At 70.8% G+C, this 48,321-nt stretch carries 39 protein-coding genes and 2 pseudogenes; 24 read left to right on the top strand and 17 right to left on the bottom strand.

Going from position 1 to position 48,321, the window contains the following annotated elements; all coding sequences use genetic code 11:
* The first annotated feature begins 652 nt into the window (after positions 1 to 652).
* Positions 653 to 991 (top strand): hypothetical protein, encoded by a 339-nt coding sequence (locus tag IF78_RS0139245; RefSeq protein WP_031487285.1) that lies wholly within the window; start codon positions 653 to 655, stop codon positions 989 to 991.
* Positions 992 to 1,355: 364 nt separating this feature from the next.
* Positions 1,356 to 2,630: a serine/threonine-protein kinase gene (locus IF78_RS0139240; protein WP_234439952.1), complete on the top strand. Its 1,275-nt coding sequence runs from the start codon at positions 1,356 to 1,358 to the stop codon at positions 2,628 to 2,630.
* A 674-nt stretch (positions 2,631 to 3,304) separates the two neighbouring features.
* Here the strand turns inward: IF78_RS0139240 and IF78_RS0139235 are convergent.
* Positions 3,305 to 6,772: a S8 family serine peptidase gene (locus IF78_RS0139235; protein WP_031487283.1), complete on the bottom strand. Its 3,468-nt coding sequence runs from the start codon at positions 6,770 to 6,772 to the stop codon at positions 3,305 to 3,307.
* A complete protein-coding gene (locus IF78_RS0139230) occupies positions 6,772 to 8,739 on the bottom strand; it encodes a M14 family zinc carboxypeptidase (RefSeq protein ID WP_244889809.1) in 1,968 nt (655 codons plus the stop codon). The genes IF78_RS0139235 and IF78_RS0139230 overlap by 1 nt, the downstream gene beginning before the upstream one ends.
* 585 nt (positions 8,740 to 9,324) lie before the next feature.
* Here IF78_RS0139230 and IF78_RS44385 point away from each other — a divergent pair.
* Positions 9,325 to 9,621: pseudogene (locus IF78_RS44385) on the top strand (hypothetical protein); the annotation flags it as partial.
* 276 nt (positions 9,622 to 9,897) lie between these two features.
* The gene (locus IF78_RS0139220; RefSeq protein ID WP_031487280.1) at positions 9,898 to 10,413 is read left to right on the top strand and encodes a hypothetical protein; all 516 of its coding nucleotides are present in this window, start codon (positions 9,898 to 9,900) and stop codon (positions 10,411 to 10,413) included.
* Positions 10,414 to 10,478: 65 nt separating this feature from the next.
* On the opposite strand, the gene IF78_RS0139215 is transcribed toward IF78_RS0139220, so the two are convergent.
* A complete protein-coding gene (locus IF78_RS0139215; protein ID WP_051828562.1) occupies positions 10,479 to 10,805 on the bottom strand; it encodes a NucA/NucB deoxyribonuclease domain-containing protein in 327 nt (108 codons plus the stop codon).
* Between the two features lie 40 nt (positions 10,806 to 10,845).
* On the opposite strand from IF78_RS0139215, the pseudogene IF78_RS0139210 reads away from it, so the two are divergent.
* From IF78_RS0139210 to IF78_RS50750, 5 genes and pseudogenes are all read left to right on the top strand, one after another.
* A pseudogene (locus IF78_RS0139210) lies at positions 10,846 to 11,531 on the top strand (replication initiator); the annotation flags it as partial.
* Between the two features lie 2 nt (positions 11,532 to 11,533).
* Positions 11,534 to 11,731, top strand: coding sequence for a helix-turn-helix transcriptional regulator (locus IF78_RS0139205; protein ID WP_051828560.1), 198 nt, complete (start codon positions 11,534 to 11,536; stop codon positions 11,729 to 11,731).
* Positions 11,731 to 12,966 carry a tyrosine-type recombinase/integrase gene (locus IF78_RS0139200; protein WP_031487276.1) on the top strand — a complete coding sequence of 412 codons (1,236 nt, stop codon included), beginning with the start codon at positions 11,731 to 11,733 and terminating at the stop codon, positions 12,964 to 12,966. The genes IF78_RS0139205 and IF78_RS0139200 overlap by 1 nt, the downstream gene beginning before the upstream one ends.
* 232 nt (positions 12,967 to 13,198) lie before the next feature.
* A complete protein-coding gene (locus tag IF78_RS0139195; protein WP_031487275.1) occupies positions 13,199 to 14,032 on the top strand; it encodes an ATP-grasp domain-containing protein in 834 nt (277 codons plus the stop codon).
* Between the two features lie 109 nt (positions 14,033 to 14,141).
* Positions 14,142 to 14,933: a cellulose binding domain-containing protein gene (locus IF78_RS50750; RefSeq protein ID WP_031487274.1), complete on the top strand. Its 792-nt coding sequence runs from the start codon at positions 14,142 to 14,144 to the stop codon at positions 14,931 to 14,933.
* Positions 14,934 to 14,938: 5 nt separating this feature from the next.
* On the opposite strand, the gene IF78_RS0139185 is transcribed toward IF78_RS50750, so the two are convergent.
* From IF78_RS0139185 to IF78_RS0139165, 5 genes are all read right to left on the bottom strand, one after another.
* Complete coding sequence (locus IF78_RS0139185; protein ID WP_031487273.1) at positions 14,939 to 15,313, bottom strand: hypothetical protein; 375 nt, start codon at positions 15,311 to 15,313, stop codon at positions 14,939 to 14,941.
* A 353-nt stretch (positions 15,314 to 15,666) separates the two neighbouring features.
* Positions 15,667 to 16,590 carry a MurR/RpiR family transcriptional regulator gene (locus IF78_RS0139180; RefSeq protein WP_031487272.1) on the bottom strand — a complete coding sequence of 308 codons (924 nt, stop codon included), beginning with the start codon at positions 16,588 to 16,590 and terminating at the stop codon, positions 15,667 to 15,669.
* A gap of 82 nt (positions 16,591 to 16,672) precedes the next feature.
* Complete coding sequence (locus IF78_RS0139175; protein ID WP_051828558.1) at positions 16,673 to 18,352, bottom strand: ArnT family glycosyltransferase; 1,680 nt, start codon at positions 18,350 to 18,352, stop codon at positions 16,673 to 16,675.
* Positions 18,353 to 18,444: 92 nt separating this feature from the next.
* Entirely contained in the window at positions 18,445 to 20,367 is a 1,923-nt protein-coding gene (locus IF78_RS0139170; RefSeq protein WP_031487270.1) for a phosphatase PAP2 family protein, read from the bottom strand.
* A gap of 198 nt (positions 20,368 to 20,565) precedes the next feature.
* A complete protein-coding gene (locus IF78_RS0139165) occupies positions 20,566 to 21,474 on the bottom strand; it encodes a BadF/BadG/BcrA/BcrD ATPase family protein (RefSeq protein WP_031487269.1) in 909 nt (302 codons plus the stop codon).
* Positions 21,475 to 21,782: 308 nt separating this feature from the next.
* On the opposite strand from IF78_RS0139165, the gene IF78_RS0139160 reads away from it, so the two are divergent.
* The 6 genes from IF78_RS0139160 (at position 21,783) to IF78_RS0139135 (ending at position 30,007) form a co-directional block, all read left to right on the top strand.
* Positions 21,783 to 22,904: an ROK family protein gene (locus tag IF78_RS0139160; RefSeq protein ID WP_031487268.1), complete on the top strand. Its 1,122-nt coding sequence runs from the start codon at positions 21,783 to 21,785 to the stop codon at positions 22,902 to 22,904.
* Between the two features lie 274 nt (positions 22,905 to 23,178).
* Entirely contained in the window at positions 23,179 to 24,501 is a 1,323-nt protein-coding gene (locus tag IF78_RS0139155; protein ID WP_031487267.1) for an extracellular solute-binding protein, read from the top strand.
* A 122-nt stretch (positions 24,502 to 24,623) separates the two neighbouring features.
* On the top strand, positions 24,624 to 25,535 hold the full coding sequence (locus IF78_RS0139150; RefSeq protein ID WP_031487266.1) for a carbohydrate ABC transporter permease: 912 nt from the start codon (positions 24,624 to 24,626) through the stop codon (positions 25,533 to 25,535).
* The gene (locus IF78_RS0139145) at positions 25,532 to 26,434 is read left to right on the top strand and encodes a carbohydrate ABC transporter permease (RefSeq protein WP_031487265.1); all 903 of its coding nucleotides are present in this window, start codon (positions 25,532 to 25,534) and stop codon (positions 26,432 to 26,434) included. The genes IF78_RS0139150 and IF78_RS0139145 overlap by 4 nt, the downstream gene beginning before the upstream one ends.
* Before the next feature lie 2 nt (positions 26,435 to 26,436).
* Positions 26,437 to 28,161, top strand: a complete 1,725-nt coding sequence (locus IF78_RS0139140) for a hypothetical protein (RefSeq protein WP_031487264.1) — start codon at positions 26,437 to 26,439, stop codon at positions 28,159 to 28,161.
* 13 nt (positions 28,162 to 28,174) lie between these two features.
* Positions 28,175 to 30,007: a hypothetical protein gene (locus IF78_RS0139135; RefSeq protein ID WP_031487263.1), complete on the top strand. Its 1,833-nt coding sequence runs from the start codon at positions 28,175 to 28,177 to the stop codon at positions 30,005 to 30,007.
* 10 nt (positions 30,008 to 30,017) lie between these two features.
* Here the strand turns inward: IF78_RS0139135 and IF78_RS0139130 are convergent, their stop codons facing one another.
* Entirely contained in the window at positions 30,018 to 30,623 is a 606-nt protein-coding gene (locus IF78_RS0139130) for a hypothetical protein (RefSeq protein ID WP_031487262.1), read from the bottom strand.
* 4 nt (positions 30,624 to 30,627) lie between these two features.
* On the bottom strand, positions 30,628 to 31,308 hold the full coding sequence (locus IF78_RS0139125) for a nucleoside/nucleotide kinase family protein (RefSeq protein ID WP_031487261.1): 681 nt from the start codon (positions 31,306 to 31,308) through the stop codon (positions 30,628 to 30,630).
* A gap of 212 nt (positions 31,309 to 31,520) precedes the next feature.
* Here IF78_RS0139125 and IF78_RS0139120 point away from each other — a divergent pair, with 212 nt between their 5' ends.
* The 4 genes from IF78_RS0139120 to nicT all read left to right on the top strand — a co-directional run bounded on the left by IF78_RS0139120 (position 31,521) and on the right by nicT (position 36,189).
* Positions 31,521 to 33,017, top strand: coding sequence for a hypothetical protein (locus IF78_RS0139120; protein WP_031487260.1), 1,497 nt, complete (start codon positions 31,521 to 31,523; stop codon positions 33,015 to 33,017).
* On the top strand, positions 33,014 to 33,958 hold the full coding sequence (locus IF78_RS0139115; protein ID WP_031487259.1) for a lysylphosphatidylglycerol synthase transmembrane domain-containing protein: 945 nt from the start codon (positions 33,014 to 33,016) through the stop codon (positions 33,956 to 33,958). Before IF78_RS0139120 ends, IF78_RS0139115 begins: the two co-directional genes overlap by 4 nt.
* 75 nt (positions 33,959 to 34,033) lie before the next feature.
* The gene (prcB, locus tag IF78_RS0139110) at positions 34,034 to 34,879 is read left to right on the top strand and encodes a proteasome subunit beta (protein ID WP_031487258.1); all 846 of its coding nucleotides are present in this window, start codon (positions 34,034 to 34,036) and stop codon (positions 34,877 to 34,879) included.
* A gap of 128 nt (positions 34,880 to 35,007) precedes the next feature.
* The gene (nicT, locus tag IF78_RS0139105; protein WP_051828556.1) at positions 35,008 to 36,189 is read left to right on the top strand and encodes a Nickel transporter NicT; all 1,182 of its coding nucleotides are present in this window, start codon (positions 35,008 to 35,010) and stop codon (positions 36,187 to 36,189) included.
* Here the strand turns inward: nicT and IF78_RS0139100 are convergent.
* Together IF78_RS0139100 and IF78_RS0139095 are read right to left on the bottom strand one after the other, a co-directional pair.
* Positions 36,155 to 37,114, bottom strand: coding sequence for a hypothetical protein (locus IF78_RS0139100; RefSeq protein ID WP_031487256.1), 960 nt, complete (start codon positions 37,112 to 37,114; stop codon positions 36,155 to 36,157). The two genes, nicT and IF78_RS0139100, sit on opposite strands and share 35 nt — an antisense overlap.
* Positions 37,115 to 37,125: 11 nt before the next feature.
* The gene (locus IF78_RS0139095) at positions 37,126 to 38,595 is read right to left on the bottom strand and encodes an APC family permease (protein WP_031487255.1); all 1,470 of its coding nucleotides are present in this window, start codon (positions 38,593 to 38,595) and stop codon (positions 37,126 to 37,128) included.
* 311 nt (positions 38,596 to 38,906) lie between these two features.
* On the opposite strand from IF78_RS0139095, the gene IF78_RS0139090 reads away from it, so the two are divergent.
* Entirely contained in the window at positions 38,907 to 39,404 is a 498-nt protein-coding gene (locus tag IF78_RS0139090; protein WP_031487254.1) for a DUF5709 domain-containing protein, read from the top strand.
* A gap of 24 nt (positions 39,405 to 39,428) precedes the next feature.
* Here IF78_RS0139090 and sthA read toward each other — a convergent pair whose 3' ends face one another.
* A complete protein-coding gene (gene sthA / locus IF78_RS0139085) occupies positions 39,429 to 40,832 on the bottom strand; it encodes a Si-specific NAD(P)(+) transhydrogenase (protein ID WP_031487253.1) in 1,404 nt (467 codons plus the stop codon).
* A 187-nt stretch (positions 40,833 to 41,019) separates the two neighbouring features.
* Between sthA and IF78_RS0139080 the strand changes: the two genes are divergently transcribed.
* Complete coding sequence (locus tag IF78_RS0139080) at positions 41,020 to 42,159, top strand: sulfite oxidase (protein ID WP_031487252.1); 1,140 nt, start codon at positions 41,020 to 41,022, stop codon at positions 42,157 to 42,159.
* A 91-nt stretch (positions 42,160 to 42,250) separates the two neighbouring features.
* Here IF78_RS0139080 and IF78_RS0139075 read toward each other — a convergent pair whose 3' ends face one another.
* Together IF78_RS0139075 and IF78_RS0139070 are read right to left on the bottom strand one after the other, a co-directional pair.
* On the bottom strand, positions 42,251 to 42,457 hold the full coding sequence (locus IF78_RS0139075; RefSeq protein WP_031487251.1) for a hypothetical protein: 207 nt from the start codon (positions 42,455 to 42,457) through the stop codon (positions 42,251 to 42,253).
* Positions 42,458 to 42,669: 212 nt separating this feature from the next.
* Positions 42,670 to 43,878: a glycoside hydrolase family 64 protein gene (locus IF78_RS0139070; protein ID WP_031487250.1), complete on the bottom strand. Its 1,209-nt coding sequence runs from the start codon at positions 43,876 to 43,878 to the stop codon at positions 42,670 to 42,672.
* 500 nt (positions 43,879 to 44,378) lie between these two features.
* On the opposite strand from IF78_RS0139070, the gene IF78_RS0139065 reads away from it, so the two are divergent.
* On the top strand, positions 44,379 to 45,284 hold the full coding sequence (locus IF78_RS0139065; RefSeq protein WP_031487249.1) for a GNAT family N-acetyltransferase: 906 nt from the start codon (positions 44,379 to 44,381) through the stop codon (positions 45,282 to 45,284).
* 149 nt (positions 45,285 to 45,433) lie between these two features.
* Positions 45,434 to 45,760 carry a hypothetical protein gene (locus IF78_RS0139060; protein ID WP_031487248.1) on the top strand — a complete coding sequence of 109 codons (327 nt, stop codon included), beginning with the start codon at positions 45,434 to 45,436 and terminating at the stop codon, positions 45,758 to 45,760.
* Positions 45,761 to 45,833: 73 nt separating this feature from the next.
* Here IF78_RS0139060 and IF78_RS0139055 read toward each other — a convergent pair whose 3' ends face one another.
* Positions 45,834 to 46,721, bottom strand: coding sequence for a Gfo/Idh/MocA family protein (locus IF78_RS0139055; protein ID WP_031487247.1), 888 nt, complete (start codon positions 46,719 to 46,721; stop codon positions 45,834 to 45,836).
* A gap of 324 nt (positions 46,722 to 47,045) precedes the next feature.
* Between IF78_RS0139055 and IF78_RS0139050 the strand changes: the two genes are divergently transcribed.
* Positions 47,046 to 47,903, top strand: a complete 858-nt coding sequence (locus IF78_RS0139050; protein ID WP_031487246.1) for an aldo/keto reductase — start codon at positions 47,046 to 47,048, stop codon at positions 47,901 to 47,903.
* Positions 47,904 to 48,096: 193 nt separating this feature from the next.
* Here IF78_RS0139050 and tnpA read toward each other — a convergent pair.
* Positions 48,097 to 48,321 (bottom strand): IS200/IS605 family transposase (gene tnpA / locus IF78_RS0139045; protein ID WP_107050103.1); only part of this gene is annotated, 225 nt, incomplete at its 5' end.

Here is a 48,321-nt window from a genome sequence, read left to right as displayed (position 1 = left end):
GGCGCGACGAACGTCCTCAACAGGGCCGGGCTGGTCCTCTGCACGGCGGCTTAGCCACCGACGCAGGAAGCCCGCGCGTTTACGCGTGGGTGGAGTCACTGAGATGTCGGCGACACGAGGAGCAGTAGTCCATTTGCGGTCTTCCTGAGTTGCCATGCCGTCGACCCGCCGGGCCGCGACCCGGTCCGTTCGTACATGGGATCGAGCGGCCAGCAACAGTAACGACGATTCCGAAAAGCCATGTGAAGGCTGTGCGGAGCTCCTGTGGGGGTTCGGGGTCTCGCGCGTGTGTGACGTACGTGTCCGGCGCCAGAGCCTTGGTCGTCTTCATCGGTCGGGTGGTGTCGGTGTTGGATCTTCTTGCGCCTCCGCTTGATCGCGCGGTCGCACGTCCCGGGGGCTGTCCGTAGAGAAATGCCGCGCTCGCGCAACCGGGCAAGATGCAGATTGTGTGCCCAGTTCTGGGATATCCCGGGGATTGCGTAACACGGTGGCTGCTGCCTGGCGCAGACCTACACAGGCCCGCCCGACGACCCGTCTGCGGGACGCGGCCGGAGCCTCTCCCGGCAGGGGCGGGCCGGGAGGCGGTTTCGTACTCCGGCTTGCACGATGACGCGTCAGATTGGAATTCCCAGTGAGCCATCTTGACCCGATGCCCGAATACCATTCCCACGACCAGCTCCAGGGTCGACCACACCGCTACGAGCGGAACCAGCACAGAGCCCGGCGGACAGCCCTGGCCATCCACACCATCGCTGACGTCGCCGCCGGCATCCTGATCCTGTGGATCCTGCTCCACCTGCTCGGAGCCAACGAAGCCAATGTCTTCGTCGAGTTCGTGCACGGAACGGCCGACTGGCTGGCCTGGTGGTCGCAGGACATTTTCACCATGGATACAGAGGGCGTTCGGGTGCTGCTCAATTACGGTCTTCCCGCCCTGCTTTATCTGCTCCTCGGTCACGGGATCTCAGCGCGGCTCAACCGCGCGTGACATGGTTCCGGTCGATTGTGACCGCAGTCGGACCGGGACAGCGGCGTGTCCTGCGTCCGAGGCGTCTTACGGCGGACGGACCGGCACCGGACGAGTTCGCACAGCTCGGTCGCGTCTGCTCTCGCCAGCCGCTTTTGGGCGGACAACTCCGCCTCGGTGTCATCGCCGAGCAGGCGCGGTCACGGCTCGAAGCCGATGCAGCTCGCGGAGGCGTCGAGATGCCCCGCGAGAAACGCCCGGACAACCAACTGCTGTGACGCAGCGCGCTCTGTGTGCGCTGAGTGCGGTGACGGGTCGGCGTGTGTTTGTGGGGCTGCCACGCAGACGGACAGCGCCGAAGCAAGCGAGTGCGGGAACGGGGTAAGTGGTGCTGGTCGCGGAGCGGTATCGGCTGCAGGAGCGCCTCGGCCGGGGCGGCATGGGCGACGTCTGGCGCGCCGTGGACGAGGCGTTGGGTCGGACGGTGGCCGTCAAACTGCTCGCCGCTGAGGCGGACGAGGCGGCGGGCCTGCGCTTTCGCCGGGAGGCTGAGATCGCCGCACGGCTGAATCACCCCCATACGGTGGCCCTGTACGACGCCGGGTCCTACCAGGGGCGGCTCTTCCTGGTGATGGAGTTCATCGACGGCCGCAGTCTGGCCGAGGAACTGGCCGCCCACGGTGTGCTGGCTCCCGAGTACGTCGCCGACCTCGCCGCCCAGGTCGCGCGGGGGCTGTCCGCGGCACACCAGCGGGGCGTCATACACCGGGACATCAAGCCCGGCAACCTGCTGCTCTCCTCCGACGGCACCGTGAAGATCGCCGACTTCGGAATCGCGCGCATCGCCGATGAGACCGCGCTATCCCTGACCACCACCGGGCAGCTCCTGGGCACCAGCACCTACCTGGCCCCCGAGCGCGCCGTGGGACGTCCGGCCGGCCCCGCCTCCGACGTGTACTCGCTGGGCTGCGTCCTCTACGAACTGCTTACGGGCCGGCCACCGTTCGCCGGGGACACCGCCGCGGCTGTCGTCCACCAACACGTCGACGCCGTCCCCACGCGGCCCGGTCAACTGCGGCCCGGGCTGCCCGGCAGCTTCGAGGACTATTTGCTGCGCCTGCTGGCCAAGGAACCCGGACAGCGGCCCACCGCCGAACGCGTCGCCGACTGGTTCGCCGCCTGGCAGGACAGCGGACCCGCCGCATCGCCCGCGCGGCCGAGGTCGGCCCCGGCGCCCACCACCCTCCTCGCTGCCTCTCCGGATGAGACGCCGCACCGGGCACGGCGGCCCGCCAGATCACGCACCGCGGTGCTCCTCGGCATCGGCGGGGTGGTCCTCTTCGCTGCCTCGGTCTTGGTAGGCACGACCCTGCACAGCGAGGCGACCGGCCCGGCAAGAACCCCTGCCCGCTCCCCTTCCGCCTCCACGCCGACGACCATGGCGGCCACCGACCCCTCGCTCTCACAGGAGACCGGTGCCGTCACCACGACGCCCCCACCACCCGGGCCTTCCGCAACCCCCACCCCGCCCCCGACAGGGCACGACTCCACGGCCGCCACCACTCCCACAGCCCGGCCGAGCAGTGCTACGCCCACCGAGCCTTCACCGACGCTGACGTCCGCCAAGAAAAAGCCCGGCAAGCACAAGCCGAAGCCGTGACTGCCCACCTGCGTGAGTGGGACGCCTGGTCCGAGCCCCACCTGCGCCGGACCGGTCGGTATGCAGCCGGACGGTCACAGGACCCCACTGGGCTCCAGGCCGCGGCGACGGGCGCGGCACCGAGGCGGTTGTCCCACCCAGGAGTGCTCGCTGTCCCGTCGACTTCCTGCGCGACAACGCGCTCGTAGGATGCCGCTGTGGAGAGCGCAGAAGATCGGGTCAAGGCGTCCGCATCGAGCGCTCACCTCGCAGCGGCCCTCGAGTGCTCCAGGGTGGAAGCGGCGGGAAGCCAGGGCGGTCATGGAGATCCTGCAGACCGCCGTGACGGGTGCCACCGATCCGTCTTGATACCGAATGCGGTTCCTCCGAGCAGTCGGCGCATGGTCCGTTCACGTGTCGGTCGACGCGCGTGTCGGTGCGGATTGCGGCGGGTCTTTCCGCCGGGCACCAGCAGGGCGTCTTCCACCGGGACATCAAGCCCGGCACTCTGCCGCTGGCGGCCGATGGCACTGTGGAATCGATGATTCGGGATCGCCCGGATCGCCGAAGACGCCATGGTCTCATCGACGGGCCACCGGGCAGCTGATCAAGAAGAAGGTCGGCGACACGAGGCGCGGGCCAGACCCCCCGCAGGAGGTCCGGCCCGCCCGGATACTTCCGAGGAGTGTGCCGCGTCAGCGGAAGCGGCCACGCACGCTGTCGCGCGCCGTCTCCGTGCCGCGTTCCACCAGACGTACGACGATGGTGCGGTGGTCGGCTCCGTAGGAGGACGTGGTCAGTCGGAACGACCAGTCGGCCAGCCCCTCGGCGGGACGCCAGGCTGCCGGGTCCACGGGAGCGTTGCGGCTGACGACCTGCCACTCCACGCGGGCGTCCGGGACGACCCGGAAGTTCGTCCGTGTGACCTGCGACGGAGTGCCGTCCCGCACCGCGCGGGCGTACAGCACATGTTCGCCCACCCCGAGGCGCCCGATCTGAACGCGCCAGGTACCCGTGGCCTCGTCGAGCTCCGCGGAGAGCGGGGAGGCGAAGTCGGCGTCGTCGACGGACACCTGCACCCGGCGGGTTTCCGGACGGCCGCCGACACCTTCGGGGTCGGTGCCGGCGTCGGGGAAGGTGAACCGGCCGCCGGCCACGACCGTCCCGCCCTCCCGCACCTCGCCACCGCCCGCGGGTGCCTCGATGGTGGTGCCGAATCCAAGGCCGGAGGGCGGCAGCGCGGCCGGGTCGATCGTGAGTCTCGTGGCGTGGTCGCCCTCGTATCCCACCGTGAGCAGGGCGGTGGTGGTGGAGAGCAGTTGGACGGTCAGCTGTTCCCCGGTGAAGGCGTGCCGGGCGGTCTCGAACTCGATGGTGAGTTTCGTCCACGATCCGGTGACCGGCTGGGTCGTGGCCTTGCCACGGCCGATCTCCCGGTCGGTGGCGAGCAGGACGACGGACGGGCCGACGAGTGCCGCCGGGGCCCGCGTCCGTACGTACAGATCGGCCTGCACCTTCGAGCCCGCGGCGAGCGGTGCGCCCAAGGTGTCGGTGGACGGGTGCGCGGCCGTCGGCAGATACGGTGCCGCCGAAGACAGGGTGTCACCGACGGCGCAGCCGTCCGCGTCCCCCGCCCGGTCGGTGCGGTCCATGGTCCGCTCGGCGCCGCAGTCGGGCCCCTGGTGCAGGTAATAGCTGAACGCCTGCTCCGAGTACGCCCCTTGAGGTTCACCGGTCTGCTGCGCGGCCAGCGTCCTGCGCAGTACACCCAGCGTGCCGTCGAGTGTCGCCACGTCGTCGAGGCCCGTCGAGACGCCGCTCGGCAGCGGCGCGGGATCCTCGGTGCCGTCCCCGTCCCGGTCGTAACCGCCCCAGATGCTGTCCCGTACGGCCCGGTCGGCGGCGAAGAAGTCGTCCTCGACGGGGCGTTCGGGCAGCAGGGCGCGGCCGAGCAGGACGTCGGTGGCGCGGCGCGCGGTCTCGGGTGTGGCGGCGCCGTAGCCCTCGAAGAGGACGTTGCCGGCCGTGTGCGGTGAGGCGAGCGGCCAGCTCGCGGACGGCAGGTTGTCCTCGCCGAGCGGGAAGGCGTTCTTCAGGACGGCCTCGCGCAGCTCACCCCGGGTCAGCCTGCCGTCCCGCAGGTACACGCTCCCGTCGAGCGCGGCGCCCTCGGCGACGACCTGGCCGCTCTTCTGCCCGGCCCGTCCGTCACCGATCGCCTCACGCACCCGCTGGAGCGTCGTACCGAAAACACCGGCCGTGTACGGCGTCGCGGCCGAGGTGCCGCTGAACTGGTCCTGGCACAGGACCCCGGTGTGGCAGGCCGAGGGCAGGCTTCCGATGCCCCAGGACGACAGGTGCACGGGGATGCCGTCGCCGACGACGGCCCGCTGGTCGTCGCGGCGCAGCGCGCCGACGGTGATGTTCCAGTCGGGTCCGGTCTGGTCGGAGTGCCAGGTGCTGACGGGCACGTCGAAGGCGTTGCCGACGCCGTTGCCCGCGGCGAACAGGACGGTCTGGCCGCGCTCCGCGGCCTCCTTGGTGACCTCCTCGCCGCTGAGCACGGGGCCGACGGGGGCGCCCCCGACGTAGCCGAAGGAGTGCGAGGTGATGTCGACCCAGGGGTACTTGGTGGCGACCGTCTCGTCGAGTCCCTCGACCATCACCAGCAGGCAGGTGGGGCAGTAGCCGTAGCGGTTGCCGGCCGAGACGGAGGCGGAGCCGGTGCCGTGGCCGTGGTCGTCGAGGACCGGATGCGCGCCGTCGACGCTCGACGAGTACGCCCCGATGATCTTCGTCCCCGGGATCCAGTGGAGCTGTCCGCCCTTCACCGTCTCACCGGTCCACAGGTCCTTGTCGTCCTCGGGCAGATAGCCCTTGCCGAGGGTGACGGGGATCGCGGGAGCGGAGGCCGGGTAGCCGGGGATGTACTCCGAGGGGTGCCGGGTGAAGTTCTTCGTGAGCGACAGCACGTCCGGGTCGGGGTAGGTGCGGGCGGAGAACTCGAGGTGATAGGGGTTGATGCCGGTGTCGGCGACGCCGATGACGGTGACCGGCGGCGCCGCGTCCAGCCGGTCGGCCGCGCCGACGAGCACGGAGGTGGTCTCGCGCCGTTCCAGGCCCCGGGCGTCGGTCGCCTTGAGGGTGACGAGGTGCCGGCCGTCGGGCAGTTCCGGGGTGACGGTGGTGCCCGTGCCGTCGTCGAAGCGGCCGTCGCCGTCCAGGTCCCAGGCCGCGTGCACGGGGTCCGTGCCGCCGGTGACAGTGCCGCCGAGCCGTTGCTCGGTGCCCGTCTCGAACTTGTACGGCCCCCCGGCCCGCACCTCGGGCCGCGGGTCGGCGGTGACCCTGCGGGCCACGACCTGCGCGGTCACATCGGCAGCGACCGTGGCCCATTTGACGGCCACGACCTTCCAGGTGCCCTCGGCCGGGTCGGCCACAGACGTCTTCTCCGGGTGCCCGGCCGACTCCGACTGCGCCACCACCTTCCCGGACGGGTCGGTGACGCGCAGGTCGTAGTCCTGCTCCGGCGTCGTCCAGGACAGGGTGACGTCCAGGGACCGCACGCCGGCGGGCACGTCGAAGGGGAACTCGACGCTCTGACCGGCGGGGAAGACGCCGGGCGTCGGGTCCGCCTTCGTCTCGTCGAGCAGTTCGCTGCTCGTCTCCTCGCCCACCACGGCCTTGACGGTGTCGATCGTGACGGCGCCCGTGGCATCGGTGACGGTGAGCCGTATGTCGTACGTGCCCGGGGCAAGGCCCGTCGTGTCGAAGGCGGGGCTCGCCGAGTCCGCGCCGGTGAGCCTGCCGTGCTCGGCGGTCCAGGACCAGGTGTAGGGAGCGGTGCCGCCGTAGGCGCTGCCGAGCAGCGGCGCCTTGTCGCCTGCGGTGACGAAGGGGCTGTCGCCCGCGTCGGCGTGCAGTGGGGTGGGTTCGGCGGGCTGCCCTGGGGCGCCGGTGCGGGCGGTGCCGACCACGTCGACCGTGCCGCTCAGCGGCTGCTTGACCGTGCCGTCCTCGGTGACCTGCTGGCCGCCGACCGAGGACACCGTGACATCCGGGCCCTCCGCCGCGGTGGCGCTCGTGAGGGGAAGCAGCGAGACGGACAGGGCCAGCGAGGTGACGGCGGCGAGGCGCCGGAGGCGTATGCGCGCGCGTCTCATCAGCTCTGGCTCCACTTCTGCGCGCAGGTCTTCAGATCGGCCTTGACGCGCTGGCCGCGGTCGACCACGACGGGCACCTGTTGCAGGACCTTGCCGTTCTTCTCGCAGGAGAGCGTCCAGTTCTCGACTAGCCCGCCGACCTCGTCGGTGGTCGCGTCGAAGAGGGACGCGGTCAGCTCCCAACTCGGCGCGGCGGACGCCCAGTTCTCCACCCGCAGCACGTAGTCGCCCTGCGCGGGGGAGTCGAGGAGCACGCGTTCCTTCTCGCCGACGGAACCGGTGGACCGTCCGACCTCGGTGAGGCTGCCGTCAGCGTTCCTGCGCAGCACGTACAGGTCGAGATCGTCCGGGGTGGGCCAGTCGAGCCGCACCTCCAGGAGGTCGGCGGCCCGGTCGACGGTGAACTCCCGCTCCGTGGGCTGCGCGGGCAGCGTCGTACCCGTGTACGTCTGCCGCTTCAGCGGCTCGGAGCCGACCACCCGGATCTGGCGGGCCTTGATGACGGGCCGGGTCGAGGGGTTGACGTGCCATGTGTAGCCGCCGCCCGCGCCGACGGTCATCGTCGTGTTCAGGGTGTCCGCGACGGCGCCGGACCAGGTGGGCGTGGCGAACGTCTTCTTCAGCCGCAGCGTGGCTCCGGCGGGCGCCTTGCCGGTGATGACGGAGTGCGCCGCCGGGTCGACGGCGTTCTCCAACGCGAGCAGGAACGCCTCCCGGTTGCCCTTCCCCGCGTACTCGCCCGCGCCGAGGTATTCGTCGACGACCTCCGGGAACGGCGGGTGGAACTCGTCGGGCCCGATCTCGAAGGTGTAGCCGTAGCCGCCGGTCGCGTTGTACGACCAGTCCTCGGTGGTACCCGTGGTGTCGTACAACTGCCAGCTGTGCTGGCTGGTGTAGCCGTTCTGCGCCGCCATCCGGTCACCGAGCTCCTTCATGGCGGCCTCGTCCGGCGGGTCGCCGAGAGGCAGTCCGTCGGGACCGGTGGTGTCGGGCGCGACGCCGTTCGGACGCAGCACCAGATTCGAGAAGGTGTGGTTGGTGATGAGCCCGGTGACCTGCCGCCCGCTGATCAGCTCGCGGATGTTCTGCGTCTCCGGTTCGGAGAACGGCCCGGCACCGCGGTAGGTGGCGTCGACGGGCTCGGCGGCCGCGCCCGGACCGCCCCAGAAACCACCGTAGTTGCGGTTGAGGTCGACGCCCGCGCCGAAGCCGCCGGGGCTGCTCGCGAGGGCGCACTCGTTCGCGAGTGGGGCCAGGCCGTCGGCCATGCGGCAGTTCTTCCTCTTGTAGGCGTTGCCGGGCGTGGCGAGGACCGATCCGGTGCCCCCCTCGTCGACAGGGCGCAGATCGACCAACTGCCCGTCGTTGAAGGACTTCTCGAACCCGTCGACGTTGACCACGGGCACGACGATCACCCGTGCTCTCTTCAACAGGGAGGTGATGCGCTCGTCGCGCCCGTAGTTGCGTGCCAGATCGACGGCGAACTCCATGGCGTGTTCGCCGGAGGGCCATTCACGGGCGTGGTGCAGCCCCATCATCAGGAACACAGGCCGGCCGTCCTCGGGGGCGTCCACGTCATGCGCGATCTCCACCGCGTACACGGACTTGCCCTCAAGACTCTTGCGGGGAAGGGTCAACCTCCTGACAAGCCCGGGATGTTCTTCGACCAGGCGGTCCATGTCGGCGTGGTAGCCGGCGCGTGAGCGGTAGGCGTCCCGTCCCGAGGGCAGGGGCGAGACGGTGGTGGCGGCGGCGTAGGCGCGGTTCGCGGCATTGACGTCGGACTCGCGCCGCACCAGGTCCGGTATGCGCACCTGCCAGTCGAAGCCGGCACCGGCCAGCGCAAGCTCGTCGGCCGCACGGTGCAGGACGACCTCGACATAGTCGTGTCCGGCGTGCTCGGTCAGATCGAGGCCGAGCGCGACGAGGCGGTCCTTGTCGGCGCGCGTCGGGGTACTCACTGTCACCAGCTGTGGGCTGAAGCCGTCCGCCGCCACTGAAGCCGGTGCCGGCGAAGCGGGCGCCAGGCCGCAACCGGCCACGACAGCGGTCACCACCAGGGCGCAGGCGATCAGTCTGCGTCTGCGAGATCGTGGGGACGAACCAGCCAGTTGTCGGGATGAACCAACCAGTCCTCGGGATGAACCAACCACATGACCTCCTGCTCGCTAGGAGGCACGCCGGCTGTCCCGGACACGCCTTGTGGGCGGCCGGTTCACCGGGCGTTGCCCGATCATGTGGGGGTGGCGGACAGAACCTACCCCTCCGGATACAGCCCGTACACAGGTTTGCAGACAGGACATCGGTGCTGGTCGGCTGCATCGGGCGCTGTCCGCCGACTCCGGCCGGGTGTACGCAGCCGTGAAGAACGGAAACCGGATCCGTCTCGGAGTCGACGGGGATGTGCACCCAGACCCCGATTTACCGGTCGGCGCGGCTCCTGGCGACCTGGAGGTGGTGGACGGCCGGATCTGGTGCGCAGGTTCGGCGCCTGGCGTTCCCCATGCGTCAGTCAGGATGTGTTCAGGCAGCCGGTGGCACGGTCGGGCCTCATGTCATACGAGACCTCTGAGACGTCCGAGATGTCCGCAGTCCCCGGCTCCGCGACCGCTGTGCACGGCCACGGTCTGCGCTGGAACAAGGTTCCCGAAGTCACGGTGTACTTCTGGGTGATCAAGGTGCTGTGCACGACGGTCGGTGAGACCGCGGCCGACATGCTGAACGAGAAGCTGGGCCTGGGCCTGACCGGTGTGTCGCTGCTGATGAGCGTGCTGCTGGCGGTGGTGCTGGTCTGGCAGTTCCGTACCGCGTCGACGTGCTGTGGGCGATGCTCCGCGACCATCGCCCTTACACACTCACCCCAGCGCCCGTCCCGGCCGACGGCTGAAGATCCCGTCTTCTGCGGCACTTGACAGGTCATTGAGATTCAACGAGCGATCACGCCAAAGAAGCGGCGTCCAACTGCGGGCACCCACGACCAGCCGGCACCTCCACCGGCTGGTCCTGCACTCCACACCGGCTGAACGGCGACGAATGGCTCCGTGGGCCTTTGGAGTCCCCAACCAGGTCGGCAGCCGCCGGGCATTATGCTGCTCGCGACTCAACGAATCACGTGTGAGGTGCCCATGAGCAGGCTGCTGGATTTCCACGAAACCACGGTTTCTCCAAGTTACCGCATCTTCGGCCTGGTCGACACGAGTATCGATACGTATGCACCCCATGCGGATCGCTCACAATGGCTCCTTTCTGCCCCTGGCATGGTGTATCTGCAGGTGCCGCCCCAGGTGATCCGGGCGTCCGTGCGATTGGAGAGTTGGTCAACCGTCCCTCCGCCGGACGATGAGGAGTGGTCCGGTACGGAAGAGGTGGAGGTGGAGCTTCCCGGCGGTGATCTCGCCTTGGAAACCATCGACGGCGGGCAGAAGGAAACCCCCCTGATCCTGCCCTCGTCCGGCTTGTACCGGATGCGATGGCAATGGATATTCAATCCTGCGGGCGGGGCTTTCACCTCTCCACTGGCGGGAATTCGCGAACCCCTGCCCATGCCCCTGAGACACGAGGAGAAACTGAACGGCGCGGATCAGTACTGCCTGGTCCAAATCTGGCGCATCACGGCCAGTAAAGACATCGTGGAAGAGTAAGGGAAAAGCGGGGCCGCTCCGATGGAGCGGCCCCGCATGACGATCATTCGAGACCGGAGGTCCGGTCAGTCGCCGATGACGACTATGAACAGGTCATGACTGAGAATCCGGTCGTTGTCGTACCAGGCGCCGAGACGCCGCCCGGCCTCTTGATTCTCGTCTGAGTCGATGTAGCGGACGGAGAAGTCGTCGCGGTACGCATCCCCCTCGTACTGATAGCGCGCGGCCCCCTGATAGCTGGAGGCGAAGGGGAACTCGTCGCAGTCGCGTTGCTCTCCCGCCGTGGGCCGACCCGGAACGGCGGCGTTGTTGCATGTGGAGGAGACCACGGAGCGGTTGGCGTCGTAGCGCGCCTGCTCGTTCAACCCGAACCCGGGCACGAGGCGGTGCATCGGATTCAGGGCAGCACTCCCGCCGGGCAGCCTCTTGTCGCTCGCCGCGCGAGCCGGACTCTCCCGCAACGAACTCCCCAACCACGTACGCCTCTCGTACGGCTATGTCGCCGAGTTCCAGAAACGCGGCGCCCTCCACTTCCATGCCGTGATCCGCCTCGACGGCCCGGAGGGACCCGACACTCCACCGCCCGCCTGGGCCACGGTCGGCCTCCTCACCGACGCAATTCGCGCCGCCGCGACGCACCCCTACACGTCGGTCTCGACCCCGGCCGCCGACGACCAACCGGCTCGCTCCGACATCACTGAGCAAAAGGTGGCCTCCTACGTCGCCAAGTACGCCACCAAAGCCGCCGAGAACACCGGCACCCTCGACCGCCGCATCGGCGAACTCTCCGAACTCGACCGCCACCAGGTCCCCGACCACACCCGCCGCCTGATCGAAGCCTGCAAGACCCTCGACCCGCTCTACCCGGACCGGCGCCTGTGGGCCTGGGCCCACATGCTCGGCTTCCGGGGCCACTTCAGCTCCAAGTCCCGCCGCTACTCCACCACTCTCGGCGCCCTCCGCCAGGCCCGCGCCGACTACCGCGCGGCCCAAGAGCGCGAAGCCCTCGGCCTGGACGACGCCGAACCGGACACCGTCCTTGTCCTCGCCGACTGGCAGTCAACCGCGAAACCGCCCGCGAAGCCCTGCAAGACCAACTCACCGAAGGGAAGTGCTGACCATGGCCTCAGAGCTGCCGAACCGGTTCCTGACCCCTGAGGACCTGGTCGAGATGTTCGAACTTCCCGGCATCGAGACCGTCTACCAGTGGCGGCGTAAGCGCATCGGTCCCCGCGGTTTCCGAGTCGGCCGGCACCTGCGCTTCGACCCGACCGACGTGCGGGCCTGGGTGGACACCCAGCTGGGGGAGGCTGCCTGATGGCTGGGCACATACAAGACCGCTGGTACAAGACCGAGCCAGGACCCAACGGCAGGGCCGTCAAGGTCAAGACCGAGCGGTACGGCGTCGGCATGCGCTACCGCGCCCGCTATGCCGGACCCGACGGGACCGAGAAGTCCAAGAGCTTCCCCGACCGTCAGAAGCGGCTCGCAGAGCAGTGGCTCGCGCAGATCGAGACGGACATGGCGCGCGGCCAGTACATCGACCCACAGGCCGGTCGCCTCACCGTGCGACAGCACGCCGAACGGTGGTTGGCATCGCTCACCATGGACCCCGGCACCTTCGTGGGCACCGAGCAGCGCATTCGCCTGCACGTCCTGCCGTACCTCGGCAGTCGCACGCTGGGCTCGCTTCGGCCGACACACATCCGTGAGTGGCTGCGAAAGCTGGAGGACGGGGGAGTGGCGCCCGCCTATCAGCGGGTGATCTTCGCGAACCCTTCCACCATGCTCACGGCGGCCGTAGATGACCGCTTGATCCCCGAGAACCCCTGCCGCTCGTCGTCCGTACGTGCGCCGAAGCTCGACGCTCGCCGGATCGTTCCGTGGTCGCGTGAGCGGGTGCTCGCGATTCGCTCGGCGCTGCCGGAGCAGTACCGGGCCATGGTGGATCTGGCTGGCGGGTGCGGCCTGCGCCAGGGCGAGGTGCTTGGGCTCGCCGTCGACGACGTGGACTTCATCGAGGGCGTCGTGCATGTAGTCCGCCAGGTCAAGCTCATCCGCAACCGTCCGGTGTTCGCCCTGCCCAAGGGAGGCAAGACACGCACAGTTCCGCTGCCCGAGAGCGTCGCTCGGTCGCTGGAAGAGCACATCCGCCAGCACCAGCCCACCGCTGTGACCCTGCCCTGGCGGGCGGTCGACGGTGCGCCGGTCACGGCCTCCGTGCTCTTCAACGGCGGCCAGGGCCGACCGGTGAACCGCAACCACTTCAACCGCGGGGCCTGGCGTCCGGCCCTTGACGCGGCGGGCGTCCCTCGCGGCCGTGAGAGCGGAATGCACGCGCTGAGGCACTTCTACGCGTCCGTGCTGCTGGATGCGGGGGAGAGCATCAAGGCACTGTCTCAGTACCTGGGGCACCACGATCCAGGCTTCACGCTGCGCACGTACACCCACCTGATGCCCAGCAGCGAGAAGCGGACCCGCGAGGCAGTGAACCGTGCCTTCGCGGACGGCCCGGACACGGATGACGGCCCTACCACGGCCCAGGAGGGGTGAGGGCGCAGGAAACACGCAGGTCAGCCCGTACATTGCCTGACTTGCCGGTGCACTGACGCCGGCCGGGAGTCCGCCGTATCCGCCACTGGCCGAACCGGCCGCGGCTCTCGGGCGCTGCGGGCATGCCGGTGCGAGCGACGCGGCGGATGCCCGGCGACCCCGGTCGACCTGGCGATGGTCAGATCTCGCCGGTCACGTACGATCGGCTGCCGCCGCAGCCGAGGAGCCCCGCATGCCGCCCGCCCGACCCCGCATCCTGTACGTCACCGACCTGGCCTACCAGGCACGCGGGCGCCGCTACTGCGACGAGGACATCTTCCTCACCTCCCGGCTGCGCGAGGACTTCGACCTCGCTCTGTGCCATCCCCGGGACGCGGCCGCGCTCATGGGCGCCTTCGACGCGGTCGTCGTCCGCAACAGCGGCCCGGTCCTGGGCCACCAGGACGCGTACGACGAGTTCCGCCGGCGCGCGAGCGCCGACGGGACGCGCGTCTACAACCCGCTCACCGGGAAGGCCGACATGGCGGGAAAGCAGTATCTGCTCGACCTGACCACCGCCGGATACCCGGTCATCCCCACCGTGGACCGTGCTGAGGATCTGAGCCTCCTGCCCGGGACGGACCGGTACGTCGTCAAGCCCAGGCTCGGGGCCGACTCCATAGGGTTGCGGATCGTCTCCGCCGACGAGGTAGGCGAGGCGGCCGACGGCGCCGTCCTCGTCCAGCCATGCGTCGACTTCGCCTACGAAGTCTCCTTCTACTTCGTCGACCACGACTTCCAGTACGCCCTGTACGCGCCGCACACCGACCGGCGCTGGCAGCTGGAACCGTACGAACCCACCGACGGCGACCTCGAGTTCGCCCGCCGCTTCATCGAGTGGAACGGCATCCGCCACGGCATCCAGCGCGTCGACGCCTGCCGCGCGCCGGGCGGCGAGCTGCTGCTGGTCGAGCTGGAGGACCTCAACCCGTATCTGTCGCTGGACGCCCTGGACGACACACGACGGGACGCCTTCGTCGCCGCGACGAGGGCGTCCCTGCACCGTTTCCTCGCCGTTCAGGCCTGACCGCGGGCCGCGCTCGCGACGCGCTCCGCTGAACCGGCGGGACGCCAACCCCGTATCACTTCCCGGGGATTGGCGAACCCCGTGCAGACGGGGACGGAAGGAGAGCGGTGTGTCCACACGGCCCGACCCCGAGGAGCCGGACGACGGCCCGGTCCTGGAACCGATCCACGTCCTGCGCCCGCGCCGTACCGACGCCCTCGCGGAGCTGTTCAAGGAGTGGGAGGAGGACAACGGCCGCTACGAGACCGTGGCCGTGCCCGCGCCGTTGCCCGGCGCCGAGGACGCGACCCAGGAAATGCCGGCCGTCGCCGAGGGGAGGAGGCGCACACGGCGGGGCGGTGCCCGGCCCGGCCCGGCCGTCCCGGGCCCCGGATTTCGGCGCACCGCCATCGCGGTGGCCGTGACGGCGGCCGCTGTCATCGGCTTCGGCGGCGCTCTCCTGCTCGCCGGCCGCGACGACGACGCCGAGGCCCGGGAACCCGCCCCCTCGGCGACCGACTCCGCACCGGCCGAGCCCACACCGCCCGCGGCGGGCGCACCCGGTGCGAGCGCACCCGGTGCGAGCGAGCCCGGTGACCGCGCCTGCACCGCGTCCGTCCGGACCGTCAGCAGCTGGCAGGGCGGCTTCCAGGGCGAGGTGACGGTCACCAACGCGCCCGCGTCCGCGGCGTCCGGCTGGACCGCGACGGTCGTACCGCCCGACGGAGCCCGCCTCACCCAGGTCTGGGACGGCACCCTCTCCACGACCGCGGACGGCAGGGCGACCGTCTCCAACGCGTCCTGGAACGGCGCCCTGGCCCCCGGCGCGAGCGTCACCTTCGGTTTCCTCGCCGCCACCTCGGACTCGGCCGACGAGCCGTCGGCGACGGTCACCTGCGCGGCGACGGCAGGGGCGGAGTGACTACTTCAGCGCCCGTGGTCGATCAGCGCCTGGGACACCGCGCGCACGCTGCGGGCGATGTGCTGAAGCTGCATGACCTCAGCGGCGTACAGCTTGATGGTGTGCTCGATGACCGATTCGGGCATGCCGAGCGCGGGGAGGTCGGCCCGTGCGGTCTGCAGTGCGGTGCGCGCGACCCGGATCTCGTTCTGGACCTGGATCTGCGCGTGCCGGGCGAGCAGGACCGGATGGCGGATCAGCGCCGGGTAGCTGGCGTAGCGGGCCGGCACCAGCTCGCGCAGCCACTTGGCCGCGGAGCGCTCCCAGTCGTAGGAACCGGGGGTCTTGACCTGGCACGGCCAGTCAGAGCTGATGCGCGTGGTCGTCAGGGGCATGGTCATCGCTTCCGGGTGTGCGGCGTCGTATGGGTGTCCGACGAGGTCGGGGCGGCCCCGGTCTAGGGGATGACCGGGGCCGCCGCCACGGGCGCTCGCGCATGCGATGCCCGACCGAACAGCCCGGGCGCCGACGCGGGTAGGAGACGGCGGCTTCGGCTGTTCGCGGAGGAGCCCGGAAGGCAGGCGGCGTGCGCACGGCGGATGGGGTGACGTGCGCATGAGCGGACCGGCTGCTTTCGGCGGGCGGATGGTGCGTGTGAAGTATTTATATATGCCGTCCGCTTTGCAAGACGTATGAAAACATTCATGCGTGATTTGAATGCAATGCTGCCGCTGTGCACCGCTTTGGCCGTGGATCAGTCCCGCAGGAAGAACTGGTGCTGGTCGGAGATGTGCTCGTAGTCCTCCAGCCGCGCCTGCGTCCGCTCGGGGTCGGCGTCGGTCATGGCCTGCAGCAGGGCGGCGGCCATCACGCCGGGCGCGGCATAGGAGTCGAAGACCAGCCGCGAGCCGGTCCCGGTGGCGAAGACGACGTCGGCCGTGTCGGCCACCGGCCCGAGCGCCAGGTCGGTGATCAGGGCGACCTTGAGCCCGGCGCTGCGTGCGACCCGCACGGCGGTGAGCGTCTCCTGGGCGTGCCGCGGCATGGAGAACGCCAGTACCCAGGTGCCGCCCGCCTCGCGCGACTGCAGCAGCGCGTCGTAGGCGACGCTGCCGCCCCGTGTCACCAGCCGCACGTCCGGGTGGATCCGGCGTGCCGCATAGGCGAAGTACTCGGCGAGGGAGCCCGAGATGCGCAGCCCGAGGATGGTCAGCGGTGTCGACTGCGACAGCTTGCGGCCGATGTCGATCACCTGGTCTGGGTCGGCGAAGTCGCGCCGCAGGTTCTCCAGGTTGTCGATCTCGGCGTCCACCGCGGCCTGCAGTTCGTTGGCGCTGTTCTCCTCGGCCGCCGCCGGGCCGCCGGCGAGGGTGCCCAGGGCGATCGACTGGAGCTTCTCGCGCAGCGCGGGGTAACCGCTGAAGCCGACCGCCGCGGCGAAGCGCGTCACCGACGGCTGGCTCACGCCGACCCGGTCCGCGAGATCGGTGATCGAAAGGAACGCGGCCTCGGTGATGTGCTCGATCAGGTACTGGGCGATGCGGCGCTGTCCGGGCGACAGCCTCGGCTGGTCGAAGAGCGCCCTGAGCTGGGAAGTCGGAGATGCCTCGGCCTCCGGGTCCGCTTTGCCCGAGGTGATGGCGGATGCCTGTGCGCGTGCCTGCTGAGGCGATGGCACCGGTGCGCCTCCTTTGTCTCCCACAGTGCTTCAACATAGCTCACACAACGTGGCGACTCTGGGGACCGGCGACGGGCGACGCTCAACGGCGGTAGATCGTGATCGAGTGGCCGACCGTGTCGATCGGACGACTGCTGTCGATCAGTTCGGCCAGCCGCCCGGTCGCCTTGGCCACCGAGGAGTCCGACACGACCAGCAGCCCGCGCACTTCGCGGACCGGTACCCTGCGCGGATCGGTGGCGCGGATGCCGTAGTGGGACGGCACCCCGCTGCCCTTGTACACGAGCCAGATCCGCTCGCCCCGGTACCGCTCGCGCAGCCGGTCGGCCAGCCGGCCGAGGTCCTGCCCCCAGTCCACGTTGGAGTCGTGCAACCGCAGATGCGTCTTCTCCGGGCCGCCGAACGCCTCGTTGGAGTACGGCAGGTAGTAGGGGTACGTCCGCACCGAGCTGACTGCGACGAACAGCACCAGCGCCCCCACCGCGACCGGCGCCCACCGCCATCGCACCGCGAGCACACCGCCCGCCGCCACCGCCAGGAACATCGGCACGAACACGGCGTACCGGGTGCCGAAGTCCCGCGACCCGAGCATGGCCGCGGCCAGCAGCACGGCGGTCGGCACCAGCAGATACGGTGCCACGGGCCGCAACCGGCGTACCGCCACCAACGCGACGGCACCCGCCGCCCACAGGGCGAGCATGCCGAGCGGTGTCTTCACCAGCAGGGCGGCCGGCAGGTAGTACCAGAGCGAGCCCGTGTAGAGCCGGCCGAACAGAAAGCCCTGCCACGGATACTCCTCGAAGCCGAACTGGACCCGCATCCCGTCCCGGTACGCCTCCGGGAACGGCAGCACCTCCACGACCAGCGCCCGCAGTCCGTCCACCACCGGCACCGGCTGCTCGGGCGCCCACCGCAGCCGCGGGTCGACGACCAGATACGCGGCCCATACGACGGCGACGGCGGCCAGCACCACGACGCCCGTGCCCGCGCCGGCGCGCAGGAGCGCCCTGCGGAGGGCCTCGTTCGGCGGTCTCGCGCACCACACGGACAGGGCGGTGAGCGCCAGAATCACCGGAACCGCCGCGAGCGTGCTCATCTTCGTCGCCAGGGCCGCCCCGAGCGCAACTCCGGCCAACGGCAGGTGGAGCCGGGGCCGGCGACGGGCCCGCCACAACAGCCACACCGATGTCAGCACGAACCCGGCCGCCGGCACGTCCAGCGTGGCGAGCGAGCCGTGCGCGATGACGTCGGGGGAGAGGGCGTACAGCCCGAGCGCCGCCAAACCCCCTACCGGACCGGCGAGTTCACGGGCGAAGGCGAAGACGATCAACCCGAACGCAAGGGTCAGAACGATCACGGGGAGGCGGGCGAACAGCATCAGGCGCCATGGGTCGTTCCCGGACTCGTACAGCAGATGGCGGCCCAACCGGCCCTGGTCAATGGTGAAGAACCGATCGACGTGCGGATCTGCCAGGGCCACTCCCACGCCGATGACCAGCTTTCCGAGCGGCGGATGCTCGGGGTTGTGCCGCAGGCGGTGCTCGTGCAGGTACTCGGCCGCCGTGCCCACGTAGACGGGTTCGTCGATCGTCGGCGTCTGCTGGACGGCGGTCGTGACCATCGCGACGGCCATCTGGCCCAGCAACACGACCACCATCAGGGGGACGACCCAGCGCCGCACGGGCCACCGCGCGGGCCGCGCGCCGGGCGGTTGGGGGAGCGTTTCCGGGACCGGGGCCGAGTGCTGTTCGAGCGCCATCATCCGCTCCGCGGCGCCGCCGGCCCGTGGCGGCGGGAGTTGAGGCAGAGCCGACCCATGGGTCTACTCTGCCTCAACTCCCGCCGGGAACGGCGTTACCGCCTGAGGAGTCGTACCGACAGACCTTCCGTCGTGTAGACGGGTACGGCCCGCAGTGTGTCGGAGTTCAGCTCCACCCGGTCGAACTGGCCGCGCAGCCGCCGCGCCTCGATGACCGCAACCGTGGTCCCGGCCACCGGCGGGCGCTCGGCGTCCAGGCGCAGCGACAGCACGCCGCCCCCACCCAGCACCACCCGGCCGGAGACCTCCAGCGCCGGACCGTGGTTCCTGCGCAGCAGCAGTTCCAGGGCCGTGTCGCCCTCCTGGACGTACGAACCGCGCACCCGCAGCCCCTTCTCCGCGCGCAGCGTGCCGCCCACCACCCGCACATCACCCTGTCCGAGAGCGTTCGCCGACCCGGCGACCAGCCCGCCGCCCTCGACGACCGTCCCGCCGTGATAGCAGTTGTGGCCCGTCAGCCTGAGCGTGCCCGTGCCGCGCTTGGTCAGACCGCCCTCGCCGCGGATGTCGTTGCGCCACGTGTCCGCCGCGCCGAAGCCCCCGGCCGCCGCGTTGAGCGTGACGGTCACGTCGGAGTCGAAGGCGCCGTAACCGTCCGCCGCCGTGAACAGGTCGAGGCGCCCCCACTGTTCGAACCCGTCCAGCAGGACGTACCCGGCGGGCAGCGCGGTCGTGCGCAGCACCTCACGGCGCTGGGCCGCGCTCAGGTACGGCTGCCGCGTCTCCAGCAGCACCTCCGCGCCCTTCGGCACGGTCAGGGGCTCGTCGCGGCCGCTCCGGGTCAGCACATACGTCAGCTTCGGCTTGACCGTGCGGGCGTTGGCCTTCCGGTCGGCGTACGGGTCGGTGTCGGTGCCGGCCGAGTGGGCGTACGCGTACAGCGTGTCGGCGGTCGTGCCGGTCCGCTCCTTGAAGTACGCGAGGGCCTGGGCGCGGGCCGCGGCCTTGAGTTCCGCGTTGGCCGGGTCGGTGAGGGCGGCGGCGGCCAGGGCCGTGGCCATGATGCGCCCGCCGAGGACGTCGACCGTGGAGTGCATGCCCGCCACGATGCGGGTGTGGGCCAGCTCGAAGGCGCGGGTCACGAGCTCCTGGAACCGCTCGGGCACGGCGTAGGCGTACGCCAGGGCCGCCAGGTGCAGCGCGTTGGTGTGCCCGCTGGGGAAGCCGCCGTCCTCGGCCGCGTTCTCGCCGCGCTGGCGCAGCAGCTGCGGGGCGACGATCACCTCCGACTCGTACACCGGGAAGCCGAACGCGTCCTTCTTTCCGGTGTCGACGACCTCGCTGTCCTCGTTCATCCGCCACGGACGCGGGTACTGGAAGGCGAACTTGGCCGGGTTGCCCGAGGCGAAGGGGCCGCGCACGGTGTCGACCAGCTTGGCCACCTTGCCGAGCTCCGAGTCGTACGACCCGGCGCCGATCGCGGAACCGGCCGGCGCGTCGGCGGGCAGGGCGTCGCTGATCTTCCCGGCGGGAGTGCCGTCCGGCGCGCTGGTGATCGAAGTGACCGCCTTGGCGCCCGACTTGTACAGTTCGGCCAGCGGACCGAGCCCGGCGATCACCGAGTAGCTCTGGTGCTGCCGGTCGACGATGAAGGATTCCTTGGCCTGGGCGTCCGTGCGCGCGGCGGTGATCCGGGCGCAGTAGCGCATGTTGGCGCGCAGCACCTCGGGCATCAGCGGAGTGCCGGTGTTCCAGGCGTCGCCGGTCTTCCACACCTTCGCGAAGCCGCCGAGGACGCGGACCACGGCATTGGTCTCGGGCGTCTGGTTCGCGACGACGTTGGTCTTGTAGTCGTCCACGAACGCGGCCGCGTTCACCGCTGCCTTGGCGTCCGCGGAGGGAAGCCAGCCGGCGAAGGCGGGGACGGCGACCAGGGCCGCGCCACTGCCGACGGAGGTCAGGAGAAAGCGCCTTCTGTTCATGGAGGAGGTGGCGTGGCGTCCGGCGGTTGACGGCATGAGTGCCTCTCTTGAGCTCTTCGGCCGTACGGCCGGGGGAGAAGATCGAAACGATCGACTCGACCGTCCGGAGCGCAGGAGTCGTCTGGCGCCCAGAAGACGCACGAGGCGTGAGAAAGCGCTTGGGGTCGAGTCGTACGAGCGAAGATCTACGGGCGACTTGTGTCGGACCCGGGATGGCCCGGCGTCCGGCAGGTGTCACACGAGTGAACGGGCGAGCGCCACGGCCCCCTCCACCGGCGGGAGTCGCAGCGGCCGGGGCCGGGCCCCGGGCGCGCACTCGGCGAGGGCGGAGGCGAACGCGTCGTACAGGACGGGCTGGGCCAGGATCGTGCTGCCCGCGACGACGACGTCGTCCACCGCGACCCCGCGCGCGGCGAGCCGGCCCACGAGCGCGGCCAGGGCGCGTGCGCCGGCGGCGATCACCGCACGGGCGAGCGCCGAACCGGCCTCGGCGGCCGCGAACACGACCGGCGCGTGCCGGCCCCATTCCGCCGACACGTCCCCGGCGGCCTCCAGGGCCGCGCCGAGTGCGGGCACTTCGGCGACACCGAAGGCGTCGACGAGCCCGCGGGCCAGTGCGTCGGGCTTCTCACCGCGGTCGTGCGCCGCCCACACGGCCCGCGCGGACTCGCGGACGAGCCCCGCGGAGCCGCCCTCGTCGCCGAGGACCGCGCCCCAGCCGCCGACCTGCACCGGCGTGCCGTCGGCCAGCCGCCCGACCGCGACGGAACCGGTGCCGGCGACCAGCCCGACCCCCTTGTCCAACCCGGCGGCGGGGACGAGCAGTTCGGCGTCGCCCACCACCGACGCGGGCGCGTCGAAGTGGAGTTGGACAGCGGTGCGGATCTGGTCGCACTGGCGGGGGGTCTCACAGGCGTGCCCGCCCACCGCGAGGGCGGACGGGCGGACGCCCTTCGGCAGGGCGTCGGCGACGAGCGCGGCGAGCCAGCCGGCGGCGGTCACGGGGTCGTGCGGCCGCCAGCCGCTGCTCGTCCGGACGTGATCGGCGACCAGGGCGTCCTGCGCGTAGGCGCGAAGATGCGTCTTGGTGCCGCCCACGTCGATGCCGACCACGAGCGTGGACGAGTGGGGGGTGTCCTGCACGGATCCTCTTTCGTCGGTGCGCTTGAGCTGCGACGGCGGGCGAACCGTGCCTGGGCGGGCGGGATGCGGGCACCTCGCGACAGGTGCCGCTGAGCGGCCGTGGGCACGTCGCGGTGGAGCGGCGTGCACCCGTGCCGGCGGTCGTCGGGAAGCCCCGGGACGGGCTTCGGATGTGTGCGGCAGGCGAGTACCGCTGGAGTTCGTTAGGAAGTTAACTAACGAAGTAGGGTGCGTCAAGGGCCGCGGAATTCCCGGTGCCCGACGATCATTTCGGCGGTCCGTCCGTCGCAGCACGACCTGGGGAGACCATGGACCTGAGCGAGAGCGCGCGAGCGGTGTTCGCGGTGCTGGCCGCGGCGGGCACCGCCACCCGCCCCCAGCTGGCGGCCGGTGCGGGCCTGTCCAAGCCGACCGTCTCCGCCGCCGTGGCCGAGCTCGAGGCCGCCGACCTCGCCGCCCACTCCGGCACATCCTCCGGCGCCACCGGCCGCTCCGCCGCGGTCTACCGGCTGGGGCCCGCCTCCGGCGCCGTACTCGCCGTCGACCTCGGCCCCGCCGAGACGCGGGTGCACGGCTGCGCCCTGGACGGCGCCCTGCTCGCGCAGGGCACGGGCTCGCGGGCCGAGGCCGCCGACACCGTACGCAAGGCACTCGCCGCGCTGCCCGCGAACGCCCCCCTGCGCGCCGTCGTGGTCGCCGTCGGCGACGTCACGGTCCAGGGCCCGGAAGGCACCGGAGAGCGGCCCGCGACCGCCAAGGCCGGCCCGGTCTTCGACGCCATGACCGTCGCGCTGCCCCCCGGTGTCCCCGTCCACCTGGAGAACAACGTCAACTGCGCCGCCCTCGCCGAACTGCACGAGGGCGCTGCCCGCGGCCGCGGGACGTTCGGGTACCTGCGGATCGGCGTCGGTATCGGCCTCGGCATCGTCGTCGGCGGCCAGGTGCTGCGCGGCGCCAACGGAGCGGCCGGTGAGGTGGCCCGGCTGCCCTTCCCCTGGGACGAGAGCCGCGAGCCGCGCCACGAGGCCCTGGAGGCGCACATAGGCGTCCGTTCCCTGCTCCGCCGGACGGCCGAGGCCTGGCAGGACACCGACGGACCGTGCCCCGACAACGCCGAGCGGCTCTTCGCCCTCGCCGGTCAGGGCCACGCCAGAGCCGGCGCCGTGGTCGGCCGGCACGCCGTCGACATCGGCCGCCTCGCCGCCGCCGTGGCCGCCGTGCTGGATCCCGGCCTGATCGTGCTCGGCGGCGCCGTCGGTTCGAACCCGCAGCTCCAGTCGGGCGTACGGGCCGAGCTGGCCCGCCTGAGCTGGCCCTGCGAGGTCGTCAGCAGCGCTCTCGGCGACCGCGGCACCGTGGTGGGGGCCACCCGGCTGGCCGTGGCGCGTGGAATCCAAACCGTGACCGGAGCGGTCGAGGTGAGGCATTGACGGACTCCACCCGCTTCTGCCAATGTCCGGACAAGCGCTTTCTAAGTCGGTCGGGACGCCGGCTTGGGCGAGCGTCCCGCCGGTACACGACGTACGGCAACCGCACCAGGGCGTGCTTGTGCGGCGACGGCCACAGCGGCCGGGGACCCTCGTCCGTCAGGATGACGCGGCCGGGCGAGGCCGCGCCCTCGGAAAGCGAACCTTCCTGCAAGATGCACCCGTGCCGCCTCGGTCGGCGCCGTGCTCCGTCCCCTACCACGAAATGGGATCGAAGATGACCACTGTGGGTGTGCGGCGCTCCCGCCGACTCGGCCGCGGCGGTATGCGCCGCCTGGTTCCCCTCGCTGCCGTGGCCACGGCAGGTGCCCTGCTGCTCTCCGCCTGCGGGTCGGGCTCCGAGTCGGGCGGGACCTCCAAGTCGCTGACGTTCTGGATCTCCACGGTGCCTGGGCAGGACGCGGGCTGGAAGAAGATGGTGGCGCAGTACAAGAAGGAAGCCGGCGTCGACGTCAAGCTCGTCAACATCCCCTACGAGGGCTACACGACGAAGCTGCACAACGCCGCGCAGGCGAACTCCCTGCCCGACGTGGCGGCCGTGCCGGCGCTGGACCCGATCTGGTCGAACAAGCTGATCGATCTCAGCTCCATCGCCAACAACAAGAGCAACAAGATCAACGCCAACTTCCTCGCCAAGGACTCGTCCGGGAAGGTGCTGGCCATTCCCTCGGACGTCACCGCGTCCGGCATGTTCATCAACAAGTCGCTTTTCGAGAAGGCCGGCGTCTCCTTCCCGACCTCTCCCGAGAAGACCTGGACCTGGAAGGAATTCATCAAGGCGGCGAACGAGGTCCGGGCGAAGACCAAGGCCAAGTACTCCCTGACGTTCGACCAGTCGCCGTCCCGGCTGCGCGCCATGGTGTACGAGATGGGCGGGAAGTACGTCCACGCGGACGACTCCGGCAAGTTCTCGGCGGACGCGGCGACCAAGAAGGCCGTGAACTACTTCGTCGGACTCAACGACGACAAGACCATGCCGAAGTCGGTGTGGACCAGCGGCGCCGACCCGTCGGCCATGTTCCAGAGCGGCGACGTGGTCGCCTACTGGTCCGGCGTGTGGCAGGTTCCCGCCTTCGCGGAGAGCATCAAGAAGTTCGAGTGGGCGAGCGTCCCGACTCCCGCCGAGCCGGTGCAGGCCAGCGACGTCAACAGCGGCGGCCTGACGGTGGGCTTCAACAACAACGCCGACGCGGCCGCTGCCGCGGAGAAGTTCCTGTCCTGGCTGTACGAGCCTGACCACTACCGGGCGCTGTGCGAGGCCTCCGGGTTCCTGCCGGTCGAGAGCGACCTGAACCCGAAGTACCCCTTCAAGTCCGAGGCCGCGCAGGCGGCGTTCAAGCTGTACAACGAGTCGATCCCGCTCTACGACCCGATCTCCGGCTACTTCAACAGCGCGCAGACCAACTGGGTGCTGAAGGGCAAGAGCCTCACCGAGGACCCGACCAAGGCGGAGCTCGGCAAGGCGATCAACGGCGAGCAGTCGGCCGACAAGGCCCTGGAGAACATCGTGGCGGGCTACAACCAGCAGGTCGGCGGCTGAGCGTAGGCCAGAGGGCCGGGCGGCGGGGTCCAGACGCCGTCGCCCGGCCCGGGCGCCCAGCCGATGCCGGGCCCATGGCGTGAGCCCACACGAACCCAATCCACCAGCACGGAGTCAGGAAGATGACAAAACGCGCCTCGGACGTGTCCGCGAGCCCGCCCAGGAGACGCAATAAGTACACCCTTGCGCCGCTCGTGCTCATCGCGGCCAATGTCGTGCTCTTCTCGCTGTTCTTCGTCTGGCCGGCGGTGATCGGGCTCGTCTACTCCTTCACGAACTACACAGGTGTGGGGGCGTTCCAGTTCATCGGACTGGACAACTACGACAACCTGCTCGGGGACTCCACCTTCTACGGCGCGCTGACCCGGACGCTGCTGTACACCGTCCTCTTCGTCCCGCTGAACTTCGCGCTCTCGCTGCTCGCCGCCAACCTGGTGGTGAACAAGCACGCCAAGGGCTCGTCGGTCGCCCGCGTCATCTTCTTCATTCCGTGGCTGCTGTCGCCCATCGTCGTGGGCGTCCTGTGGCGGTGGCTGTTCGGTGAGAACTTCGGACTGGTCAACTACGTCATCGAGAAGCTCGGCGGAGGCGCCGTTCCGTGGCAGTCGAACGCGGACCTGTCGCTGCTGGTGGTGGTGATGGCGGCATCCTGGATGTGGACGGGTTTCACGATGCTGCTGTTCATCGCGGCGATCAAGAACGTACCGGTGTCGTACTACGAGGCGGCCTCGCTCGACGGCGCCGGTCCGTGGCGCCAGTTCATCAGCATCACGCTGCCGAGCATCGCGCCCACCTCGTTCATCGTCATCCTGCTCAACACGATCAACGCGATGAAGGAATACCCGGTGTTCGTCGCCCTCAACAACGGCGGACCCGGAACATCGAACAACCTGCTTGTCCAGTACATCTATGAGACCGGCTTCAAACGGGGCCAGATCGGCTACGCGAGCGCCGCGTCATTCGTGCTCATGCTCATCCTGATGGCCGTCGCGATCATCCAGCTGATCGTCAACCGGCGGGTGGAGAACCGATGACAACCACAGACATGCCACGCCCGGTCGACGCCGGTCCCGGACGGGCCGTCGCCAAAAAGCGGCCCCGCAGGGCGGGTAGCGGTGGGCTCCGGCGGGCGGTGTCCGCGACGACACTGCTGTGGATCCTGGCGTGCCTGTACGGATTGCCGGTGCTGTGGTTCATCCTCAGCTCCCTCAAGCCGGCCAGCGACCTGTTCTCCTATCCGCTGACGCTGGTCCCGCGCAACCCCACCCTCTCGGGTTTCAGGGCAGCGTGGGACAGCGCCAACTTCTCCCAGTACTTCATCAACACGACCATCGTGTGTGTGATCACGACGATCCTCACGGTGGGAGTCAGCTGCTGCACCGGGTATGCGCTGGCCAAGTACGACAACAGGTGGCTCAAGGCCTTCTTCCTCTGCATCCTGGCCACCACGATGCTGCCGGGCGAGGTCATGCTCGCCCCGTCGTTCCTGGTGGTCCGCGACCTCGGCCTCTACAACTCGTTCGGCGGCATCATCCTCCCGGCCGTGCTCACCGCGACCGGATGCTTCATGTTCCGCCAGTTCTTCCTGACGGTTCCCGACGAACTCGTGGAAGCCGCACGCATCGACGGCGCCCGTGAGCTGTCGATCTTCCTGCGGATCATGGTGCCGATCTCCCGGCCCATCATGCTCACCCTCGCCATCCTGTCCTTCCAGTGGCGGTGGAACGACTACATCTGGCCGCTGCTGATGCTCAACGACCCCAACAAGTTCACCGTGCAGATCGGCATCCAGAGCATCGTCGGCGCGCAGAACATCAACTGGTCGGTCCTGCTCGGTGCGTCGGTCATCTCCATGATCCCGCTGATCGCCGTCTTCCTGGTCTTCCAGCGCTACGTCATGAACGCCGACATCAACGCCGGACTGAAGGACTGACCTTGCCCACGCCGCTCGACCCCACCCCGCTCGACCACGAGTTCGTCCGCGCGGTGGCCGGTGCCGCCGACCGGTCGGCCGCCCCGCTGGCGGCCGGCCCCGACGAGGAACCCGCCGGCGTGCCGCACCGTGGTCTTGCGCGGCGTGTGAAGACCCTGGTCGCGGCATACCGTTCCCCGGACTCGGCACTGCACGGCAGCAAGCAGGCCGTCGCCGCCGCGATGACCCACCTCCGCGCCCTGCGGGCCGTGCAGACGCCCTCCGGTCTCTTCGCGGGCGGCGACAACGTCCAGTCACCGCCCGACTCCGCGTTCACCGTCAACGACGTGTGCGACGCGTACGTCCTCGCCGCCGACGCGGGACCGGAACTGGGCGAGGTGACGGCCGCGCTCGCCGAGATCGCCGGCGCCGCCACCGCCAGTCTCCTGACCGGTGGCGTGCACACGCCGAACCACCGCTGGGAGCTGAGCGCGGCGCTCGCCCGGCTGCACCGGTCGTTCCCCGACGACCGGCTGCTCGACCGCGTCGAGGAGTGGCTCGCCGAGGGCGTCGACATCGACACGGAGGGCCTGTACTCGGAACGCAGCGCCGTCTACGCGTCCATCGTGACCAACCCGGCGCTGCTGTTGCTGGCCGAGGTGCTCGGGCGTACCGACCTGCTGGACGCCGTCGAACACAACCTCGCCACGACGCTGGACTTGATCAGGCCGGACGGCACGGTGGAGACCGTCCACTCGCGCCGCCAGGACCAGAGGCTTTCGTTCGCGCTGTGGCCCTACCTGCCGCACTACCGGCTGCTCGCGATCCGCACCGGCCGGGGCGACTTCGCCCGCGCGGCCCGCCTGGCGGCCGCCGACGGCATCGACGACCCCGACCTGCTCGCCCAGACCCTCCTCACCCCGGATCTGTGCCGCGCCCTGCCGGCCCCGGACGCGGAGAAGCTCCCGCGCGACCGGTTCCTCAGCACCGCACGCCTCGCGCAACACGCCTCGGCCACCGCGCACACCGTGGTGTACGGCGGCTCCGACGTGCCCGAGCACCGGCGCATCCGCTCGGGCCTCGCCTGCAACCCCACCTTTCTGCGCCTGTTCGCCGGTGACGCCGTCCTCGACGCGGTCCGTCTCTCGCGGGTGTTCTTCGACCTGGGCCCGTTCCGCGCCGCCGACATGGAACGGCTCGCCGACAACCGGTACCGCCTCACCCAAACCCTCGCAGCCGCCTACTACCAGCCGCTCCCGAAGGACCAGAGGCGCGACGACGGCGCCTACCGCCTGGTGGACGAGGGCCGCTTCTCCGCAGCGATGGCCTTCCCGGACCGGCCGCAGGACGAGTTCTCCCACACGATCCGCGTCGAGGTGGACCTGCGGGAGGACGGCGCCGAGCTGCGGATCGACATCAGCGGACCACCGGTGCCCTGGTCCCTCGAACTCACCTTCCGGCCGGGCGGCGAGCCGCAGGGCGCCATACCGCTCGGAGACGGACGCTGGTGCCTGACGACCGAGCCGATGACCTACCGCGTCGGCGACGACGAGATCCGGGTCGAGGCCGCCGTCGAGACGGGCGAACCCCTCGCCGGACCGGACCGGTCCGATGTACTGCGCTACGACCCTGGGCAGGACTACACCGTGGCCGGCGGCACCGACGCGACGACCGGAAACCGCGTCTACCTCGGTGGGCACGGACCGCAGACACTGACCCTCACACTGCGCGCCACCTCTCAGGCATGAAGGGCTGATCTCCTTGCACCTCCCTCGCCAGCTCGGCCCGTTGCACGACCTGCCGGACTCTCCTGAGGCTTACGACGCCGTGCTCGCCGACGTCACCGGGCAGGCCCTCGCGCGCCTCACGCCCGAGGGCAACCTCGAACACCCCGACTGCGTCGACGACATCGGCGACACCTCCCTCGGCATCACCTCGCTGCTGGCCCTCGCCTGGCAGCGCGGCAAGGACCCGCGGCTGCCGGAAGCGGTGAACCGCAGCCTCGCCTTCCATCTCCGGGAGCGGGTGTACACCGAGGACAACCCGGGCTACCCGAACCTGAAGGTCCGCGACTCCGGTCTGCCGTACGCCCGTTACGTCCTCGAGGCCGGCGCCCATCCCATCGGGGACTGGCCGAGCACGGTCTGGGCGCTGCTCCAGGCGGTCAACCTGCTGGACCTGGCGGAGGGCCTCGTCGAGGACGGGCAGCGCGCCGAACTCCTCGAGGTGGCGCACGGCTACTGGCGCTGGCTCACCGAGGCGACCTTCTTCAACCCGCAGGAGGCGGGCAACCAGGCCATCGGCTGCGTCGTCGGCGGGCTGATGCTGGCCCGCCACCTCCCGCCGGAGGAAGGGGAGTCGGTCCGATCGAGGGCGCTCGGCCTGTACGCCGAGAAGATCCGCGCCCACCGGGTCGCCGACCGCGGCGCCCTGCTGCCCCCCGAGCACGGCGGCGCGTACGACAACAACTACGGCCCGATCTCCCTGTCCTTCCTCGCCCAGGCCCACCGGATCAGCGGTGAGGAGATCTTCGCCGAGGACGGCGACGCGCTCGCCCGCTACATCGACGCCCGCCTTACCACCGGCGGCTTCGACAACGGCGGACCGCGCTACAGCGAGCAGCACAGCGGCTTCGAGTCGGTGCTGGGCCTGCGCTACTTCAGTGCCCGGATCGGCTCCGACCTCGGCCGCTACCGGGGCGACACCCGCTGGGGCCGGCACGCGGTCAAGGCGGACGGCGGCGTCGACGGTCATTTCGCGTGGATGCTGGTCTGGCAGATCCAGGACGCCACCCGCTGGCACCGGACGCCGTCCACGACCCCGGCTCGCCACCAACTCCGCGCCGGAACGGTCTCGGTGGCCTTCGACAGCCGTATGACCCCGTCGCTGGTCGAGGCCGCGGGCACCTACTACCTCCCGGCGGCCGTGAACCGGCAGCACGGCTTCGGCCCGGTGACGGACGGCTTACTGTACTGCCGCCCCATGGGTGAGGTGCGGGTCCGGGACGTCCGCGCCGACGGCCTCACGGCCAAGCTGGTCACCAAGCCGGTCGTCGGCCGTGACCACGTCCTGCGGCATGTGCGGTCCCTGTACGTCACCGACGGCACCAGCCTCTGGACGACCGTCGCGGTGGAACGGCTCCCCGGAACGCCGTACCTGCTCGCCGGCCTGCCGTACGCCACCGACGACGGCGACCGGGTCCGCCGGACCGGGGAGGGCCTGGTCACGTCGGCGGGCGAACTCCGCCTCACCCACCCGGGAGCGGACGGCGTGGACCACTTCGACGCCCGCGCGGAGCGGACCCAGGAAGAGGCGGCCTTCGCCCTGGCGGCCGACCCTCGCGGCTACGGCAACCCCGACGAGGGCTGGCGGCACCTGGTCGGCTCGACTGCCCTGGAGGCCGAACCGGCCCCCGGTGCCCCGGAGGACCTGCATGTCTTCGCCGTGCGCTACGGACCGACGGGTGCGTTCGCACCTTCGTTCGCGCACGACGGTGCGGCACTGACGGTCCGCACCGAGGCGTTCACCGCCGTGATCGGGGAGGCGGCGGGCGACGCGCACGGGGAGCCGGAGCTGACCCTGCGGGCCGTATAAGGGCTCGCACTCACCACGGCAGGCCGAGCAGCCCCCAGCCCCGCCGCTCGGCCTCGCCCACCACCGCCGCCCACTCGCGGAGCAGCACGGCGAACGCGTCGAAGTCCTCGATCCACCCGCCGGGACGCGCGGCATGGACGGCGTACGGCTCGCGCAATCCCTCGAACAGCGGTTCCGCGGTGGCCCACCGCGTCGCCAGCTCCACCACCGCCTTCGGCGGACACGCGACGAGCAGGCCGGGCCGCCGGGGATCGGGATCGCCGTGCAGGAGGCCGTCGAGCGGCGGTGGCGCGGACTCGTCGTGCCAGAACAGGCCCCGCAGGAACCCGTCGAGGCACTCCCGCAGCGCGGGAGCGGCGAAGTCCCGTACGTCCTCCCAGCCCTCCCCGGCCCAGAAGTGCGGCTTGTACGAGCCGCTGGTGCAGTGGAACGCGTACCGGCCGCACCAGTGCGGACCCGGTACCGGCGGCCACACCCACCCGGCCTCGGGCGCCGCGTCCCAGTCGAGGTCGACGTCGGGATACGCGGCCTCCTCCAGTGCGGGGAGGCGCTCACCCACGGGAGTCGACTCCAGCCGCTCCCAGTCCACCGCCAGAACCGTGATGTCCAGCCCCATGTCGTCAGGCTCCCGCGCGGGCGGCCGGCGCCTCCTGCGGGAGGGGCAGTGCTGTGCCCGGCACCACCAGATCGGCCCGGTCCCGGGTCGCGCCGACCAGCTCCGCGTTGCGCTGGTCCGAGCGCATCACCCAGGCCACCGCCTCGTCGTGCGACTTGCCGAACCGCTCGTGCCGGGCGATCAGCCGCCGGAGCCGCTCGTCCTCGTCGAGCTCGCAGAACCACACCTCGTCCAGCTGCGGGCGCACCCGCGCCCACGCCCCCGTGCCCAGCAGCAGGTAGTTGCCCTCGGTCACCACCAGCCGGGCCGTCCCTTCCACCGGAACGGCGCCCGCGATCGGCTGCTCCAGGACCCGCTCGAACCCGGGCGCGTACACGATGTCACCGCCGGCCTCCTCGTGCAGCCGCCGGAGCAGCGCCGCGTAGCCCGCCGCGTCGAAGGTGTCCGGCGCGCCCTTGCGGTCCCGGCGGCCCAGCCGGTCCAGCTCGACGTCGGCGAGATGGAAGCCGTCCATGGGCACATGGGCGACCCAGGGCTCCCCGGCACCGTTCAGCTCCCGCACGAGGTGCTCGGCCAGCGTCGTCTTGCCCGCGCCGGGACTGCCGGCGATACCGAGGACGGCACGCCGGCCGTCCCGGGGGAGGGACCGGGCGCGGCTGAGGAGATCGTCGAAGGTCACGGTCACACAGCAGAGTGTGTCACCCGGCCGGCGATGACTTCCGGCCGTACCGAGTCGCTCACGCACGAACACCACCACTTGTTCCCGCACGGCTGATGTCCCCGCCCGGAGCGGAGGACCGGCCGCATCAGGCGCCTGGCCGAACTCCGCGCTGCGCGACCACTCCATGTAGGTTAGTTTGTCCGTGATTTCGGACTTGCAGGGGTAAGGGGCGGATGATGACCCACGGCACGAAGGCCATGCTCATGAGCATGGAGCGGCGCTTTGCGGCGACCGTGCCCGGCGGGTCCTGGCGAGCGCGTGACGACGGCCTGCTCGCGCTGGTGGGCGGTGCCTTCACCCTTGCCCAACTCCTCATCGTACGGCCCTCGCTGGGGCTCGGCTGGGACGAGGTGGTGTACGTCAGCCAGGTCGGCACCGAGGCCCCGGCCGCCTTCTTCAGCGCGCCCCGCGCGCGTGGCGTATCGCTGCTGGTGTGGCCCATCGCCTCCTGGTCGTCGTCCACGACCCTGCTGCGCGTCTGGCTCGCCGTCCTGTCCGGACTCGCCCTCTACCTCGCCCTGCGTGCCTGGCGCGGACTGTTCCCACCCCGCGTCCTGGCCGGCGCGGGCGCCCTGTTCGCCACTTTGTGGGTGACCCTCTTCTACGGCCCGCAGGCCATGCCCAATCTGTGGGTCGCGTTCGGTGCCCTGCTCTGTGTCGGCTGCTTCCTGCGCGCCCGCGCCGACCGCTTCGACGGACGGGCCCTGTGGGGCGTCCTGACCGGTGCCGCGGTGATGGCGTGGATGCGGCCCACCGACGCCGCATGGGTCGTGCTCCCCCTGCTCCTCCTCGCGGTCGCGGCACGGCACCGGCGGCTCGGCGTCGCCCTGGCGGCGGGCCTCGCGGCCGGGGGCGTGCAGTGGGTGATCGAGGCGTTCGTCAGCTTCGGAGGCCTGCGCGAGCGGCTGAACCAGGCCTCGCGTATCCAGGGCGACCTGGGCTGGAACCTCGCCGTCGACGACCAGTTGCGCAGCCTGGTCGGCAGCACCCTGTGCCGGCCGTGCGACGGACAGATGCCCGCCCCGGTCGTCTACGCCTGGTGGTTCGTCCTGCCCCTGCTCGCCGTCTACGGCCTGGCCGTCGCGGTCCTGGCCGGACGCACCACCCGCACCCTGGTCCCGCTGGTGTGCGCCGCTACGGCCGCCTTCCCGTACCTGTTCATGATCGGCTATGCGGCGCCCCGTTTCCTCCTGCCCGCCTACGCGCTGCTCGCCATCCCGGTCGCGGACGCGTTGCTCCACCTGGCCAGAAGGCCGAACGGCCGGTGGCGCCCGGCGGTCGCCGCCCTGATCGCGGTCGGGCTGGCCGGGCATCTGGCCGTGCAGTACGCCGTCCTGGACCGCACCGTGGACCGCAGCACAGCGAGCCGCCAGGCCTGGGCCCGCTCGGCCGCCGAACTCCACCGCCTCGGCGTACGCCCGCCCTGTCTGCTCACCGGGCACGAGGCCATCCCCGTCGCCTACTACACCGGCTGTGCGTCCGGCGCGACCCACGGCCACAACGCCAACACCACGACGGCGGAGATCCTGCGGAACGCCCGCCGTGTCCCGGTCGGCGCCCTGACGGCCCCCGGCGGAGAACCGCCCCGGTACGCCCGCGACTGGGAGCGGCACCGACTCGACGGCCTGGAGGTCCGCATCGCCCCGGCGCTGGGCGCGGGCGGACCGGCATGACGTCGGATCAGCTCCTCGCCAAGTCCCGGCGCGCACGCGCCTGCCGGCACACCGTCCTCACGCTGGCCGTCCTGGTGGCCGTGGTCTGGCTGGCGAGGCGCCACTGGCCGACCCTCGAATCCGGTGCGGTCCGGCTCGCCGTCGCCGACCACGGCTGGCTGCTGGTGGCCGCCGCGGCGACCCTGGCGACGTGGCCCTGCTCGGCGCTTGCCCTGCAGGGCGCCGTGCCCCGTCGGCTGCCTCCGGGACAACTGGTCGCGGCGCAGTTCGCCGCCTCCGCCGCCAACCATGTGCTCCCCGCCGGCCTCGGCGCCGGCGCGGTGAACCTGCGCTTGCTGATGCGCTGCGGCATACCCGTCGCCGGCGCGGCGACGGCCCTCGCGGTCAAGGGCACGGCAGGCGCGATCCTGCGCGGCGCCCTGATCGCCGTACTCCTCGCGTCCTGCCCCGGTGTGCTGCACCTCCCGCAGGTCAGCGGCGGAACGCTGGTCGCCGGGTGCGCGGTGGCCGCCGGCGTCGCCGCCCTGCTGGCCGGCCCGTTGCGGGCCCGGTGCCGGCCGCCCCTGACGGCGGTGCGGGCGTACATCGCGGCCGTGCACGCGCGGCCGGCGAGGGCGGCGGCCCTGTGGGGCGGCTCGCTGGCCTTCGTGACGCTGCACTGCGGCGTGCTCGTCGCCGTCACCCGGGCGGTCGCGCTGCCCCTGCCACCGGCCCGGGTGGCGCTGCTCTACCTCGCCGCCAGTACGGCGGCCGCCCTGCTGCCCACGCCCGGCGGACTGGGCTCCCTCGACGCGGTGCTCGCGTTCGCCCTCACCGCCGTCGGTGCCCCTGCCGCGGTGGCCGCCTCAGCCGTGCTCGGCTATCGGCTGCTGACCGTGTGGCTGCCGCTATTTCCCGGGCTGGTGGTGCTCGGGGTACTCGTCCGACGCCGGGCTCTGTGAGCGCCAAGTGCGTTTCCCGGTCGGCCGGTTCAGGTAGGAGTCCGGTTGTCGGCCGGTTGGAGGAGGGGGAGTGCCATGGCGAGCAGTGAGCACGAGGGGCGGTTGGGGGAGGAGTTCTTCACTCCGGGGACCTCGTCGTTCACCGAGTTCCTGGCGGCACACCGCCCGGGCCTGCTGCCCATGCGCCGTCCCTTCCCCGACGGCGTCCGCGCCGCACCAGACCGCTTCCCGCACGGCACCACGGTGCTGACCCTCACCTACCGCGACGGCGTACTGATCGCCGGCGACCGCAGGGCCACCATGGGCAACCTCATCGCCCAGCGCGACCTGGAGAAGGTCCACCCCGCGGACGACCACACCGCCGTCGCCTTCGCCGGCACCGTCGGGCTCGCGCTGGACATGGTGAAGCTCTACCAGGTCGAGCTGAAACACTTCGAGAAGATCGAGGGCATTCCCATGTCCCTCAAGGCGAAGGCGTCCCGTCTGGCCGCCATGATCCGGCAGAACCTCGGCCAGGCCATGCAGGGCCTCGCGGTGGTGCCGCTCCTCGCCGGATACGACGTCAAGGCACCCGAGGGCGCGCGAGGACGCATCTTCGACTTCGAGGTCACCGGCGGGCCGTACGAGAAGTACGACTTCCACGCCGAGGGCTCCGGATCGCCGTACGCGCGCGGCGCCCTCAAGAAGCTGTACCGCGCCGGGATGTCCCGGCACGAGGCCGCACTGGCCGCGCTGTACGACGCGGCCGACGACGACTCGGCCACCGGTGGACCGGACCTCAGCCGCCGGATCTTCCCCAGCCTCTCGCTGATCACGGAGGACGGCTTCGAGCGGCTGCCCGAGTCGGAGACGGAGGAACTGAGCCGCGAGATGGTCGAGCAGCGCCGCACGCGGCCGGACGGCCCGAACGCCGCGCCCTGACCCCTGTGACCTTTCCGTTTCCATGGTGAGGATCTTCCATCCCCTTTGCTGCACACAAGGTGCAACTGCATGAGGATGGCGGCAGGCTGCGGATCGCAGTCGGTCACCCGGAAGAAAGTCCCTCGCCGATGACAGCCGCCCCCGGCACTGCTCCTTCCTCGCCCGTCCCGCGTGTCCGCACCTCCATGACGCGGCAGGAGTGGAGCAGGGTCGGCGGCATGGCCGCGTTCGTGCTGGCCCTTCATCTGATCGGCTGGTTCACCCTGGTGGCCGTCGTGGCGCCCGGGCACTACAGCATCGGTCAGCAGTCCTTCGGGATCGGCATCGGTGTCACCGCGTACACGCTCGGCATGCGGCACGCCTTCGACGCCGACCACATCGCGGCGATCGACAACACCACCCGCAAGCTGATGGGGGAGGGGCAGCGGCCGCTGTCGGTCGGCTTCTGGTTCTCGCTGGGCCACTCCAGCGTCGTCTTCGCCCTGGCGCTGCTGCTCTCCCTCGGTGTGAAGACCCTGGCCGGACCGGTCCGTGACGACGACTCACGCCTCCACGACATCACCGGCCTCATCGGTACGACGGTCTCCGGGGCCTTCCTCTATCTGATCGCGGCGATCAACCTGGTCGTCCTCGCCGGTATCTGGAAGGTGTTCCGGCGGATGCGCTCGGGCGGCTACGACGAGGCGGTCCTCGAAGAGCACCTGAACAACCGCGGCTTCATGAACCGCATCCTCGGCCGCGCCACGAGGTCGATCACCAAGCCCTGGCACATGTACCCGCTGGGCCTCCTGTTCGGCCTGGGCTTCGACACCGCGACCGAGGTCGCCCTGCTCGTCCTGGCGGGCTCGGGCGCCGCGTCCGGTCTGCCCTGGTACGCGATCCTGTGCCTGCCCGTCCTCTTCGCCGCCGGCATGTCGCTCCTGGACACGATCGACGGCACGTTCATGAACTTCGCCTACGGCTGGGCGTTCTCCCAGCCGGTCCGCAAGGTCTACTACAACCTCACCGTCACCGGCCTGTCCGTCGCGGTCGCCCTGCTCATCGGCACGGTCGAACTCCTCACCCTGCTCGCCGACCGGCTCGCCCTGCACGGCCCGTTCTGGGACCGGATCTCCGGTCTCGACCTCAACACCGCCGGTTTCGTGGTCGTAGGCCTCTTCGTCGTGACGTGGTTCGTGGCGCTCGTGGTGTGGAGGGTCGGGCGGATCGAGGAGAAGTGGACGGCCGGTGCCGCCTCGGGGTCGACCGGCCCGTCGGGCCCGACCCTCGAGCCGGTCACCGGCGCAGCCCCATCTCCCCCCGCCACCTGACGAACTGCTTCTCCGGATCGCCGGTGTAAGCCCACGGAGCCCGCGTGGCCCGGCGGCCCAGCATCCGGAACAGGGCCGCGGCGATGTCCTGGACACCGGCCTGACACGCCGCGTGCGCCAGGTAGTTGAGGTCGCGCAGCTCGCCGGGGGCCACGTCGGCCAAGGTGCGGTTCGTGATCCAGCGCTCCCAGGTGCGGCGTACGTCGCTGACGGCGCCGTCGTGGCTCCAGTGCTGGCCGAGACCCATGGAGGCGTGCTGCCCCTTGGCCGCGTCCAGGGCGTAGCGGAACTCCTCGACCCGGGCGTACTGCACGAGCACCGGCAGCGGGCAGCCCGGCGGCGCCACTCCGGCCGCGTCGCGGGCGAAGTCGTACATCAGGCCGTGGGTGCCGTGCCAGCGCGAGGAGTAGTAGTGCAGCACCTGCAGATGCCCCTCCACGCTGTACGGGTCACGCTGGTGCAACTCATCCCACCAGCGCCCCAGTTCCTGCCGCCGTACGCCCGACGGATACAGCCGTGCGACGGAGATCAGCGAGATCCACGGCGTCGGGTCGTCCGGGTAGGAGTCCGCGGCCTTGAGGCACGACAGCACCGCGGTGTCGATGCGCTGCCGGTCGATCGGCACCCCCCGCCCCGCGGCGATCGCCAGATTGAACGCCCGTGCCGTCTCCGTGGCCGCCCGCAGCACCAGCGCGTCGGAGCTGTGCGGTTCGGCGGCCAGCCACGACTCCACCGTCGAACTGCCCGCGCAGGCTTGCGCGAGCAACCGGACCCGGTGGCCCCGCACCAGCCAGTTCGGACCGGTGGCCCGCAGCAGCTCCCGCAGCCCCTGCCAGCGGCCGATGACGATGTCCTGGCGGGCGCAGGTGAGGGGTGCGTCCCCGCAGTCGGGGTCGAAGTCGGGAGCGAAGCGGTCTCTCGCCATCGGGGGCTCCCTCAGAAGTCGGTGGAAAGACCCTCGTGGACAAGGGGGTTGGTGCCGCCGTCGGCGGGAACATAGTCCGCCTCGACGGTCCGCGCGGCATCCAGCTTGGCCGGCCGGTAGTAGTCGCTGCCCTGCCGCCAGTACCAGAGCATCGGGATCAGCCCCGCCGCGAGGCCGCCGATGCCGATCGCGATCGCGGAACGGCTCAGCTCACTCAGCGACTCGACGAAGATCCAGAACATGAACAGCGCCCCGAACAGCGGCCACAGCCCGCCGAGCACGAAGTTGCCCACCGATTTCAGCAGCATCCTGCGGTAGGCGACGACCACCGCCAGACCCGTGAGCCCGTAGTAGACGGCGATCTGGAGCCCCATCGCGGAGATGGCGTCGGAGAGGATGTCGCCCACCGTGCCCAGGGCGTTGGAGGCGATGAACATCGCCAGCGCCACCACGCCGACCACCGCGATCGCCACCCACGGTGTGTTCCACCGGCGGTGCACCTTGCCCAGCGAAGAGGGCATCGTGCGGTCCCGGCCCATCGCGAACAGCGACCGCGTGACCTGGATGAGCGTGGTCTCCAGGGTGGCGATGGTGGACAGCATCACCGCCACGATCAGCAACTTGCCGCCCCAGCCCGGCCAGATCTCCGCACCGAGCACGGCCAGCACATTGGCGTTGTTGTCCTGGATCTGCTTCGAGGAGAGGATGACGTTCACCGCGATCGTGAACACCTCGAACAGCAGGAACACGATGCCCACCCCGATGAGCCCCGCGAGGCCCGTCGTACGGCGGCTGTTGCGGGTCTCCTCGCTGAGGTTGCTGGTGACGTCCCATCCCCAGTAGTAGAACGCGGCGATCAGCGCCCCCGAGGCGAACCCCGTCACCCCGTCGAAGTGCCCGAAGCCGAGCCAGGACCAGTCGAACGCCCGGGCGCTGTCCGAGTGGAAGAGGGCGAGTACGGCGAACAGGGCCAGTATGGCGAGCTCGACACCGGACATCACCAGCTGCGCCCGGACGGTGAGGCGGGCGCCGCCCAGCACCACGAACAGCATGACCAGGAACCAGCCGGCGCCGACCAGCGTCGACAGGGCGGTGTTGTCGGCGAGTTCGGCGTCGAACAGGGCCAGCGTCATCGATCCGGCGGGCAGGGAACCGGCCACCATGAAGATGGTCGCCGAGATGACCAGCGCCCAGCCGCTGATGAACCCCAGGAACGGGTGCAGTGTGCGACCCACCCACGAGTAACTGGCGCCCGCGTTCACGTCGATCCGGCTGAGATAGCTGAAGGCCAGCGCGATGCCCAGCATCGGTATCGCGCAGTAGAGCAGCGTGGCCGGACTGGCCAGGCCGACCGCGCCGACGAGGACCGCCGTGGTCGCGGCGATCGAGTACGCCGGGGCGCTGCCCGCGACCGCCATCACCACCGTGTCGAAGGTGCCGAGGGCATTGGCCTGCAGCCCTCTGCCCCTGTTGTTGCTCATGGATGCGCTGCTTTCCGTCTTGCACGACGCGAGGGCGAACCCGGCCCGGACGACGTATGGGGGGTGGGGTGGTGCAACGCCACGAACCGCAGAGGGATGGCCTCGGGGCAGGGGCGGCGAAAGCGGGTGGCGGACACTGTACGCCGTTGCGTTGCCGTGCAGTCACGCCGCGTGTGCGAGTGATGATAGCCACACTCATTGAGGTTTCAAGAGCGGTGGATCTTCCGGGGGTTGGACACCGCGCAACGGGAAACGCGTTCAGGACATGCGTGAGCCGAACCAGCCGACGCGCACGAGCGAGGGAGGCAGTCATGGGCACCGAACACACGCCCTCCGAGCCGATGGCCGACGACGCGTACCAGCCCACCGCAGGCAACGAGGAGCAGGAGGACGCCGCGCCGCTCGACCTGCAGGACGCCGTGGACGAGCGGACCTACGACGACACCCTCGACGAGGGCTATTCGCCGCCGGAGAAGCCGCTCGGTGTGACCAGGCACGGCACGACGGCGGCCGAACAGCACGAGGGCGAAACCCTCGACGAGCGGCTCACCCAGGAGGTCCCCGACGTGGCCGAACCGGCCGGTGACGACGTGGGTGATCTGCCGGGCGGCGACGGCGAACCCGTCGACCCCGAGGCGGGCTTCGATCGCGCGGGCCGCCTGGTGGCCCCGGACGAGGGAGCCCACCCCGACACCACGAAGGAGGAGATCGCCGCCGACCGGGGCATCGACGCCGGCGCGGCCGGCGCCGAGGAGGCGGCGATGCACGTGGTGGAGGACGACAGGCTGCCGGAGGACGGGGAGAGCTGACAGGCGCGACCTGTTGTCCCGGGTTCAGTCCCCGATCCGGTCGATCTGCCGCAGCCGGTTCGTGGCATCCAGGGCGGCGACCTTGTAGGACTCGGCGAGTGTCGGGTAGTTGAACACCGCGTCGACCAGATAGTCGACGGTTCCGCCGCACCCCATCACCGACTGCCCGATGTGAATGAGCTCCGTCGCCCCCGAACCGAAGCAGTGCACCCCGAGCAGCGTGCGGTCCTCGGGGGAGACCAGCAGCTTCAGCATGCCGTGCGAGTCGCCGATGATCTGTCCCCGGGCCAGTTCCCGGTAGCGGGATATGCCCACCTCGAACGGCACCCGGTCCTCGGTGAGCCGGTCCTCGGTCCGCCCGACGAAGCTGATCTCCGGGATGGTGTAGATGCCGATCGGCTGGAGGTTGTGCATCCGGCCCACGGGCTCCCCACAGGCGTGGTACGCCGCCGCCCGCCCCTGCTCCATCGAGGTCGCGGCCAGTGCCGGGAAGCCGATGACGTCGCCGACGGCGTAGATGTGCGGGACCTCGGTGCGGTAGTGCTCGTCGACCGTGATCCGGCCACGCGCGTCCGCCGTGAGCCCCGCCCTGTCCAGTTCCAGCTCGTCGGTGAGCCCCTGCCGGCCCGCCGAGTACATCACCGCGTCGGCGGGGATCTTCTTGCCGCTCTCCAGGACGGTCAGCGTCCCGCGCGGATGCCGCTCGACCGCGGCGACGGTCTCCCCGAAGCGGAACGTCACGGCGAGATCGCGCAGGTGGTACTTGAGCGACTCGATCACCTCGATGTCGCACATGTCGAGCATCCCGGCGCGCTTCTCCACCACGGTGATCTTGCTGCCGAGCGCGGCGAACATGCTGGCGTACTCCATCCCGATCACTCCGGCGCCCACGATGACCATGGAACGCGGCACCCGCTCCAGCGCCAGGACGTTGTCCGAGTCCATGATCGTCCGCCCGTCGAACTCCACGCTGGCGGGCCGCGCGGGCCGGGTGCCGGTGGCGATGACGATGTGCTCGGCGGTCAGCAGCCGCTCGTGGCCGGTGACCTTGCGCAGGGCGACGGTGTGCGGGTCGACGAAGCGACCGGTCCCGGCGTACAGGGCGACGTGGTTGCGGGACAGCTGGCTGCGGATGACGTCCACCTCACGGCCGACCACGTGCTGGGTGCGGGCGGTGAGGTCGGCGACGGTGATGTCCTCCTTGAGCCGGTAGCTCTGCCCGTACAGATCGCGCTGGGTGAGACCGGTCAGGTACAGCACCGCCTCGCGCAGGGTCTTGGAGGGGATGGTCCCGGTGTGGATGGAGACGCCGCCGACCATGTCGGGACGGTCGATGACGGCGACCCGGCGGCCCAGCTTGGCCGCGGCGATGGCGGCCTTCTGGCCGCCCGGTCCGGATCCGATGACGAGCATGTCGAAGTCGGGCACCCTCAGGAGTCTGACAGCCGGAGGACTCCTCACGAAAGGGTGAGCCCGAAAACATCGCCGGTGTGAAGTGCCGGGCGGGAAACGGAGGTTGTGCCACCGCCCCGCCGATATGGGAGTGGCCGTGGCGGGGGCCGGGCGGTTGCGGCGGACCGGAGCGATTGGGGGTGTATGGGTCGATAATGCAGGTATGGGGCATCGACTCGCCGACGCGAGCGGACCGGCCCGGCTGGCCGCCCCCGAGGAGGGCATCGGCCGGGACGAGCTGGCGCTCGCAACGCGCAACCACGGCCTGCCGCTCGAAGCCCTGCGCTACGACCTCACCCCGCCGGGCCTGCACTACGTCCTGACCCACTACGACATCCCGTACGTCCCCGACGACACCTCCTGGCGCCTGACCCTCGACGGCCGCGTCCGCCGGCCGCTGCGTCTCGCCATGGCCGACCTGCGGACGTACCCGCAGGTCACCGTCCGGGTCACGGTGGAGTGCGCGGGCAACGGCAGGGCCCTGCTGACACCCCGGCCGGTGAGCCAGCCCTGGCTCGTCGAGGCGGTCGGCACCGCCGAGTGGACGGGCGTACCGCTGCGTCTGCTGCTGGCGGAGGCCGGAGTCGAGCCCGACGCCGTCGAGGTGGTCTTCACGGGGGCCGACCACGGGGTTGAGCGCGGTGTCGAGCAGGACTACCGGCGCGCCCTCCCCTCGGAGGTGGCGACCGGCGGCGATCCCGAGGTACTGGTGGCGTACGCGATGAACGGCGAGCCGCTTCCCCCGCAGCACGGCCGTCCGCTACGGCTGATCGTGCCCGGCTGGTACGGCATGGCCCACGTGAAGTGGCTGCGCGAGATCACGGTCACCGACGTTCCGTTCACGGGATTCCAGCAGGCCGTGGCCTACCGGCTGCGGCAGCACCACGAGGAAGAGGGCGTGCCGGTCACCCGCATCGCCCCTCGCGCCCTGCTCGTCCCACCGGGCTTCCCCGACTTCATGTCCCGGGCACGGGTGGTCCGACCCGGCCCGGTGGCCCTTCAGGGGCGTGCCTGGTCCGGGCTGGCGCCGGTGACGCGGGTCGAGGTCAGCACGGACGCGGGGCACAGCTGGCGGGAGGCCGAACTGGAGCCGGACGCCGGTCACCGGTGGGCGTGGCGCCGCTGGCGGCACGATTGGACGGCGATCCCGGGTGAGCATGTGCTGAGCGCACGGGCCACCGACGCCGAGGGGCACAGCCAGCCGCTGGAGCAGCTCTGGAACCGCGGTGGCTTCGCCAACAACGTCGTGCAGCGGGTACCGGTGCTGTGTGCGGACGAGGGTGACTCCGCGGGACGCGGATGAGGGACGAGGCCGACGACGGGCGCGGCACGGCAGGCACGCACGGCCGCCCCGGGTGCCGGCCGCACCCGAGGGCGACGCGCGCGGACAGGACCTAGGGCAGCAGCTTGTCGAGGGCGGACGGTCCCTCTGCCTCCAGCTTGCGCTTGGCCCATTCCAGGTTGCGCGGGGTGATGTCCTTGCCTGAGGCAAGCACGATGTCCTCGGGTGACACTTCGGTGCCGGTGCGGGCGTGGAGCAGGTCGTCCGGGGTGGCGCGCTCCTCGGACGGCCCGGACGCTTCGGGCTGGGACGTCGGCATCATCTCTGCTCCTCGGATCCGGATGACTTCTTCGGGCCCGGTGCGGTCATCGGGTCTGTTAACACCATTCAACGCCGGAGCCGACCCTGCATCCGGAGCGCCGGACCCGCTGTGCACCGTGGCCTCCTGGTCACCAGGGGTACCTCTTCGTACCAGAGGGAAACCCCGCAGCCCGGCCCGGCACCCGCCCGGGCCGCACCCGGGCCCTCGCGTCAGCTCTCGAAGGGCGTCAGTGTCAGCCGGATCCCCGTCGGCGCCGTGTCCTGGATGTACGACGCGAAGTCGGCGACGTCGTCGAAGGCGAAGCCGTACGCCTTGCCGTCCTCGGTGGCCGTGTGCATTGCCTTGGCGTAGTGGTTGGTCAGGCCGGTGCGGTAGAAGGTGGCGGCGTCGGTCGTCGGCTGGGCGGGATGGCTGAGCAGCGTCGAGCGGTTGAATCCCGCGCCCAGGACGGCGGCGACGGGGCCGGTCGTGCCGTCGTTGGGGGCGGCGAGGTTGCCGTCGCAGAACAGCACGTCCCGCGTCGACGGCTTGGCGAAGGACACCTGGGCGGGCCCGTCGAAGGTGAACCGATCGCCGCGCACCCGCCCGGTGAACGTCCCTGCGTTGGTGGTGACGGTGAGGTCCCGCCCGGTGTACGTGCTCCACACCTCGTCGATGTACGGCGCGAAGTAGTCCTTGGCGAACAGACCGGCGTCCAGGCCGTGCCCGGGGGCGATGACGCGGGTGTCGTCCACCACGAGCCGCGCGAACTCCGGGACCTGGCGGACCGCGGCGAACGCGGCCGCGCGCCCGCCGGACCGCAGCGTGCCCGTCGTCTGGTCCTTGGCGCCGGTCAGCCGGATGCTCAGCGGCACGCTGAACATGTCGACCATGGTGGTGTTGCAGAACATGCCGGCGGCGTTGAAGGTGAACTCCGCGCAATCGTGCAGCACCGGGTAGTTGGGGTCGGACGTGACCCAGCCCGCCGGGTACTGCAGCGCCGCGTTGCCGTTGCCGTCCGTGACGGCCTTGAACCTGAGCTTCTGGCCGAGGGCCACATAGATCCGGCCGGACATCTGGGGGAGCGACAGCCGGGTCTCGCCGCTGCCGGCCAGACTGATGGCGTAGTCGGTGAAACCGTCGGGGCCGTTGTCCGACAGGGCGATCGGCGCGAGGGTGCCGTCGGGCGTGACGCGTACCTGCCTGCCGTCCTGGTTGCCGACGATGTAGACGTGGACGTTCGCGTTGCCGAAGGAGCCGCTGTTGTTGACGATCGTCAGCGGCAGAGTGGCCGCCGCGGCGCGTGTGCGCCTGTCCGTGGGCGTGCCCGCGAGGGCGTAGGGGGCGAGGGTGGCGGCGGTGGGGACGGCCACGGCCGTGCCGCCGAGGGCGAGGAGAAGCCTGCGTCGACCGAGAGGGCGCTGGTGACGGGATGTCATGTGGGGGGACTCCCTGGGTACTTGTGCGGATACCTGGGCTTCGGTGGGGAGACCGAAGGTGGGGAGCAGCTCATCGTGAGAGCGCTCTCAGAGCTGCGGTCGCCCCTACCGATGGGCCCCGATGCTACGCACGGTCCCTGCGTGAGCCAACGGTTCTGCCCGCTTCCCAAGTCCCGCTGAACTGCGGGAACTTGAAAAGCCACAGAATGAGCACGAGCGCTTAACCCTGACCTAAGGCCTACTTAAGCCTGTCAGGCCTCTGAGAGCGCTCCCGGAGCGGCCGGCCGTCGGCAGGGCGAGCCCTCCCGCAGGTGCCGAGAAATTCCGTGGACGGCTCCCCGAAAGATCACGTACGGTGTGGTTCCACGCCCTGAGACGGACGGAAGGAGGCGAGTGCCGTGCAGTTCACACCTTTCCAGCGCTCCCTCTCCCGTTGCCCCGGCGTGATGCGTGAGATCTGACCGGGAGCGCTCCAAGCAGCCCGTATCCCGGAGGAATCCGTGACCGACCTGGTCATTCGTGCGCTCTCTGCGAGCGACGCCCATCTCTTCGACGCACACCCCGACCCGCTCGGCGCCCGTGAGGGGCACCGGCGGACCCAGTTCCGCCCCGAGTGGAAGCGGGTGGCCCTGCGCGACGGCGCGGTCGTCGCGCGCGGCGCCTGGTGGGGCGGCCCCGACGACTCGGAGCCCATCAACATCAACTGGTTCGACGTGGCCGAGGGCGAGGAGGCGGCCGGCGCCGAACTCCTGCGCTCCGCCCCCTGGCAGGTCGAACTCGAGATCAACCTGCCCGGCGGCTGGCGGGACGATCCCGACCTGAAGGCCGCCGCCGAGGCCCGCTTCGGCGCCGCCAGGTCGGCGGGCTACGAACTCCTCGTGGAACGCTTCCTGTACCGCTGGACGCCGGAGCTCGGCCTGCCCGAGCGCCCCGGACGCCTGCGCTTCCGTGCCGAGCCGGACGACGCGGTCTTCCTCGACGCGCTGCGCCGCATCCACTCCGCAACCCTCGACGCGCACTCCCTGCGGGCCATCGAGGAGGGGGGCCTGGACCAAGCCGCCCAGGAGGAGCTGGACTTCTTCCACTGGTGCCCGTCCCCACGGGAGTGGTGGCAGCTCGCGCACACCCCGGACGGCGACCTCGTCGGCATCCACATCCCGGCACACAACCCCTCCGGCCCGACCATCGGCTTCATCGGCGTCGTCCCGGAACAGCGCGGCCACGGCTACGCCTACGACCTCCTCGCCGAGTGCACCCACCATCTCGTCAGTCAGGGGGCGGAGTTCGTCACCGGAGCCACGGACCAGGGCAACTTCCCGATGGCCGCGAACTTCGCCAGAGCGGGGTTCCCCGTCGTCAAGGAGCGCATCAACTTCCATGCGACGGGCCAGGCCGGCGAGGCGTAGCGCCGAGGGGCCGGTTGGCGACCGGCCGTAGCCGACAGGCGGTCCGGTCCGACGGCAGGTCCGGGCCGACGGCAGGTCCGGGCCGACTGTCAGTGCCAGGTGGCATGCTGGCCGGACGGTGTGATCGACAGCGGGCACGGGAGGCGGGCATGGGGTTCGACGGCGAGGTCTGGCAGGTGCGCGGCGGCGCCGAGCCGGTCGGGGAGATCCTCATCGACGAGGCCGACTTCCCCTGGCTGTCGGGCCGTTTCACACCCGGCCCGGGGTACGGCGCGGTCCGCGACCTGTTCGCCCGTGAACTCGCCCTGCTGGACCGGGACCTCGAGGAGAGCCGGGAGGAGTGGGAGGCGGCCTACGACGAGATCCGAAGACGCGTCTCACTGTCCTCACCGGACGGCCCGGTCGCCGAGTTCCTGCTGCACATCGACGGCGACCGGGCGTGGTTCCGGTGGAGCAAGGAGCCGTTCGAGGACTGATCGAGCGTCCGGCCTGTTGTACAAGGAGCCACGCCACACAGCCCTCGCAAGGAGTCTGACGGCGAATCCGCCGTCAGACTCCACCGTCCAGCAGCCCTTCGGCCTCGGCCAGAATCTCGGTGACCCGCAGCCCGAAGGCCGCGTCGCATGCGTGCGCCCGCCCGGTGCGGGAGGCGGCCAGCAGGGCGTCCCCGGCGCGGATCAGGGCGGACACCGCGCTCTCGGAACTCTCCGGGAGGAGTGTCACCCCGGCCGCGCCCCGTAGCTCCACCGCGGCTCCCGCCGCCGCGGGCGGCGCCGTGAGGCTCAGGGCCAGGGTGCTCGACGCGCCGCCGACGTGCTCGACGACCAGATGGACGGTGTCGCCGGGGCCGTGCGCGGCGGCCGCCACACGCCGTGCGTCACCCAGGGCCGGCAGCAGCACGGACAGCGCGTGCGGGCCCACGTCCCACAGCGCGCCCTTCTCCCGCCGCCACGGCGAGGCCGCGAACGGGCTGTCGTCACCGCTGAACACGGCGCCGAGCCACTGCGCCCGTCCCGTGAACCAGCCCTCCACGGCCGCCTGTTCGGTGATCCACGCCCCGGTCTCCGGCTGGAACCGGGTGGTGAAGAAGACGACCGAGGCCACACCGGCCTCCTCGACGGCCTCGACGACCGCCCGTCCCTCCTCCACCGTCAGCGCGAGCGGCTTGTCGAGCAGCAGATGCCGGCCCGCCCGAGCAGCCCGCACCGCCAACTCGACCTGGACGGACGGCGGCAGGGCCACGGCGACGGCGTCCACGTCGGCGAGCAGCGCATCGACATCGTCGTAGACAGGCACGCCGTAGCTGTCGGCCAGCTCCTTGGCGGCGGCCGTACGCCGGCCCCACACACCCGCGAATTCGAGTTCGCGGTGCCGGCTCAGGGCGGGAGCGTAGGCCATCTGGGCCCATGGCCCGGTGCCGAGCAGTCCTATGCGCATGCCGAAGCCTCCCGCTGTGCCGAAATGTCCGCATCCGACCCCCGCAATGTCGCGGCCGATGCGCCGTCGGCCGGGTCGATCGGGGTCGGTCGGGGTCGGTCGAGGGTGAGGGTGTCACACCTCCCGGGAGGCGGCGCAAGGCGATGGGCGGTCGATCTCAGTACCCGGAGATTCAGCGGCGCCATCGCTGAATGCGTTCTCTATCTTCTATTGGACCTGTCGCTGAGGGACGGCCAGGCTTGTCGGAGTCCGGCGGCTGTGATCCCCCGTGCGCCGCCGGCCGTCAACGTTCCTTGCGCGACAGGCGAAAGAGGTCACGAGCCCATGCACACCCGCCGCATCGGTGACGTCGAGGTAAGCGCTATCGGTCTGGGCGCGATGCCCATGTCGATCGAGGGGCGCCCGGACGAGGCGCGTTCCCTCGCCACGATCCACGCCGCGCTCGACGCCGGCGTGACCCTGATCGACACCGCCGACGCCTACCACCGGGACGCGGACGAGATCGGTCACAACGAGACCCTGATCGCCAAGGCCCTCGCCTCGCACGACCTCGGCAAGGACGTCCTGGTCGCCACCAAGGGCGGCCATCTGCGCCCCGGCGACGGCAGCTGGACGCTGGACGGCAGCCCCCGGCACCTCAAGGAGGCCTGCGAGGCGTCGCTGCGCCGGCTCGGCGTGGAGGCCATCGGGCTCTACCAGTTCCACCGGCCCGACCCGAGGGTGCCGTACGCCGAGTCCGTCGGCGCCGTACGCGACCTGCTCGACGAGGGAAAGATCCTCATGGCCGGGATCTCCAACGCGAACCCCGACCAGATCAGGCAGGCGAACGACATCCTCGGCGGCCGCCTGGTGTCCGTGCAGAACCAGTTCTCCCCGGCTTTCCGCTCCAGCGAGCCGGAGCTGCGCCTGTGCGACGAGCTCGGCATCGCGTTCCTGCCCTGGAGCCCGCTGGGCGGAATCTCGCGGGCCCGTGAACTGGGCTCCGCCTACGCCCCGTTCGCCCGGGTCGCCGAGGCGCACGGGGTGAGCCCGCAGCGGGTGTGCCTGGCGTGGATGCTCGCCAAGTCGCCGGTCGTCGTGCCTATTCCGGGATCCAGCCGGCCGGAGACCGTCCTGGACTCGCTCGCCGCGACCGACCTCGTGCTCGCCGACGAGGACGTCGCGGAGTTGGACGCGGTCTGAAACTCCGCTACCGGGACGAACACCCCGTACGCACCCTCGCCCATCTCTTCCGCGCCGACCGCCACCGCCTCGCCGCGGCGGTCGGCGTCTTCGCGGTCAGGCACAGCCCGGTCTGGCTGCTGCCGCTGATCACCACGTCCATCCCTGATCTTGCGTGGGTATCCCCGGCTTCAGCCGGGGAGGGAAACGCATCTCAGGACTGCTCTGATGCGCAGGTCACAGCGGACGTTTTTTGCTGCTCGATGTACTGACGGATCACGGTGAGCGGTGCGCCGCCACAGGAGCCGGCGAAGTAGGAGCGGGACCAGAAGACGGAGCCCATCCCGATCCGGTTGATGCGGCCGGTGTACTCGGCCCGCAGGTACCGGGAGCTGACGCCCTTGAGGCTATTGATCAGCTTCGACAGGGCGACCTTCGG

This window comes from Streptomyces bicolor, from assembly GCF_000719285.1.
GTDB lineage: Bacteria > Actinomycetota > Actinomycetes > Streptomycetales > Streptomycetaceae > Streptomyces > Streptomyces bicolor.
Note: the sequence above shows the minus strand (reverse complement) of the source record. Positions and strands in the feature narration are given on the sequence as shown.

Bases quoted from the DNA above. Each gene is read 5' to 3' on its own strand.
- IF78_RS0139245 (WP_031487285.1), top strand. From the start codon at position 653: ATGCCCGAATACCATTCCCACGACCAGCTCCAGGGTCGACCACACCGC.
- IF78_RS0139235 (WP_031487283.1), bottom strand. From the start codon at position 6,772: ATGAGACGCGCGCGCATACGCCTCCGGCGCCTCGCCGCCGTCACCTCG.
- IF78_RS0139220 (WP_031487280.1), top strand. From the start codon at position 9,898: ATGAGCAGGCTGCTGGATTTCCACGAAACCACGGTTTCTCCAAGTTAC.
- IF78_RS0139215 (WP_051828562.1), bottom strand. From the start codon at position 10,805: ATGCACCGCCTCGTGCCCGGGTTCGGGTTGAACGAGCAGGCGCGCTAC.
- IF78_RS0139205 (WP_051828560.1), top strand. From the start codon at position 11,534: ATGGCCTCAGAGCTGCCGAACCGGTTCCTGACCCCTGAGGACCTGGTC.
- IF78_RS0139200 (WP_031487276.1), top strand. From the start codon at position 11,731: ATGGCTGGGCACATACAAGACCGCTGGTACAAGACCGAGCCAGGACCC.
- IF78_RS0139195 (WP_031487275.1), top strand. From the start codon at position 13,199: ATGCCGCCCGCCCGACCCCGCATCCTGTACGTCACCGACCTGGCCTAC.
- IF78_RS0139185 (WP_031487273.1), bottom strand. From the start codon at position 15,313: ATGACCATGCCCCTGACGACCACGCGCATCAGCTCTGACTGGCCGTGC.
- IF78_RS0139175 (WP_051828558.1), bottom strand. From the start codon at position 18,352: ATGATGGCGCTCGAACAGCACTCGGCCCCGGTCCCGGAAACGCTCCCC.
- IF78_RS0139170 (WP_031487270.1), bottom strand. From the start codon at position 20,367: ATGCCGTCAACCGCCGGACGCCACGCCACCTCCTCCATGAACAGAAGG.
- IF78_RS0139160 (WP_031487268.1), top strand. From the start codon at position 21,783: ATGGACCTGAGCGAGAGCGCGCGAGCGGTGTTCGCGGTGCTGGCCGCG.
- IF78_RS0139155 (WP_031487267.1), top strand. From the start codon at position 23,179: ATGACCACTGTGGGTGTGCGGCGCTCCCGCCGACTCGGCCGCGGCGGT.
- IF78_RS0139150 (WP_031487266.1), top strand. From the start codon at position 24,624: ATGACAAAACGCGCCTCGGACGTGTCCGCGAGCCCGCCCAGGAGACGC.
- IF78_RS0139145 (WP_031487265.1), top strand. From the start codon at position 25,532: ATGACAACCACAGACATGCCACGCCCGGTCGACGCCGGTCCCGGACGG.
- IF78_RS0139130 (WP_031487262.1), bottom strand. From the start codon at position 30,623: ATGGGGCTGGACATCACGGTTCTGGCGGTGGACTGGGAGCGGCTGGAG.
- IF78_RS0139120 (WP_031487260.1), top strand. From the start codon at position 31,521: ATGACCCACGGCACGAAGGCCATGCTCATGAGCATGGAGCGGCGCTTT.
- IF78_RS0139115 (WP_031487259.1), top strand. From the start codon at position 33,014: ATGACGTCGGATCAGCTCCTCGCCAAGTCCCGGCGCGCACGCGCCTGC.
- prcB (WP_031487258.1), top strand. From the start codon at position 34,034: ATGGCGAGCAGTGAGCACGAGGGGCGGTTGGGGGAGGAGTTCTTCACT.
- nicT (WP_051828556.1), top strand. From the start codon at position 35,008: ATGACAGCCGCCCCCGGCACTGCTCCTTCCTCGCCCGTCCCGCGTGTC.
- IF78_RS0139100 (WP_031487256.1), bottom strand. From the start codon at position 37,114: ATGGCGAGAGACCGCTTCGCTCCCGACTTCGACCCCGACTGCGGGGAC.
- IF78_RS0139095 (WP_031487255.1), bottom strand. From the start codon at position 38,595: ATGAGCAACAACAGGGGCAGAGGGCTGCAGGCCAATGCCCTCGGCACC.
- IF78_RS0139090 (WP_031487254.1), top strand. From the start codon at position 38,907: ATGGGCACCGAACACACGCCCTCCGAGCCGATGGCCGACGACGCGTAC.
- IF78_RS0139080 (WP_031487252.1), top strand. From the start codon at position 41,020: ATGGGGCATCGACTCGCCGACGCGAGCGGACCGGCCCGGCTGGCCGCC.
- IF78_RS0139075 (WP_031487251.1), bottom strand. From the start codon at position 42,457: ATGCCGACGTCCCAGCCCGAAGCGTCCGGGCCGTCCGAGGAGCGCGCC.
- IF78_RS0139070 (WP_031487250.1), bottom strand. From the start codon at position 43,878: ATGACATCCCGTCACCAGCGCCCTCTCGGTCGACGCAGGCTTCTCCTC.
- IF78_RS0139060 (WP_031487248.1), top strand. From the start codon at position 45,434: ATGGGGTTCGACGGCGAGGTCTGGCAGGTGCGCGGCGGCGCCGAGCCG.
- IF78_RS0139055 (WP_031487247.1), bottom strand. From the start codon at position 46,721: ATGCGCATAGGACTGCTCGGCACCGGGCCATGGGCCCAGATGGCCTAC.
- IF78_RS0139050 (WP_031487246.1), top strand. From the start codon at position 47,046: ATGCACACCCGCCGCATCGGTGACGTCGAGGTAAGCGCTATCGGTCTG.